Source organism: Shimia aestuarii (assembly GCF_022814865.1).
GTDB lineage: Bacteria > Pseudomonadota > Alphaproteobacteria > Rhodobacterales > Rhodobacteraceae > Shimia > Shimia aestuarii_A.
The window spans coordinates 56,644-113,415 of sequence record NZ_JAKVRD010000006.1; the positions used below are offsets into that span (position 1 = coordinate 56,644).

The 56,772-nt window shown below is 59.2% G+C and carries 55 protein-coding genes and 1 tRNA gene (2 of these 56 cut by a window edge); 28 read left to right on the forward strand and 28 right to left on the reverse strand.

The features are described from left to right. On the reverse strand, window positions 1-62 hold the 5' end (the start) of the coding sequence (locus MK745_RS07900) for a glycosyltransferase family 2 protein (protein WP_243612745.1). It extends 913 nt beyond the left edge of the window; 62 of the gene's 975 nt are visible here — the first part of the coding sequence; the start codon lies at window positions 60-62; its stop codon lies off the left edge, out of view. 199 nt (window positions 63-261) lie between these two features. Here MK745_RS07900 and MK745_RS07905 point away from each other — a divergent pair, with 199 nt between their 5' ends. From MK745_RS07905 to MK745_RS07920, 4 genes are read left to right on the forward strand one after another with little or no spacing between them, the layout of a single operon-like run. After that, window positions 262-1,695 (forward strand): lipopolysaccharide biosynthesis protein, encoded by a 1,434-nt coding sequence (locus MK745_RS07905; RefSeq protein WP_243612746.1) that lies wholly within the window; start codon window positions 262-264, stop codon window positions 1,693-1,695. Between the two features lies 1 nt (window position 1,696). Further along, the gene (locus tag MK745_RS07910) at window positions 1,697-3,271 is read left to right on the forward strand and encodes a GMC oxidoreductase (protein ID WP_243612747.1); all 1,575 of its coding nucleotides are present in this window, start codon (window positions 1,697-1,699) and stop codon (window positions 3,269-3,271) included. Between the two features lie 9 nt (window positions 3,272-3,280). Further along, a complete protein-coding gene (locus MK745_RS07915) occupies window positions 3,281-4,354 on the forward strand; it encodes a glycosyltransferase (RefSeq protein ID WP_243612748.1) in 1,074 nt (357 codons plus the stop codon). Window positions 4,355-4,361: 7 nt separating this feature from the next. After that, entirely contained in the window at window positions 4,362-5,213 is an 852-nt protein-coding gene (locus tag MK745_RS07920; RefSeq protein ID WP_243612749.1) for a glycosyltransferase family 2 protein, read from the forward strand. Here MK745_RS07920 and MK745_RS07925 read toward each other — a convergent pair. Together MK745_RS07925 and MK745_RS07930 are read right to left on the reverse strand one after the other, a co-directional pair. Then, entirely contained in the window at window positions 5,176-6,183 is a 1,008-nt protein-coding gene (locus MK745_RS07925) for a glycosyltransferase family 2 protein (protein WP_243612750.1), read from the reverse strand. The two genes, MK745_RS07920 and MK745_RS07925, sit on opposite strands and share 38 nt — an antisense overlap. Before the next feature lie 21 nt (window positions 6,184-6,204). Further along, on the reverse strand, window positions 6,205-7,689 hold the full coding sequence (locus MK745_RS07930) for an NAD(P)/FAD-dependent oxidoreductase (RefSeq protein ID WP_243612751.1): 1,485 nt from the start codon (window positions 7,687-7,689) through the stop codon (window positions 6,205-6,207). Between the two features lie 187 nt (window positions 7,690-7,876). On the opposite strand from MK745_RS07930, the gene MK745_RS07935 reads away from it, so the two are divergent. After that, a complete protein-coding gene (locus MK745_RS07935) occupies window positions 7,877-8,848 on the forward strand; it encodes a UDP-glucuronic acid decarboxylase family protein (protein WP_243612752.1) in 972 nt (323 codons plus the stop codon). 41 nt (window positions 8,849-8,889) lie between these two features. Here MK745_RS07935 and MK745_RS07940 read toward each other — a convergent pair whose 3' ends face one another. Next, window positions 8,890-9,981, reverse strand: coding sequence for a hypothetical protein (locus MK745_RS07940; protein ID WP_243612753.1), 1,092 nt, complete (start codon window positions 9,979-9,981; stop codon window positions 8,890-8,892). Between the two features lie 323 nt (window positions 9,982-10,304). Between MK745_RS07940 and nusG the strand changes: the two genes are divergently transcribed. From nusG to MK745_RS07965, 5 genes are all read left to right on the forward strand, one after another. After that, window positions 10,305-10,817: a transcription termination/antitermination protein NusG gene (nusG, locus tag MK745_RS07945; protein WP_243612754.1), complete on the forward strand. Its 513-nt coding sequence runs from the start codon at window positions 10,305-10,307 to the stop codon at window positions 10,815-10,817. An 88-nt stretch (window positions 10,818-10,905) separates the two neighbouring features. Continuing rightward, window positions 10,906-12,336, forward strand: coding sequence for a hypothetical protein (locus MK745_RS07950; RefSeq protein ID WP_243612755.1), 1,431 nt, complete (start codon window positions 10,906-10,908; stop codon window positions 12,334-12,336). Continuing rightward, window positions 12,329-14,725, forward strand: a complete 2,397-nt coding sequence (locus MK745_RS07955) for an acylphosphatase (protein WP_243612756.1) — start codon at window positions 12,329-12,331, stop codon at window positions 14,723-14,725. The genes MK745_RS07950 and MK745_RS07955 overlap by 8 nt, the downstream gene beginning before the upstream one ends. A 405-nt stretch (window positions 14,726-15,130) precedes the next feature. Beyond that, on the forward strand, window positions 15,131-17,095 hold the full coding sequence (locus MK745_RS07960) for a polysaccharide biosynthesis protein (RefSeq protein WP_243612757.1): 1,965 nt from the start codon (window positions 15,131-15,133) through the stop codon (window positions 17,093-17,095). Further along, complete coding sequence (locus tag MK745_RS07965; protein WP_279391764.1) at window positions 17,092-17,580, forward strand: NUDIX domain-containing protein; 489 nt, start codon at window positions 17,092-17,094, stop codon at window positions 17,578-17,580. The genes MK745_RS07960 and MK745_RS07965 overlap by 4 nt, the downstream gene beginning before the upstream one ends. Before the next feature lie 10 nt (window positions 17,581-17,590). On the opposite strand, the gene MK745_RS07970 is transcribed toward MK745_RS07965, so the two are convergent. The 16 genes from MK745_RS07970 to MK745_RS08045 all read right to left on the reverse strand — a co-directional run bounded on the left by MK745_RS07970 (window position 17,591) and on the right by MK745_RS08045 (window position 31,351). Continuing rightward, on the reverse strand, window positions 17,591-18,412 hold the full coding sequence (locus MK745_RS07970; protein ID WP_243612759.1) for a cell envelope integrity protein TolA: 822 nt from the start codon (window positions 18,410-18,412) through the stop codon (window positions 17,591-17,593). A 2-nt stretch (window positions 18,413-18,414) separates the two neighbouring features. Beyond that, entirely contained in the window at window positions 18,415-18,795 is a 381-nt protein-coding gene (locus MK745_RS07975; RefSeq protein WP_243612760.1) for an ExbD/TolR family protein, read from the reverse strand. Window positions 18,796-18,801: 6 nt separating this feature from the next. After that, a complete protein-coding gene (locus tag MK745_RS07980) occupies window positions 18,802-19,179 on the reverse strand; it encodes an ExbD/TolR family protein (RefSeq protein ID WP_243612761.1) in 378 nt (125 codons plus the stop codon). Window positions 19,180-19,184: 5 nt separating this feature from the next. Next, complete coding sequence (locus tag MK745_RS07985) at window positions 19,185-19,856, reverse strand: MotA/TolQ/ExbB proton channel family protein (protein ID WP_243612762.1); 672 nt, start codon at window positions 19,854-19,856, stop codon at window positions 19,185-19,187. A gap of 162 nt (window positions 19,857-20,018) precedes the next feature. Then, window positions 20,019-20,804 (reverse strand): heme ABC transporter ATP-binding protein, encoded by a 786-nt coding sequence (locus MK745_RS07990; RefSeq protein WP_243612763.1) that lies wholly within the window; start codon window positions 20,802-20,804, stop codon window positions 20,019-20,021. 4 nt (window positions 20,805-20,808) lie between these two features. Then, window positions 20,809-21,864: a FecCD family ABC transporter permease gene (locus MK745_RS07995; protein ID WP_243612894.1), complete on the reverse strand. Its 1,056-nt coding sequence runs from the start codon at window positions 21,862-21,864 to the stop codon at window positions 20,809-20,811. Between the two features lie 24 nt (window positions 21,865-21,888). Continuing rightward, a complete protein-coding gene (locus MK745_RS08000; RefSeq protein WP_243612764.1) occupies window positions 21,889-22,758 on the reverse strand; it encodes a heme/hemin ABC transporter substrate-binding protein in 870 nt (289 codons plus the stop codon). Then, window positions 22,755-23,807 (reverse strand): hemin-degrading factor, encoded by a 1,053-nt coding sequence (locus MK745_RS08005; RefSeq protein WP_243612765.1) that lies wholly within the window; start codon window positions 23,805-23,807, stop codon window positions 22,755-22,757. The genes MK745_RS08000 and MK745_RS08005 overlap by 4 nt, the downstream gene beginning before the upstream one ends. A gap of 224 nt (window positions 23,808-24,031) precedes the next feature. Then, window positions 24,032-25,582 (reverse strand): acyl-CoA dehydrogenase family protein, encoded by a 1,551-nt coding sequence (locus MK745_RS08010; protein WP_243612766.1) that lies wholly within the window; start codon window positions 25,580-25,582, stop codon window positions 24,032-24,034. A 3-nt stretch (window positions 25,583-25,585) separates the two neighbouring features. Further along, window positions 25,586-26,050: a DUF3237 domain-containing protein gene (locus tag MK745_RS08015; RefSeq protein ID WP_243612767.1), complete on the reverse strand. Its 465-nt coding sequence runs from the start codon at window positions 26,048-26,050 to the stop codon at window positions 25,586-25,588. After that, a complete protein-coding gene (locus tag MK745_RS08020) occupies window positions 26,050-26,922 on the reverse strand; it encodes an amidohydrolase family protein (RefSeq protein WP_243612768.1) in 873 nt (290 codons plus the stop codon). The genes MK745_RS08015 and MK745_RS08020 overlap by 1 nt, the downstream gene beginning before the upstream one ends. A 15-nt stretch (window positions 26,923-26,937) precedes the next feature. After that, the gene (locus MK745_RS08025; RefSeq protein WP_243612769.1) at window positions 26,938-28,755 is read right to left on the reverse strand and encodes a feruloyl-CoA synthase; all 1,818 of its coding nucleotides are present in this window, start codon (window positions 28,753-28,755) and stop codon (window positions 26,938-26,940) included. Between the two features lie 3 nt (window positions 28,756-28,758). After that, entirely contained in the window at window positions 28,759-29,241 is a 483-nt protein-coding gene (locus tag MK745_RS08030; protein ID WP_243612770.1) for a MarR family winged helix-turn-helix transcriptional regulator, read from the reverse strand. 4 nt (window positions 29,242-29,245) lie between these two features. Then, window positions 29,246-30,013 carry a crotonase/enoyl-CoA hydratase family protein gene (locus tag MK745_RS08035; RefSeq protein ID WP_243612771.1) on the reverse strand — a complete coding sequence of 256 codons (768 nt, stop codon included), beginning with the start codon at window positions 30,011-30,013 and terminating at the stop codon, window positions 29,246-29,248. Window positions 30,014-30,024: 11 nt separating this feature from the next. Next, window positions 30,025-30,789 carry an SDR family NAD(P)-dependent oxidoreductase gene (locus MK745_RS08040; protein WP_243612895.1) on the reverse strand — a complete coding sequence of 255 codons (765 nt, stop codon included), beginning with the start codon at window positions 30,787-30,789 and terminating at the stop codon, window positions 30,025-30,027. A 145-nt stretch (window positions 30,790-30,934) separates the two neighbouring features. Then, window positions 30,935-31,351 carry a MarR family winged helix-turn-helix transcriptional regulator gene (locus MK745_RS08045; RefSeq protein WP_347813646.1) on the reverse strand — a complete coding sequence of 139 codons (417 nt, stop codon included), beginning with the start codon at window positions 31,349-31,351 and terminating at the stop codon, window positions 30,935-30,937. Between the two features lie 163 nt (window positions 31,352-31,514). Between MK745_RS08045 and MK745_RS08050 the strand changes: the two genes are divergently transcribed. After that, a complete protein-coding gene (locus MK745_RS08050; RefSeq protein ID WP_243612773.1) occupies window positions 31,515-33,428 on the forward strand; it encodes an FAD-binding monooxygenase in 1,914 nt (637 codons plus the stop codon). Between the two features lie 36 nt (window positions 33,429-33,464). Here the strand turns inward: MK745_RS08050 and MK745_RS08055 are convergent, their stop codons facing one another. Next, window positions 33,465-35,129, reverse strand: a complete 1,665-nt coding sequence (locus MK745_RS08055; protein WP_243612774.1) for a sulfatase-like hydrolase/transferase — start codon at window positions 35,127-35,129, stop codon at window positions 33,465-33,467. Window positions 35,130-35,304: 175 nt separating this feature from the next. On the opposite strand from MK745_RS08055, the gene MK745_RS08060 reads away from it, so the two are divergent. From MK745_RS08060 to MK745_RS08070, 3 genes are read left to right on the forward strand one after another with little or no spacing between them, the layout of a single operon-like run. Continuing rightward, on the forward strand, window positions 35,305-36,489 hold the full coding sequence (locus tag MK745_RS08060) for a M24 family metallopeptidase (protein ID WP_243612775.1): 1,185 nt from the start codon (window positions 35,305-35,307) through the stop codon (window positions 36,487-36,489). A gap of 40 nt (window positions 36,490-36,529) precedes the next feature. After that, window positions 36,530-37,708, forward strand: coding sequence for an acetylornithine deacetylase (argE, locus tag MK745_RS08065; RefSeq protein ID WP_243612776.1), 1,179 nt, complete (start codon window positions 36,530-36,532; stop codon window positions 37,706-37,708). Window positions 37,709-37,725: 17 nt separating this feature from the next. Continuing rightward, a complete protein-coding gene (locus MK745_RS08070) occupies window positions 37,726-38,586 on the forward strand; it encodes a YihY/virulence factor BrkB family protein (protein WP_243612777.1) in 861 nt (286 codons plus the stop codon). On the opposite strand, the gene cls is transcribed toward MK745_RS08070, so the two are convergent. Continuing rightward, window positions 38,581-39,984 carry a cardiolipin synthase gene (gene cls / locus MK745_RS08075; protein WP_243612778.1) on the reverse strand — a complete coding sequence of 468 codons (1,404 nt, stop codon included), beginning with the start codon at window positions 39,982-39,984 and terminating at the stop codon, window positions 38,581-38,583. The genes MK745_RS08070 and cls overlap by 6 nt on opposite strands. Before the next feature lie 157 nt (window positions 39,985-40,141). Here cls and MK745_RS08080 point away from each other — a divergent pair, with 157 nt between their 5' ends. Continuing rightward, window positions 40,142-41,737: an AMP-binding protein gene (locus MK745_RS08080; RefSeq protein WP_243612779.1), complete on the forward strand. Its 1,596-nt coding sequence runs from the start codon at window positions 40,142-40,144 to the stop codon at window positions 41,735-41,737. A 193-nt stretch (window positions 41,738-41,930) separates the two neighbouring features. On the opposite strand, the gene MK745_RS08085 is transcribed toward MK745_RS08080, so the two are convergent. Genes MK745_RS08085 through MK745_RS08095 form a run of 3 tightly spaced genes read right to left on the reverse strand, consistent with a single transcriptional unit; the run spans window position 41,931 to window position 44,273 of the window. Next, window positions 41,931-43,013 carry a methyltetrahydrofolate cobalamin methyltransferase gene (locus MK745_RS08085; RefSeq protein WP_243612780.1) on the reverse strand — a complete coding sequence of 361 codons (1,083 nt, stop codon included), beginning with the start codon at window positions 43,011-43,013 and terminating at the stop codon, window positions 41,931-41,933. A gap of 10 nt (window positions 43,014-43,023) precedes the next feature. Then, entirely contained in the window at window positions 43,024-43,950 is a 927-nt protein-coding gene (locus MK745_RS08090) for a methylenetetrahydrofolate reductase (RefSeq protein WP_243612896.1), read from the reverse strand. A 26-nt stretch (window positions 43,951-43,976) separates the two neighbouring features. Further along, a complete protein-coding gene (locus tag MK745_RS08095; RefSeq protein WP_243612781.1) occupies window positions 43,977-44,273 on the reverse strand; it encodes a virulence factor in 297 nt (98 codons plus the stop codon). Window positions 44,274-44,506: 233 nt separating this feature from the next. Between MK745_RS08095 and MK745_RS08100 the strand changes: the two genes are divergently transcribed. Both MK745_RS08100 and MK745_RS08105 read left to right on the forward strand, forming a co-directional pair. Continuing rightward, complete coding sequence (locus MK745_RS08100) at window positions 44,507-45,619, forward strand: Ppx/GppA phosphatase family protein (protein ID WP_243612782.1); 1,113 nt, start codon at window positions 44,507-44,509, stop codon at window positions 45,617-45,619. A 78-nt stretch (window positions 45,620-45,697) separates the two neighbouring features. After that, window positions 45,698-46,414, forward strand: coding sequence for an RlmE family RNA methyltransferase (locus tag MK745_RS08105; RefSeq protein ID WP_243612783.1), 717 nt, complete (start codon window positions 45,698-45,700; stop codon window positions 46,412-46,414). On the opposite strand, the gene MK745_RS08110 is transcribed toward MK745_RS08105, so the two are convergent. Then, a complete protein-coding gene (locus MK745_RS08110; protein ID WP_243612784.1) occupies window positions 46,411-46,611 on the reverse strand; it encodes a hypothetical protein in 201 nt (66 codons plus the stop codon). The two genes, MK745_RS08105 and MK745_RS08110, sit on opposite strands and share 4 nt — an antisense overlap. Window positions 46,612-46,859: 248 nt before the next feature. Between MK745_RS08110 and MK745_RS08115 the strand changes: the two genes are divergently transcribed. From MK745_RS08115 to MK745_RS08130, 4 genes are read left to right on the forward strand one after another with little or no spacing between them, the layout of a single operon-like run. Continuing rightward, entirely contained in the window at window positions 46,860-47,726 is an 867-nt protein-coding gene (locus MK745_RS08115) for an FAD binding domain-containing protein (protein ID WP_243612785.1), read from the forward strand. Beyond that, window positions 47,723-48,202, forward strand: a complete 480-nt coding sequence (locus MK745_RS08120; RefSeq protein ID WP_243612786.1) for a (2Fe-2S)-binding protein — start codon at window positions 47,723-47,725, stop codon at window positions 48,200-48,202. Before MK745_RS08115 ends, MK745_RS08120 begins: the two co-directional genes overlap by 4 nt. Beyond that, the gene (locus MK745_RS08125; RefSeq protein WP_243612787.1) at window positions 48,202-50,436 is read left to right on the forward strand and encodes a xanthine dehydrogenase family protein molybdopterin-binding subunit; all 2,235 of its coding nucleotides are present in this window, start codon (window positions 48,202-48,204) and stop codon (window positions 50,434-50,436) included. The genes MK745_RS08120 and MK745_RS08125 overlap by 1 nt, the downstream gene beginning before the upstream one ends. 5 nt (window positions 50,437-50,441) lie before the next feature. Further along, window positions 50,442-50,687, forward strand: coding sequence for a MoaD/ThiS family protein (locus tag MK745_RS08130; RefSeq protein WP_243612788.1), 246 nt, complete (start codon window positions 50,442-50,444; stop codon window positions 50,685-50,687). Between the two features lie 57 nt (window positions 50,688-50,744). On the opposite strand, the gene MK745_RS08135 is transcribed toward MK745_RS08130, so the two are convergent. Further along, a tRNA-Ser gene (locus tag MK745_RS08135) sits at window positions 50,745-50,834 on the reverse strand. 121 nt (window positions 50,835-50,955) lie between these two features. On the opposite strand from MK745_RS08135, the gene MK745_RS08140 reads away from it, so the two are divergent. Next, complete coding sequence (locus MK745_RS08140; RefSeq protein WP_243612789.1) at window positions 50,956-51,801, forward strand: DUF2059 domain-containing protein; 846 nt, start codon at window positions 50,956-50,958, stop codon at window positions 51,799-51,801. 2 nt (window positions 51,802-51,803) lie between these two features. Here the strand turns inward: MK745_RS08140 and MK745_RS08145 are convergent, their stop codons facing one another. Beyond that, window positions 51,804-52,175, reverse strand: a complete 372-nt coding sequence (locus MK745_RS08145) for a GFA family protein (RefSeq protein WP_243612790.1) — start codon at window positions 52,173-52,175, stop codon at window positions 51,804-51,806. Window positions 52,176-52,451: 276 nt separating this feature from the next. Between MK745_RS08145 and MK745_RS08150 the strand changes: the two genes are divergently transcribed. From MK745_RS08150 to proB, 6 genes are all read left to right on the forward strand, one after another. Then, on the forward strand, window positions 52,452-53,087 hold the full coding sequence (locus MK745_RS08150) for a 50S ribosomal protein L21 (protein WP_243612791.1): 636 nt from the start codon (window positions 52,452-52,454) through the stop codon (window positions 53,085-53,087). Window positions 53,088-53,112: 25 nt separating this feature from the next. Then, on the forward strand, window positions 53,113-53,382 hold the full coding sequence (gene rpmA / locus MK745_RS08155; RefSeq protein ID WP_243612792.1) for a 50S ribosomal protein L27: 270 nt from the start codon (window positions 53,113-53,115) through the stop codon (window positions 53,380-53,382). 83 nt (window positions 53,383-53,465) lie between these two features. Beyond that, on the forward strand, window positions 53,466-54,059 hold the full coding sequence (locus tag MK745_RS08160; protein WP_243612793.1) for a LysE family translocator: 594 nt from the start codon (window positions 53,466-53,468) through the stop codon (window positions 54,057-54,059). Between the two features lie 13 nt (window positions 54,060-54,072). Beyond that, window positions 54,073-54,612, forward strand: coding sequence for a GNAT family N-acetyltransferase (locus tag MK745_RS08165; RefSeq protein WP_243612794.1), 540 nt, complete (start codon window positions 54,073-54,075; stop codon window positions 54,610-54,612). Window positions 54,613-54,691: 79 nt separating this feature from the next. Continuing rightward, on the forward strand, window positions 54,692-55,738 hold the full coding sequence (gene obgE / locus MK745_RS08170) for a GTPase ObgE (protein WP_243612795.1): 1,047 nt from the start codon (window positions 54,692-54,694) through the stop codon (window positions 55,736-55,738). Beyond that, a protein-coding gene (proB, locus tag MK745_RS08175) for a glutamate 5-kinase (protein WP_243612796.1) crosses the window boundary here: on the forward strand, window positions 55,726-56,772 show its 5' portion. Its footprint extends 60 nt past the window's final position; only the first 1,047 of its 1,107 coding nucleotides appear in the window; the start codon lies at window positions 55,726-55,728; the stop codon falls past the right edge of the window. Before obgE ends, proB begins: the two co-directional genes overlap by 13 nt.

Consider the following 56,772-nt stretch of genomic DNA (forward strand, 5'->3'; position numbering starts at 1 on the left):
AGCGCTTCGGGGCCATCTCCTGTTACACAGATCACACTCGCGGTGATGGGGGTGTCGGGCATGCGCGTTCCCTTTTCTTACCTGTTGAACGCAATCCGAGCGAACGCGGATCGCGATTTGCGACCGAGGGTAAACCCAACCTATGCCAGACGCGACCCCTGAACGCACAAAGGTTCGTCACGCAGCGCATGGACCAGAGAGCGGGGAAAGGTTAACACCGAAGGGGGGCACCGCAGGTGACCTCGTAACGAGTCGGAAAGCATGTCGGTTCTGAAAACCTATAGACCGGGGGCGCTAAGCGCTTTGTTCTCGCAAGGGGCAAGCGCATTGGGCGGGTTTCTCGCTTTTCTATTTCTGGCGAACATGCTCAGCAAAGACGATTTCGGCGCTTACTCCTTCGCCTTTAACGTTATGATTTTGTTCTCGATTCTGGCAACACTCGGGTTTGATCGCACGCTTCTCTTGCACCTTTCACGCAATGGCGATCCGCGCCAGCCGATGCGTGGCTCGGGCCTATTGCTCAGAACGCTTGGCGGATCAGCCTTGGCGTCTGTGGGTTTCATGGCCTTGATATGGGGCGTTTCCACCCCACTCGCACAAGCGATGCAGTCCGAGGTGGTGCAATGGTGGCTCGCGGCGCTCGCGCCGGTGGTCCTTCCGATGGCGGCTTTGCTTCTTCTCAGGGCGTGGTTTCAGGCCAACCACCGGTTCGCGATTGCGGCGGCGATGCCGGGAGTGGCAGACTTCCTTCGCGCCATGCTCATCGGCGTGGCTTTTGTGGCCGCAACCGGGAAGATCGGCGTAGCTCTGGCTGTCTTCGCAGCATTCACATTTCCCATGGTCGCGCTCATGTTGGGGGCGCGCAATGCGCAACGCAGCAGCGGCTACCGGCTTACGCGGGAAGACTTGTCGCGCGGAATTATTTATGCATTTCAACGGATTACCGAGGCCGGCCAGAACCTCTTTGATGTCATTATCATTGGTCTGGTGGCGAGCGATGCGACAACAGCGGAATTCGCATTGGCGGCCCGGTTGGCGGTTTTGACTGATATCGGGCGGCAAGCGGTGCATCCGACCTTCCTGCCACGTGCCCGGCTTCATCTTACCACAGGCGATCAGACCAAGATCCGCAGCGAGTATGATTGGGTGCGTTTCCTGTCTCTCTTGGGGGCATTGGCCGTAGCAGTGTTCATGCTCATGTTCGGCCCGATGATCCTCATGCTGTTCGGCGGCTATGATGCAGCCTTTGGCCCGCTTGTCCTCATGGTTGGCGGATATGTTGTCACGGCGGCTGGTGGGCCGCATCTTGGTTATCTCACGATGACCGGGGAAGTCCGTCTTCCCGCCCTGATCCGGGTCGGCGGGGTCGTCCTTACAGCAATTGGTATCGTGATCGCTGTGCCTCAAATTGGGGCGCTCGGGGCTGGGTTCGCCATTCTTTTGGCCTTGATTGCCGTCAACATCGCCGCGCTTGCCGCGCTTTGGTGGATGACTGGATTCAACGGTGTATCTCTGCGCGTGCTGGGCTTCGCGCTCGTCGCGGTTTTGACGCTGTGTGCTGTGGCGTTGGATTGGATGGCACCGATCTTTGGCGGTATGGTGGTTGTTGTTGTGGGGCTTTGCCTTGCGGAGAGTGAGTTAGCCGGTCTGCGAATGGCGCTTCGACGTCTTCGCAGCAGGCGCGGGGGAGTGTAGAGTGTTTCGCGACGCAAGTAGTGTCGAACCGGGCGCGGTACTGGACGCTCAGGTGGCGATTGTCGGAGCCGGCCCGGCGGGGATTGCGCTTAGTCTTGCGCTCGCGAAATCAGGTGTGTCGGTTCTTCTTGTCGAGAGTGGCGGGGAGCGTCCGACAGAAGAGAGCGACCTCCTGAACCAAGGCACATCGACGGTCGCGGGATATCCGTTTATCGCCTCTCGGGCGCGGGCCCTCGGAGGGTCTACGACGCGTTGGTATGGGGCGTGTGTTGAACTCGATCCGACGGACTTCCAAGCCCGTGATTGGGTGCCATTCAGTGGCTGGCCCATCTCAATCGAACATCTTAATGGCTACATGGCAGAGGCGCGTCGGTTCTTCGGCCTATCAGACACCACGCCAGATCACTTACAATTTGAAACAGAGGCGCAGTTTGGACCCGATCTTCAGGTCCGGGCCGTCTGTCATAGCGATCCTCTCGACATTGGGAAAGCCTATCAATCGGCCTTGCAAGGTTCCAAGAACATCCTTTGCCTAATGCAAGCGACTGTCTGCAAGATCTTACAGAATGAGGCGGGGCAGGTGGATCACCTCGACGTGCGCAGGCCCGATGGGGAGCGCTTTCAAGTGCGCGCCACACGCTTTGTCCTTGCAACCGGGGGGCTCGAGATCCCACGGCTGCTTCTTGCGTCGCGTGATCGCGATGAAAGAGGGGTCGGCAATGAACATGATGTGGTGGGCCGCTACCATATGGAACACCCGATCCGTTCGGTCGGTGTTCTGCCAATCAAGAAGCAATCGGCGGCAGCACGGTTCCTGTCAGACCGCCATCACGTCCACGACAGGGCGGTCGAGATTAAGCTTGGCCTCTCAGCGGCAAAGCGAGAGCGCCTGAAACTTCTTGACCTCCACGCACGGTTCTACCGCCTGCATCCCCTTGAAACCGATCCCGCCGTTGCGGCGGCCAAGAGAGTGCTTCCTGCCCTGCGCGGCAAAGAGAGCGTAGGAGAGTTGCGCCGTTATATGAAGACGCATGGCTTTGGCTCGGCCGCAAAACTTATGCGCTATGGGCTTTGGCATTTCGACAACAAGGTGCGCGCAGGGGCCGCGTTTGATCATTTGCGCCTTTTGGCATTTCTCGAGCAAGAGCCGGACCCGGAAAACAGGATTGTCCTATCGACCCGAAAAGATCGCTTTGGCACGCCTTTGCCGCATCTTGTCTACCGTGAGAGCGCCCATTTTTGCGACAGTGTGGAACGCTCTCTTGAGGCGATAGCGCAATTGCTCGAGGAGGCCGGGTTCGGGCGGCTCCGGACCGATCGAACCACGTTGGACGCGCTGCGCCACTATGAGAGCTACGGATTTCACCCAATGGGTGCGACGCGGATGTCAGAGACCCCTAATATGGGCGTGACAGACGCCAACTTGCGCATTCATGGAGTGCCCAATCTTTTTGCGGTTGGGAGCTCTGTTTTTCCAACGGGTGGCGCGGCGAATCCGACGCTGACCGTGGTGCTATTGGCGTTGCGTTTGGCAGACCACTTAACTAGGCTCATTGAAGCGAGATCCGTTCGATAGCAGCAGGCGATGGGACGGTTCGTTTGGCTATTGCGCGTTGGGAGTAAGATGTCGTCTCACCCGGACATTTCGATCTTCATGATCACCGACGACAGCTATGCGAAATGCGCGCGCACGATCTCTTACCTGAAGCAACAGACCATTGTGGACCGGATTGAAATGGTCATTGTGGGGCCGTCTCTTGAGGAGATGCAGCCGGACTTTGACGACCTCCAGGACTTCCACAGCTACAAGATCGTTGAGATGGGAGAGTTTCCTTGGGTCGGCGTGGCTGCGGCGCGAGGCTTCAAGGAGGCCTCGGCAGAGTACGTGATCTACGCCGAAGAGCACGATTTTCCACCCGACGACTGGGCAGAGGTCGTGCTCAAGGCATTCGAGAGCGGGGGATATGACGCTGTCGGCTGGGGGATGCTTCCGGCCAATCCCGGGCTTGTCGCCTGGGCCCATATCTATGGCCAGTTTGGTGATGCGGTTGCGCCGCTCGAGTCAGGGCCTGCAGAGCGGCTTGGGCCACATCACGGTGCGTACCGGCGCGAGACCCTATTGGAATATGGCGAGGATTTGCCTTATGCGTTCGGCAATGAGGGGGTTCTTTATCCGGATCTCATCCGGCGGGGAAAGACGCTTTACCTGACCGGTGAGACGGTGACGGAGCACACGCAGATTTCCAACTTCTCTGACTATGCGCGCCTCGAGTTTATTGGCATGCGCATTTATGCCGCATCACGAATGCGCGTAGAGAAATGGCCGATTTGGAAGCGGGCACTCTATATCGCGGGCAGCCCCCTAATCCCTTTCCTGCGCCTATGGCGCAGCTTGGGCCATATTCGACGCACCAAACGCAGCAGGGAGCTTCTGCCGCAGGCCGCATTCGTCATCCTTGCCGTGAACGTCGCTGGCGCACTCGGAGAAGCGATCGGCTATGCGATTGGCGCAGATGATCAAGGACGGGCAGAACGCATGCAGATCGAGCTTGATCGCTATTCCTTCGTGAATGAGCAGGATCGGGCCGGGCGAGCGCGCTTTGCCAGCGGCAAGACCGTACAAGAGACTGACGCAACACCCCCTCAACAAGGCAGCTAAGACACCTATGTCTGTTTCAATCATTATCCCGAGTTTCAATCGTCCCGATCGCTTGAGAGGGTGTCTCGAAGCGTTATCGCGTCTCGATGGCGGGCCATATGAAACCATCGTGGTTGATGATGGCAGCCCAGAGCCGCTGGCCCCGATCTGTGCGGAGTTTGGAGATACCGTACAGTGTCTTCGACAGGAAAACGCAGGTCCGGCAAAGGCGCGCAATGCCGGAGCCGCGGCGGCGACAGGGGATTTCCTCGTCTTTACAGACGATGATTGCCGCCCAGAGCCGGGCTGGGTCACGGCGTTGCTTGCGGCGCAAGGTGGCGCGGAGGATGCGCTTATCGGGGGATATGTGGTCAATCTTCTTGAGGACAACATCTATGCGACAGCGAGCCAGACGCTCTGTGATTTCCTCTATGATTACTTCGAGGCGAGCGAAGGGAATACGCCCTTCTTCACCTCAAACAACATCGGCTGCGCGCGGAGCGGATTTCTCAAACTGGGCGGGTTTGACGAGACTTTTCCGCTTGCCGCGGCTGAAGATCGGGATTTCGGCATGCGCTGGCGCGAAGAAGGCGGGCGTCTGGTTTATGCCCCGGATGCAGTTGTCGGCCACGCACATGAATTGAGCTTTCGCCGCTTCATGCGTCAGCATTCCAACTATGGAAAGGGTGCGCGACATTTGCATAAAGTTCTCGACTCGCGCGAAGCCGAAGCGGTCAAATTCGAAGGGCTTAAATTCTATGTGAGGCTGCTCAGCTACCCTTGGACCGGAGACAGGCAGATGCGGTTGCAGCAGACCTTTCTCATGTTCCTGTCACAGGTGGCTATGGTCGGGGGCTACATGAGGTCTCGGCTCGGCTAGCGTGTCGGCGCCGCCGCTTTGAAAGGCGCACTTCTGCCACCCCGAGAAGTGCGGCGATATAGTGGACCGCATGAAACCCGATAGAGGCCAACGCGAGTGCCGGGCCGCCCTTGGACCACAGCAGGCGAAAGAACCGCTGGTTGATCGCGACGAATGCGATGAGCAGGGCTGCGAAAAGCAAGGGCGCTGCGCTCACGAAGGCCGACATCACCAAGCTTACCAACATTAGAAGCACCAGAAGCGCGTTGACCCGGTTCTTCAATGAGGTGTTGAGCCGCCCCATGCCGATACGTCCGTCTGCGAGGAGGCGCGCCCATGGCACGGCGCGGCCTTTCCAATCGGTCATAAACATGGAGAGGAGTGTCCACCCCTTGAGATGTGTGCCTTGAATTTCGGGGGCAAGGTCAATGCGCCCCCCTGCAGCGCCGATCCTCAGACCGAATTCCACGTCTTCCAGATAGCGTAACTTGGGGTCAAACCCGCCCAACTTGGTGAACATGGACCGAGTGACAGCTCCAAGGCCGGTCCAGAAAGTCTCGGCATTGCCTGCACTGATCTGGTGGGTGTGATGGTGTAGGAGATTACGGTAGCGGCTTACAAGGTGTGGGCCGGACGGCGCGTCATCATAGGAGCCAAACAGCGCATCTGGCGCGGCCTCTTGCGCGAACGCAGCAAGGATTTTCGCGCGCGTTCCCCGGCAGACCGCCACATCAGAATCCACGAAGAGGATGATCTCGGATTGCGTCGCTGCGGCCCCAGTGTTGCGGGCCACGCCGGGACCGCCTTGGCGCTCTCTACGGATCACGGCGACACCGCGTTCCTTGGCCAATGCACCAGTTTGGTCAGTGGATGCATCATCGACGACGGTGATGCTTTCCGGGGCAAATCCATCCGCGAGAAGGGCATCAATGCAGCGGCCAAGATGATTGGCTGCATCATAAGCAGGAATAATGACGCAGAGATCTCTCACGAAGGCGCTCCGTACATACAACTATTCGGCAGCGATATCGCGCTGCGCGTCCTTCTCAACTTCGAAATCCTCGTGGTAGGAGCGCTCTGTATTGACCTCCCAGACATCATGCCTTGCCCCCATGATATTGCGCGCGGCATACATCGCAGAAAGCATAGAATGGTCTTGGTTGTTGTAGCGATGCAGGCCTGCGCGCCCCACAGTCTGAAAGTTCTCGAGCGTCTTCAGCCATGCAGAAATGATCTCAAGCGCCTCGCGGTAATCGCTATCATACACGGGATAGGCCTTCAGCTGACGCACGATGGCGAAGTCGGTCACGGTCTCGGCTTTGGCCAGTCCGAGCTCCTCGAGCTCTTTCGCCGCAAGATCGCGCAGAGCGGTCTCGTCCATTTCCCAAAGTGCGTCGCCTTGGTTGCAGAAATACTCCATGCCAATCGAAGATGTGTTCGGGTCTGCGAGCATATCAGGAGACCATGCCCGGAAATTCTGAATGCGTGCGACATTCACGTCAGGGCTATGGATGTAAATCCAGTTGTCCGGAAAAGGATCCGGATGATCGAGACAAAGCGTTACGATGAGGAAGTCTCGATAGCGCAGCTTCTCGGCCGCGGCGACCACGTCAGGAGGCGGGGGCGGATCGAAAGCAAAGATCAAGTCCCGGAGCGGCATGCTGTTGATGAAATCATCGCCTTCAATCGCTGAGGTTTCAACGGCCTTGCCGTCCTCGCTCCACGTTCGGGTCTCGACAGATGTCACGCGGGTGTCAGACCGCTTGATGCGGGTGACTTCTCGGCGCATCTGCACTTCGCCGCCAGCCGCGCGCACGCGATCTCGCACAAATTCCCACATCATACCGGGGCCGAGGCGGGGATACTGGAAGCGCTCGATCAAGGTCTTGGTGTCGTTCGCCCCGGAAATCGCATTCCAGACAGCCTTGGGCAAGGAGAGATTCTGAATGCGTTGTGCGGCCCAATCCGAGCGGATTTCGCTCGGGTCGACACCCCAAACCTTGCGCGTGTAGCTTTGGAAGAAATGCATATAGAGGCGTCGACCGAAGCGGTTCGTCACCCATTGTTCGAACGTGTCTTCCTGCTTGGAGGGGCGCACTCTCCAGCGGATGTAGGACAAGAGGATGCGCACCGCCTCGACAAGACCGATATTCCGCAAGGCATTGAAGAGTTTCAGGGGATAAGAAAAGAACTTGTCCCGGTAAAAAATCCGGCTCAGGCGATCGACCTCGATAAAATCGTCCTGCATCACCTCGTGCCACATCGCCTCGACCTCTGGCACCTTGGTGAAGAAGCGATGGCCACCGATATCAAAGCGATTGCCGTTTTTTTGCTCGGTGCGGGAAATACCGCCAACCATATCGGAAGCTTCCAGGACGACCGGGATCGTCGGAGCGCCGATTTTCTGCAACTCATAGGCAGCAGTTAGCCCGGCAGGACCTGCGCCGATGATGATCGTACGCGACGCCGGCCTGTCTCCGGTGAACGGCTCATTCATAAGGTTTCGATCCCCTTCATTGCTCGAACACTAATCGCAGCATCCGGGCCTTGTCCACAGCCAAGGACCGCAGATTTTTCGAATGTGTGACAGGAGGTTGAAGCAGGGCTGTATCCCCTGCATAGTCCTGAGAAGAAACACCAATCGGGATGGGCAATCCCGATTTGACGGGATGGGGTGGGGGCGCATGGCAAGACTTTACGACAGCCGAAAAAGGGTAATGGTCACTGGTGGAGCGGGCTTTATCGGTTCGCACTTGATCGACCGGTTGATCCAGGAAGGGCATGAAGTCCTGTGTGTCGATAACCTCTTTACCGGAACCAAGCGCAATATCGACCATTTGCATGGCAATCCGCGCTTCGAATTCCTACGCCACGACGTGACATTCCCGCTCTATGTCGAGGTGGATGAGATCTATAACCTCGCGTGCCCGGCGTCACCGATCCACTATCAATATGATCCGGTTCAAACGACCAAGACCTCTGTGCATGGGGCAATCAACATGCTTGGTCTCGCGAAACGGCTGAGCTGTCCGATCTTTCAAGCCTCGACTTCGGAGGTCTACGGCGACCCACATCAGCACCCGCAAACCGAAAGCTATTGGGGCAACGTGAATCCGATCGGGCCGCGATCCTGCTATGATGAGGGCAAGCGTTGTGCCGAGACCTTGTTCTTTGACTACCAGCGCCAGCATGGTCTCGAGATCCGAGTGGCGCGTATTTTCAACACTTACGGGCCCAGGATGCATCACGCTGATGGGCGCGTCGTGTCGAATTTCATTGTTCAGGCGTTGCGGGGCGAGCCGATTACACTCTATGGCGATGGCAGCCAGACGCGCGCTTTCTGCTATGTGGACGACCTCGTTGAAGGCATGATCGCAATGATGCAGGCGGGACAAGAGGCGAGCGGACCAATCAACCTTGGCAATCCGGTGGAGTTCAGTATTGCGGAGCTTGCCGAACAGGTGGTTGCCCTTGTGGGGTCTCGGTCGGAGATCGTCTACAAGCCCTTGCCACAGGACGATCCAACCCAACGCTGTCCCGATATCTCACGGGCGCAATCGCTCCTAAACTGGCAACCGGTCACCACGTTGGAGACCGGCCTTCACAGTACGGTCGGGTATTTTCAAACATTGCTTCAAGAACTTGAAAGCGCCTAGCGAGGCAGCATCGCAATACCCCAAAGGCATTCGATGCGCAGCTAAAACAGGTCCGCGATCAGTTCGATCGGCATGCCCCAGTCCAGCCCAAAGACATGTTTAGGCGCCCAAACTATGCCGAGCACGAGGAGCAGGAGCGACGATGCCGTAGGGATGGTCTTCGTCTGTCGGATGCGTCCACGCAGAAGCATTAGGGCAAACAATAGTAAGATCGGGGTCACGTGCATGACCGTTTGCCGGCCCCAATCGAGACCGACGGAGTAGAGCGGCAGGATCGGGAGGACCGATAGGATGATCGGCCAGAGCATTGTGCGTGTGCCGTTTGTACGGCCAAGTAGGTAGAGCAGCGGCAATAGAAGGCCGGGGTAGATGATGAGGTGCCACGCGCCATAGCCTCTGCCGTAGGCGCGTTCTGCGACATAGTCGACGGCTGATCCGGCATTGTCCGCTGTGACTCGGATCGCATCTTTGCAGAAGCTTTCGTTCAGACCACGGTCCAGCAATGGCTGACACACGTCCATCGCAGAAGCGATCCCAGAGAACCGAATGGGATACCATGTGTGGAAGGCGGCCCACGGTAGAAGGAGCGCAGCCGTGACGATCCATTGCGGGTTGGCGCGGCCCAAGACGATCCACGCCATGAATAAGAACATCGGCGTCATCATCGCATTCGCGATATGGCCGCTCACACCGAAGGCAAAGAGCAGGCTTGCAAAAGCGACAACCCAACGGTCCCGGCTTGGGGTGCCGGTCGAGAACAGCAACAGCGCCATCGCGGCGTAGGTGATCATCTCTTTGCGCGCTGTACCATGGGGATCGGCGGCCCAGAACAGGAGACAGAACCCGGGAGAAAGCAACAGAAGTGCTGTGAGGCCGGGGAATGGCGATGCCCAAAGGGCACGCAGAACACCGAGTGTAATTGCGGTCGCAAGACTACACTGTAGGAGAATTGCGACGCTTAGCGGTGAGACATGCAGCGTATCAGAGATGCGCAGTAGTGCCGAACCAAACAGGCCGCGTCGCACATGCACATTTTCGGCGTTGATCAGCCAATCCGCCGTATTCCAAGAATGTCCACCCATCAGGTAGTGCCCCCGAAAAATCATCAGGATTGTCACAAGGGAAACGATCATGACGAACGCCACGAAAGCGCGGATGTAGCGCTCCGAGCGATCAGGCCCATACCAAGTTTGCGTTGATTCGAAGGGATTTCTCATTGTGTCAGTAAGGCTTGAACCGACGGAGGAGACAAGGCTTGAGCCGCTGGCGAGGCGCGCTTTGGATTTCGGTGGCTTCACCGTGGTGTCATTCGTTAGGTGTTAAGTTCAGCGCAAGCATCTCGCGCAGGCTTGGTCGCCTTGTTCATGGAACCTTCATACGCCTTCCGGGAGAGTTCGCTTGCAATCGTTCGTCTTTGAGCGATATGTCTGCGCCTAGGTTGTTGTAGGGTTTTAGTATGAAAGTTCGCGAGTGTGGCAAGAGTTGGTTTCTGGCGCAGATCAAGCCGAACTGCGCAAGAGTAGCCGAGAAGAACCTCGCACAGCAGGGGTTTGCAACGTTTCTTCCGATGCAGGAACAGACCCGCCAGACCGCGAGTAGGTTCATAACCACCCTGCGACCACTGTTCCCGGGCTATATCTTTGTGCGTTTCGATGCTGCGAAGGGCCTGTGGCGTAAGGTGAATTCGACCTATGGGATTACACGGCTGGTCAGCCTTCGCGGAACGCCGACTGCGGTGCCTGATGAAGTGGTTTCGGAACTCATGGAGCGGTGCGACGATCAGGGAAAGCTCGTCCCGATCGCGGATTTCGCGCCAGGTGACCGCGTTTCCGTCAACAAGGGGCCTTTTGCCGATTTTGTCGCAGAGGTCGAGACTGTTTGCCCGGATCAACGCGTCTGGCTGTTGATGGAGATCATGGGCGGACAGACGCGCGTTGCCGTCGATGCAAATCAGCTTCGAGCTGGCTGAGAAAAACAGCGCAGTATTCAGATTTCGCTTGGAAATTTCGCTGAAATGTCTTTGCATTGCGAGACATGAGAGAGACTGAATTTGCATAATGGTAAATACGCTCAACGCTTTGACGCATTGCGCCTCGAACGGGCTTGATTTCGGGCGCATTTTTCGCAGCCAGTTCGTTCTTTCCGAGCGCAACGATATTGAAATTCCCGAATGGCAGACAAAACAGATCGGCGCGTGGCGTTTTCAGCATTGTCCTGATCTCCCAGTCAGCGAGCTTTGCGCGGCAGATGGCACAAATGTCGGCTATGTCGCTGGTATTGCGGTTGATCCGCAAGGGCAGGTGGTTGATCGCCCGCAGATCCTCCAGAGCAGTCCCGATGATGTGGCTTTCTGGGACGATGTGGAACGATATGTGATTGGCCTTGCGGGGCGCTATGTGGTTCTCGCACTGCATGGCCCGACACCGCGACTATTCACCGATCCCGTTGCGGACTATGGCGTTGTCTATGATCCGGAGAGCCGTCTTATCGCGTCTTCTCTGACGCTGGCGCTGCAACGACCGATACATCCTAATCCGATCTTTCCATGGGCCGAGATCAGGGAAGCCAAGAAGCAGTATTCCCTTGGCCATACGCGCGATTTCTATGTGAAGCGTCTTCTTGGAAATCACTATCTCGGACTACATGATTTTCGCGCGCGTCGCTTCTGGCCACGTGAAGATAGCGATCTCGAAACCCGCCCTATGGAGCAGACAGACGCGATTGTAGACGCAATTCATGCCCGACTCTCCCAGAACATCCGTGCGCTGCTTACGATCGGGAATTGCATTTTGCCGCTCTCGGGCGGCCGGGACTCTCGCTGTCTTCTAGGGGCGGCGATGGAAGATATCCACAAAGCGCAGTTCATTTTTTCATGGCGATTTCACAAACAATCCGGGCTTGATACGGAAACCGCGGCAAGGATTTGTGCGCGGCTAGGTCTTGAACATAGGGAGTTCAAATTCCAGAAGGCGAGTTTTGAAGATCGACAGCGGTTCTTTCTCGCCAATGGCTATGCGACGTTTGGGCCCGAAGTTAAGACGCTGGCGATCCATGAGCAAATACCGGAGAACCTCACCATTCTGCGCGGGAATATCATGGGGATCTTGCGGGCGACCAACTGGGCGCGACAGCGTGAAGGGGAGCTTAACATTGACCATGGCGTCAAGCGGCTTCGCATCTACGGGGCCGGCGTGACCGATCGCCCGTTCCAGCTCTGGCATCATGCCTTCTTGGAATGGCACGAGACCCTTCCGCCACAAGGCAAGAACAAGGTGCATGACCTTGCATGGCTCGACATCACACTGCCGCATACGCAAGGGGCGCGTTGGCATGGGTTTCCACAGCATTTCTATATGAACCCATTCTGCGATCGGCAGTTGTTGGCGCTTTCTATGCAGCTTCCGCTCGAATTGCGTCGCAATGATGAAGCCTACAAGGCCTTGCTGGATCGTACCATTCCAGACCTGAAGGATATTCCCTTTGTCTGACCGACCCACTGAGGCAGGGCAGGAGACCCATCATTTCCTCGTCTATGGCAGGGTGCAAAAGGTCGGATATCGCAATTGGGCCATGAGCCGGGCTCAGGAAATCGGGCTTACGGGGTGGGTGCGCAACCGGCCCGATGGGCGGGTCGAGATCATGGCCAGCGGCACGGCACGGCAATGCACCACGTTCGGGACCTTGCTCGCCAGGGGGCCAAAACACGCAGACGTGCGCCGCGTTGATGCCCGCCGCGCCAAGCCGAAAATTTTTCAGGCGTTCAGCCGAAAGGCAACCGGACCAAAGACATCTGAAGAGATCAGCGATATCATATCGACACTCGATCCAGAATATCTCGCAGCGTGCCAGAAGGCCTATGATGGCTTGCCTCCGGACAGCCGGCGCATGAACCGGTTTCCAAAGAAGCAAGGAAACTGGCGATTTGGTCAGATCGACAAGGCCGCGGAAACATGCGGTTTGAATTTGGTGCACTTGGGCCCCAATGCGCCGCCAAGCCTACTATGTCGTGCGGGAGACCGGTCCTTTGGATTGGATGTCACGCGGCCGTCTTGGGTGTTGCCGCTGACCGAAGAACTAAGCAATAACAAGTTCTTGACCAAGGTTCTTCTCGACGGCCTTAACGTCCCGGTTCCCACCGGAGAGATTTGCCGCACCAAAGAAGAGGCCCTTGCCGCCTTTGAGCGGATAGACGGCGCGGCTGTTGTCAAACCAGTCTTCGGAACAGAGGCAAAAGGCGTCACGCTTAACATCAATAGCGAACAAGCTTGTGAGCGCGCGTTTGCCCACGCACAAGCGGAGGGGACGAAGGATCTCGTGCTGGTCGAGGACTATGTGCGCGGGGTTGATCTACGGCTCTTGTTGCTCGGGACCACGCTCATCGCGGCATATCTGCGCCTGCCTGCGCATGTGGTGGGCGACGGGACACAAAGCATTTCCGAGCTGGTGGACGAGAAGAACGCCGCGCGCCAATCCTTGCCGTCGACACAGGAGAGCCAACTCCTCAAGCTTGGTCTTCGGCAGCGGCGTCTCTTGTCTCTACAAGGCTGCGCGCCAGAGGATCGCCCCGCGCCGGATCAGATCGTGCTTCTTGGTGTCTCTCCGAATTACATTGAGGGGGCGGACCTGCTTCCGATTACGGATCAAATTCATCCGGACGTGGTCGCGCTTGCACGGCGCGCCGCGGAAGCAATTGATCCGAAGGGGTTCTGGGGTGTGGATATCCTCACCGAAGACTTCACAAAGCCACAGCATGAGGCGAAATCCGTACTATGCGAGGTCAATAGCCGTCCTGTCGGGGGCGTGTTCCGTTACGCCACGCATGGGACGCATGTGCATTTCTTCGAAGAGGCATTCAAGACTGTCATGGCCACGCCAAATGTCTTTCTCCCCGGTGAGGCCAAGCCGCCACTCGAGGTTCGCAGGGCACCCAAACCAAACATCGAGGACCGGTTTGAGCAGCAGGTGGCAAACGTCGTCACCAAGATGCGCCCTGATGTTTTTCCGCTGACCCGGGATATCCTTGTTGAGCGCGAAGAAAAGGCCACATCGTTCTACCTCTTGAATCCGAACTCGAGCTTTGCGCGTGGTGCGCTTGCACCTTGGCGTTGGTTGGCGCTGCGCGAAGAGCTTGCTCGAGAAGGCGTTCCTGTGGCCCGAATTCTGGATGCGCAGGACGCTAAACCTTTGGCGAGGAACACCGAGACACCTCTTGGGCGCGCATTCCTGACAATGGCACGCAGCAAGATGCGCACTCACTGGGTTGAGGATGCGGAACGTCTTGCAAGTCTTGAACGGGACAATCCGGGCTGGCAGATCAGTTTGGAGACCTTTGAAACACCAAGCAGTCTTGAGGTCGCGATATTGGGTGGGCAGGCGTCCGCAGCAGTTAGGATCGACCACGAGCCGCACTATGCGACCGGAAAAGACTCAACCGAAGACCTCCTAGCGCAAGCCATCCTACAGAAACGCGGAGACATCCCGCTCAAACCACGAGAGTTTCGCCGACAGTTGCGAGATGGCCAAACCATCGCGCCAAAGGATACCCCGCTTGTCCAGCCACAGGCGATTGCGCGGATGGCTGGCACAATTCAGGTCCATGAAGTGATCCCCAGCGATTTGCGCGGGATTTGCGAGAAACTAATGAAGCACTTGCCGGGTTTCGCAATTGGGACGGCGGTCTTCCGACTTGGTCGCGACGCCCAATGGGCGCTCTCTGAGCTGCGCGCCGGCATTGATACGAGGCCGTTCCTCCGGCCAGACAGCGGCGGCGCCTTGGATCTTGCGCGATTGCAGGCGGGATATGCATTGGCCAACCCTGTACGCTACGATGTGGCCTTGTCTCTCGATCTCCTGCAACAAGCGTCCGGATCGGCCTAGTTCTTGTGAAATCCGCGTCGAAACTGCGTCAAATCTGCGCCACGCCTAGACCGTTTCAAGGGCTGCTTCATTTCTGTGCATTCCATGAAAGCAAAATGGCTATGCGCATTTGTAACGTGCGGTTAACCAGGCGCTGGATAGATTCCTTGGTAGAGCGAAGGCCACTAAGTCTCGGCCATGCCTCATGATATTGGACGACCTTTGCTGGCGGGCCTTTGATCTTCTGACTCCGTTCGCGAGAGCCGAGAAAGCAACCTGCACCGAAACGACGCAGCAGAAGTTGGCCGATGACCGCAGAGATATTTGAGCAGCGTGGAAGTTTTATTGTTCCTGTCACACCAATACTGTAGGTTGTATGCGCAACAATTGCTTGGCGGCCCTTTCAACGAGTGAGGTTTTTTAACCATGTCGGACGTCACCAGTTTTCTCGCAGGCTTGAGCCGCAGAAGTAAGATCAAGCTGCAACTCATATCTGACGCAATGTTGGTCATAGTGTCGTTCTTCGGGGCAATGGCGCTCCGCCTTGAAAGTTTTCATTTCCTTTTTGACATCGGCATTCTTGGAACGGCCTTCCTGACGGCGCTGTTGACGCTCGCCGTTTTCAAGGCCTGCGGCCTATATCGGGCGCTTGTGCGCTACGTGACCGGCAAAGTGCTTGTGACGGTTGGGAAGGGTGCGTTGATTTCCGCGGTCCTCCTATATGTATCGAGCCTCATTCTTGACGCGGGCATTCCGCGCTCTGTGCCCTTCATGCACGCGGTGCTGGTTTTCCTGACGGTAGGCGGACTGCGCTTTTTTGCGCGGCAGTTCTTCAGGAACCCCGAGCAAGTCGGCAAACGCCCTGTGATCATCTATGGCGCGGGTGAAGCAGGGCTGCAGCTTTTGAATTCGCTGTTTCACGGGCGCGACTATCAACCTGTCGCGCTTGTCGATGACAATGAGCATCTGCAGAATCTCACAATCGGAGGTTTGCATGTCTATGCACCCTCCGATATCGAACGCCTCGCGAAGAGTCGCGGGGCGAAGGTCATCCTTCTGGCGATTCCCAGCATGAGCCGCCAGCGTCGGCGCGAAGTAGTCGAATCCCTTGAAGACCTGCATCTCGAGATCAAGACGATCCCGGGCATTTCCGAGATTATCAGCGGCAAGGCCAAGATCTCTGAACTTCGCACCGTCACCGCAGAAGACCTTCTTGGCCGCGATCCCGTGGCCCCGGATCCGGAATTGTTGAGCCACACGATCGACGGCAAGATTGTCATGGTTTCGGGGGCAGGTGGCTCGATTGGCGGAGAGCTTTGTCGACAGATCCTGACCCAGAACCCACACACGCTCGTTCTCTATGAGATGTCCGAATTCGCGCTTTATGCGATTGAATCCGAATTGACCGAGGCGGCGAAACGTATGGGGTATCAAACGCGCATCGTGCCGATTCTTGGATCTGTGCAGCATGCCCGCCGTCTTGATATGGCGATCAAGACCTTCGGTGTGCAAACGATCTATCACGCAGCTGCCTACAAGCACGTGCCGCTCGTCGAAGAAAACGTCATCGAAGGTGTTCGGAACAACATATTTGGCACGCTCGAGATCACACGCGCGGCGCGCAAACATGGGGTCGAGAATTTCATCCTCATCTCAACCGACAAAGCGGTGCGTCCAACAAATATCATGGGATCGACAAAACGCGTCGCGGAACTGATTTGCCAAGCGCAGGCGCGGGAGACGAGCACCACCGTCTTTTCCATGGTCCGTTTCGGCAACGTGTTGGGCTCTTCAGGGTCTGTGATTCCGCGTTTCAGTGCGCAGATCGAGGCCGGAGGCCCGGTTACGCTTACACACCTAGATATCACCCGGTATTTCATGACCATTCCCGAGGCATCTCAGCTTGTCATTCAGGCTGGCGCCATGGCGAAGGGCGGCGATGTGTTCGTTCTCGACATGGGCGAACCGGTCAAAATCCTCGACCTAGCCATGAGCATGGTGAAGCTACATGGCCTCACGCCTTATCTCGTAGAAGACGTCGCACAGATCGCACCGGAGAATGGCGATATACCGATCTGTGTGACAGGGCTTCGCAAGGGCGAAAAGCTCTATGAAGAACTGCTGATCGGAAACAATCCGTCTCCGACGAGGCACCCTCGGATCATGACGGCTTCAGAGGTCTCGCTTCCGATGAAAGACTTGGCCGCCGTACTTGATCGTCTCTTGGCGGCGTGCACGAACTTTGATCTTCCTGAGATCATTGCAATCTTCCATGAACTGCCGGTGGACTATCGCCCTTCCCATGATGATATCTCTGATCTAATTTGGTCCGAGGGTATCTCGGTGCCCGCACAGACACATCTAAAGATCGTAGAAGCCGCCAATTCATGACCTCACTCACTCAATCGCGTCGCGGGCTTGGAGGTCGGCTCGCGGGCCGATTGCTGCACTGGTTCTTTCTCACAAAGCGTGGACTGACTATTGGGGTCCGTGCGGTTGTGCGTTGTCGGGATGGAAAATTCCTCTTATTGCGCCACACATATCTGCCGGGCTGGCACTTTCCGGGAGGTGGGGTCGAGCGGGGAGAGACCGCCGAAACGGCGCTTGGCAACGAGCTTTTTCAAGAAACCGGCCTACGACTTGCGCAGAAACCAGTGTTGCACGGTGTGTTCTTCAACAAGGGTGTGAGCAAGCGGGATCATGTCCTGGTGTACCTCTGCGAAGTGCAGGGAGAGGCGCCGACGAAGGCTTCGAGCATCGAAATCGCTGAATACGGTTTCTTCGCAGCGGACGAACTTCCGCAAGATATTGATCCGGGCACTGCGCGACGCATCCGTGAGATCGCAGAAGGGGCAGAGCGCCACGAAGCTTGGTAAGCGACGAAGTCTAGCGTGATTTGATGGGCAGTCGGAAAGACTGGGTCGTGAGGTTCAGCCCGGCAGGCGCTGCGGGAAACCGGCCCGCTTTGCGGACAGCGGCCAAGGCGATCTTGTCGAGGCGCGCATTGCCAGAGCTTTTCGCAAGCGACACATCGCGGAGCGTTCCGTTGCTCGCCACTGTAATGGTCACGATCGCTGTTCCGCGACCTGCGCCGCGCGGTGTGCTGCGGGCGATCTTGGCCCTGATCTGACCGCCCCAGCGCGACAAGAGAGACGACCTTTGCGCCTTGCTAAGAGTGGCAGTGTTGGATTTCTGACTATTGCCCCGCGCCGCGCCATCGCCGCTGCCTTCGGCGCGTTTCGCATTGACCTGCGCCGCTTCCTTGGAGGCCTGTTGTTTCGGTTTGGGCTTTGGCTTTGGGGCCTCTGCTTTCTTCGGTTTGGGAGTCGGCTTGGGCTCGGGTTTCTTTGGCGGCGCCGGATTGGCAATCGGCACAGGCGGCGCGTCTGGGCGTTGCGGCATATCTGGCAACTCGAGCAAAGGCGTGGCCTTAGGGGGCGCCTCCTGAAGCGGTTGCGGCGAGATGGGGGCGCTCTGCGGCGCATCCGGCATCTGCATCGCGGTCTCAACAACGTCATCCGTTTCTGGCGGACGATCCCATGTCTCGACCATTCTCTGAATACTGGCGGATGACGGATTGATGGTCAGAAGGGACTCGCCGCCTGCTCCGGCACTCGACTCACCCGTTTCGGCCTCTGGCGCCCAGATCGCCAGATGCGCGACGGTTGCAATCGCGAGGAAAGCGGAAGCTTCGGCAATCACACGCATAGCTACCTCGACGAGGAAATGAGTTTAACGTTGCGCACACCTGCAGCGGCCAGACGCGGCAAGAGAGAGGCAATGCGGCTTGCATCAACGGCTTTGTCAGCACGGATCAAGAGCGGTTCATTCTCGCCAAGCCTCGCAAATCCAGCAAAGACATCGTCATCCTTCAAATCGCCATATACGAGGTTGCCGTCGGCAGAGATATAGAGAATGTGTTGACCCTCTGCCGGGGTTTCAGCCGTGGACTCCGGGGGGGTGATATCGAACGGATCAGGCGGGGTAATCTGTGCCGTCATCAGAAAGAAGATCAACAGCAGAAAGACGACATTGATCATCGGCACGATACTTTCGCGCATGGGGCGTTTGGCTGGCCTATCCAAGATCATCAGCGTTTACTCCACCAGAACCAGCGTCTCATAACCCGCCTCAGCAAGGCTTTCCATGACACTCACGACACGCTGCAAATCGGCTTTGTCTTTGGCGCGCAGGATGATTGCGTCATCATGCGACAGCATCAAGGCACCAAGTTCAGGAAGGAGCGTTGCCAGCTCCATCTCCACCCCGTTGAGACGCACCGCATCAGGAAGGATGTCGATCAAACGCGGCGGACCTTCATACGGGGTTTCCGAAGACGCGCTCAGGGGCAGGTTGATCTCAACATCATGCCCAAAACGCGACGCCAGCATAAAGAAGACCAGCAGCAGAAAGACCACGTCAATCATCGGGGTCAGGCTGGGCTTGCGTCGCCGACGTGGAGGGCCGAGATGCATCGTCCTTACTCCGCCGCAGCCGAGTGGTTTTGCGCGTTGCGTTTGGGACGGCGGGTCAGAACACGGGTGATTGCGTCCTCCATATCCCCCTGAGCACGGTCTGCAACGCTTTCAAACCATGTCAGCGCGACACCCGCCGGGATCGCAACGGCCATACCTGCCGCGGTTGTCAGCAGTGCCTCCCATATACCGCCTGCCAATGCAGCGGGATCAGCGCGAGACCCCGCTTCTTGTAGGGTCTGGAAGGCCGTTATCATCCCCATTACGGTCCCGAGAAGACCAAGAAGGGGTGCCGTTGTCGCGATCAGCTCCAGAGCGCGCAACCCGGTGCGCGCCTCGGTCAGCTTGTTCCGAGCGACACGTTGGATTTCTTCGCGCGCTTCGGCATCGTTGAAACGGTCATCGAGCTCGGTTTCGATTGCGGCGCGCGCGACCACGGCGCGCAAGGATTGGCGATTGCCCAAGATCGCTCGTGCCGTGGCGACATCGCCATTTTCCCACGACTGCACCGCCGCCTCGGTATGGCGTCCGGCCCATGCGCCCAGCAACATCAGGCGCCAGATCTTCCACAGGATCAGAGCCAAGGTTAGAACGGACAGCGCCGCGATGGCCCAGATTGCTGGTCCACCCTTGATGAGAAACTCCTGAACATTCGTCCAGCTCGCTATCAGGTCCATAAGGATCCCTCCGAAATCTGGCCCTCATCGGACCGGTCTTGGCACGCACCCAATCGGTTCGGCGTACGGGTTCATACATGTTCCGGCGCCATATGAGGCATTGGCCTCTGCTCACGCAAGTCCGCGATTGGGACAGGAGACAGCTAACCGGAGTTTAATAGGTCATTCCGCCGCCATCTTTGCCGCATGAGGCAATATGAAGGTGCCTTGCGACGGCGCCGAATTGACCCGGACGTCACAATGATATGCACGGCTCAGGAGGGCGTTGTTAAAGACCTCCTCTGGGGCGCCCTGTTGCAAGATACGCCCTTCGCTGACAAGCGCCACGCTATCGGCAAACATCGCAGTGAGGTTGAGATCATGCATGACAGTGACGACACCACCACCCGCAGCGGCATAGTCATGCGCGATCTGCATGACCTGAAGCTGGTGACCGATATCAAGGGCCGATACGGGTTCATCAAGGAAAAGCCAGCGGGGTTCGCCGTCTTCGACCGGCGACCAGACCTGGGCGAGGACACGGGCGAGTTGCACTCGCTGTTGCTCGCCACCAGAAAGCTCTTGGTAGAAACGCCCCTCAAAGCCTGAAAGGTCGACTCGGGCGAGCGCGCGGTGAATCAGATCGGTGTTGCCGGCGGAAACCCCTCGGCTCAGGCCAAGTCTCACGACCTCGATCACAGTGAAGGGGAAGGCGAGGGGGGTGGCTTGGGGCAATACACCGCGCATCGCGGCAAGCTCCCAGGGTTTCAGGCGCGCGATGTTCTCGTTGTTGAGCCGGACCTCCCCCGCGTAGTCCGTCTCACCCGTCAGCGCACGCATTAGAGTCGTTTTGCCCGATCCGTTTGGCCCAACAATCGCTGTCACTGCGCCGGGCGCGGCATGGAAATCAATCCCGTGCAGGATCCTATGCGGTTCGTAGCAGACCGAAATATCCGTAGCGTCTAGCATAGCGTTACATATCCAACAGGCCGCGCTGACGCAGCAGAATCCAGAGGAAGAAGGGCCCACCCAGGGTCGCTGTCACGATCCCGATAGGAAGTTCAGCAGGCGCGATGATAACTCGGCTGATCACGTCCGCGATGAGAAGAAGTGCCGCACCAAGAAGCGCGGAGTTCACCAGAAGATAGCGATGATCCGGCCCGACCATCAGACGAAGCAGATGCGGCACGACGATGCCGATAAAACCGATGCCACCCGCAACCGCAACGGCGGCCCCAACCGCACCGGCAACCATCAAGATCGCGGTGTTTTTTAAACGCTGAACCGAAATTCCGATATGGGATGCAGCCGCTTCTCCTAGGGCGAGCGCATTGAGGCCGCGCGCAAGGAAAGGCACAATCGCAAGGGCAAGAAGGATCAACGGTGCAGCCGCGATGACCTTAGTCCATGTTGCGCCAGCCAATGATCCCATGCCCCAGAAGGTCAGTGTCCGAAGTTGTGCATCGTCCGCGATATAGACAAGGACACCCTGCAGCGCCCCGGCAAGCGCTCCTAGTGCGATCCCGGCAAGCAGCATGGTTGCGACAGAGGTGCGGCCCCGACGGGTCGACACCTTATAAAGAAGGATCGTGCTCAGCCAACCGCCAACGAACGCGGCGACAGAGACTAGGTAGTAGCCGAACATCGCGGCAACCGTTGCCGGGAGAAGTCCTCCGAGCACGATTGCGACAATCGCACCGAGACCGGCACCTGCGCTCACACCGACAAGGCCCGGATCGGCAAGCGGATTGCGGAACAAACCCTGCATTACCGCGCCCGACACCGCAAGCGCAGCCCCGACGAGCATGCCCATCACGGTGCGAGGCAGGCGGATATCCAGAAGTACGATACGATCCCGCGCAGAAAGCGCCTCGCCATTGGCGAGCCCAATCAATGCGTCCCAGAGCGAGGTGCCCGATGCGCCAATCGCAAGGCTAAGCAGTGCGGCGGCAAACAGGATGAACACTAGCGCAAAGGAAAGCGCACGGGCCTTTTGGCTCCGGTCGCCGGCGAGTGCGGGATCCGGCATGACATGTGTCAGAAAGGTCAAGGATCAGCTTCCGGCTTGGTTCAGGGCGGTTGCGAGGCTTGTCACGGCTTCTGCTGTTCGAACGGAGAAACCGAGCATCATCATCCCATCGAGGCGCACCACGGCATTGTTCTGTCCCGCAGGGGTTGCCGCGAGGGCCGGGTTGGAGAATATCTGTTCATTGGTGATCCCCATTGGACCAGACCGTTCCATCAAGAGGATGACATCGGCATTGCTTGCCAGAATGGCTTCTTCAGTGATCGGCTTGTATCCTTCAAAGCCGCTCGCTGCGTTGACTGCCCCGGCGAGTTCAATGATGCCTTGCGCAGAGGAGTTCTGTCCGGCTGCCATAACACGCCCATTGGCCAGTGACAGAATAAAGAGGACGCGTTTTTCTTCGAGGCCTGCTGTCGCCGCTTTGGCTTTGGCGAGATCGTTGCTCACCTTTTCAGAAAGCGCGGCGCCTTTCTCCGGCACGCCAAGCGCCTCGGAAACGGCAGTGATCTTGGCAACCACAGCATCGCCGGTAAAGCCTTCGGGGATTTCGACAACAGGAATGGCCGCTTCTTGCAGGATATCCATCGCTTCCGGCGGGCCGGCCCCCTCGAGGCTAATGATCAGATCGGGATCGACGGAAAGAATGCCCTCGGGCGAGAGGCGACGAATATATCCGATATCAGGAAGTTCCCGCGCGGCTTCCGGGTGGTTCGATGTCGTATCGCGCGCCACGAGGCGGTCTTCTTCGCCGAGCGCAAAGACGATCTCTGTGATCGCGCCACCCACCGCGACGATGCGGTTCGGCTCTTCCTCGGCCTGCGCAGAAACCGCGAGGGCGGCTGCGAAAATGCCCCCGATCGGAGCACGGAAGCTTCTCAAGATCTGAAAAAATGTCATGCCGGGACATCCTCTTTAAGGGTTTCCAACTCGGCAATCATGTCATTCCATCGGCCAGCGCCTTCATCGTCCCGCAGCACACCGAAGAACTGAGCGATAAGACCTCCTTCAGCGTCAAACGCCTCCACAGAGATCGCGTCCCCCGCCCGCGTGGCCTTGGTAACAGCGTAAATCTCGGCGATGTGATCTTTGCGCAGATGCATATCGAAACCGGGATCAAGCACATTGATCCAAGGCCCCATATCGACGATGCGGTGCACCGGTCCGGTATGAATTTCGATACACCCCATGTTTCCGACGAAGACCATGATCGAGATCTCGCGCTCGGCCGCGCGATGAAGAAGCGTTTCAACGGCGTCGTTGCCGAGCCGGCGTGCATAGGGTTCTCCCGCGACGCGGTAGGCCCCAAGCCGGTTCATCTTGATGCGACGGGTCATCATGAGGAATTGATGCGTGTCGGTGATCTTGTCCCATTCGCTGCGCAGGCGGTCAGCCTGATCTGGGGTGCCCTTGGCGCCTTCGGTCGGCTTGCGGGGGGAGACGGTCAGAGTGTCGGACTGGTCCTCGATCTTTAGCTCTTCGACCACGGGCGCCCAGGCGTCCGCGTTCGAGCCTTCGCGCAAGAAAACCTTGTGAACCGCATCACCCGCCGCGTCGAAGACCTGAATCGTGCGGCGCATTCCGCGGTCGGTTTCCTGTTCGATGGCAAATCCATGGACCCAGTGTTTCGGGAACATGCGCAGGTCGATATCTTCATTGACGACAAGCGCGGCATGTTCACCAGGGCGAAACCCATCGTACACACCGACTTTCTCGATCACACAGCTTTCGTTGCGCGTCAAAGCCATGACCTCGCCGAAGCGATTGAGCGCGGGCATGATGCGGTCCATATCTGCGGTGATTCTCGTCACAGTGTCGCCCACGTGCGCGGCGACGAGCTGCGCCTCGGAAATTCCGAGTTTGTCGGCGAGATCGCGGTCGCGCATCTTTGGGTTCTCGGCGCGAGCGGCCTTGATTTCTGTTGCAGTCCTGACGTTTGCCTCTTCCAAGGGGCTCTCCTTCGCGCATTGTTTTGGAATGTGCATCTGGCTAGCGCCCACGGGGACACGATCGCTGGATCAGCAGGCGCAGCTATGGCGCCGAATTTCGACAAAAATAGTCGGCTTTATTTTGGAGTGCAAGAGGCCGTCTCACCAAACCCGACCCGAGGGTCGCATTTCGTGCGGGAACGCCTTCGTCCTATGCAACATCCTTGGTTTCTTGGCGCGCGCCGTTAGAGACGACCTGCCATGAATGCTGAAACTCGTGAAATCCGAGAAGGGTCAAGGTGCTGAGCAGCAGCCCCCTCGATTCTCGCCCAAAGGCAAGAAAGCAAGGCGTCAATCGTCACCAGCATAAAGGCATGCGCGCCCGCTGAAGGATCCGCTTGGTCGCAAGTCTCTTGTCGCGCTGTGCGCCATTTTTCGAGCCACGACGACACGGCGCCTGAGCCGGATGTTTCTGCTTCTTGACTAAGGAAAGTGTCAAAGGCATCCGCGGGCGCGCCCTGGGCAAGCCGTGTCGCGAGCATTCGGGCATGTATTCCATTCGCGCCCTCGTAGATCGCTGTAATCCGGACGTCGCGATAGGTCTGTTCGACCCGGTATTCGCGCAGATAGCCGTAGCCACCGAGGATCTGAATTCCCAGATCAGCGGCTTTCATACCCGCTTCGGTGCAATAGACCTTGGCCACCGGTGTCAGGAACTCTACGAGGTCGGGGTTGTCGCCCGCCTCCATGGTGACACAGGCCAGATGCGCCATGGCGCGCGCGCCGAGGGCAAGGCTATCGATCTCGTCCAGCATCCGACGGACGTCTGCGTGCTGATCAAGTGTCACAGGCGCACCATCCGCTCCACGTCCCTGCACACGATCCGCGGCATATGCGCTCGCGATGTCATGCGCGCGTGCGGCGTGAGCGACACCTTGCAGGGCCACATCCGCGCGCGCATGGTTCATCATCGTGAACATCGCCATAAGGCCTTGCCCTTCGGCACCGATAATTTCGGCCTCTGCGCCGTCAAAGGCGAGTTGGCAGGTTGGTGATGCGTGCAGGCCCATCTTCTCTTCGATGCGCGTCACGGAAACAGTATTGCGGGTGCCATCGCGGCGTTCAGACGGGCAGAGGAAGAGAGACAAGCCCTTGACACCATTGTCGGATGTACGGGCGAGGACGAGGTGCAGAATATGCTCGCTCATGTCCTGATCGCCTCCGGAGATAAAGATCTTCTCTCCGGTGATGGCCCAGCCATTCTCTGTTTCTTCCGCGCGGCAGCGCACACGGGCGAGATCCGATCCGGCCCCTGGTTCGGTCAGGCACATGGTCGCCAAGGTAGCACCCGATGCAAGGGGCGGGATATGGCGGCTCTTCTGGTTTTCGGTGCCAAACCGCAGAAGCGTGCGCACCGCGCCAGGCACGAGGCCCGTTACCATCTGCAGGCTATGATTGGCCCCAGAAAAAATCTCTGAGGTGACAGCGAGCATCAGCGCACCAAGACCCTGACCGCCATAGGCCTCTGGCACGGTCAGGCTCGGCCAACCCTGTTCGGCATAGGCCTTATAGACCGCGCCAAATCCATCCGGCATGCGGACGCGGCCATTTTCAAGCGCGCAACCTTGCAGATCACCCGGCTCATCCAAAGGCGCTATCTCGCCTTCGGCGAAGGCAGCAAAATGGCCGCCAATCTCGGCAGTGAACTCCGCGTCGAACTCTGGAAGGGCAGGGGCGCCGGCCACATGGATCAACGAGAACAGGATATCATCAAGCGGGGCCTGAAACGGTTTCATGGTTTACAGAACCTTGTAGTAAGCGATTTCAACAGCTGAGGCGCGCCGAATTCCGGCACATACGAAAAGCGTATGGTTGACCCAACCATAGCGCGCATCGCCGGTCTCAAGGCGGGCCGCGGTGCGCATGTAGTAGGTCGAGGGATCGACGCCTTCTCCAGCGGCGAGCCGGGCGAGAACGTCTGGGGGCCCGTGGCGCGTGCCAACATTCACGATCTCGATCAGTGCGCCATCCCCGGTCTCGACCGCATAGCGCGTATCGAGATGGGCCGCGCCATCCTCGAAGATTGTCTGCCAATCGGCGCCAAGGTTGAGGATCTTGCCGGTCAATTCTGGGCCAAGCGCCTCGCCGCCGATGATCGGAATGATCCGACGCATCCCCGCACGTCCCCGGCCCATCTCCAACGGGGCCGCAAGGTCGACGCGCAGTGTAAAGCTATGGGCGAGCGAGGGGACGGGGATCTGCATCATTCAAATCCAAGAAGACGCGCAGCGTTGCCCTTGATGATATCCGGGCGCAACTCGTCCTTGATGTTGATCTGCTCAAAATCCGAGAGCCAACGTTCCGGCGTGATCATCGGCCAGTCCGACCCGAAGAGTACCTTCTTGCGGAGAATCGAATTGCAGTATTTCACAAGGATCTCCGGGAAATACTTCGGCGACCAGCCGGAGAGGTCGATATAGACATTCGGCTTGTGCTGGGCGACCGAGAGCGCCTCTTCCTGCCATGGGAAAGACGGATGGGCGAGGATGATCTTGAGGTCGGGGAAATCGACGGCCACGTCATCCATATACATCGGGTTCGAGTATTTGAGGCGCATGCCGTTGCCGCCGGGCATGCCCGATCCGACCCCAGTCTGCCCGGTATGGAAAAGTGCAATGCCGCCTTCTTCCTCGATCGCCTCGTAGAGCGCATACGCCATGCGGTCATTGGGATAGAAGCCCTGCATGGTCGGGTGAAACTTGAACCCCTTGATGCCGAAATCGCGGATCAGGCGCTTGGCTTCGCGCACACCCATCTTGCCTTTCCAGGGGTCGATGGAGGCAAAGGGGATGAGCACATCGTCATTCTCGGCCGCGAGCTCAGCCACTTCCTCGTTCTTGTAGCGGCGATAGCCAGTTTCGCGTTCGGAATCGACCGGGAAGATCACCGCGGCAATGTTCTGTTCGCGGTAGTGGGCGGCGGTTTCCGGGATGGTCGGCGGGTGCGACCAGGGCGCGCGGAAATACTTGGCCATCGTGGATTGCAGATCGTCATACCCATCATCCGCATGGCAACCGCAGGGTTCTTCAGCGTGCGTATGAATGTCGATCGCGCGGACCTTGGAGATATCTACCATTTGTCCAACTCCTTGTTATATCGTGATGATCGCCGGATCGGCGTCGTCATAGAGCCGCTCAAGAAGGTCTTTGCGGCGCGTGAGGATTTTTCGGAAGTTCAGGTTGCCCTTGGCGGTCATCTCGCCCTCGGGCATCGAGGCCGGTTCGCTGAGCACAATCGCGCGAGAGATCTTGGTCGAACTTCCCGAGATTTCGCGAGCGCGCTCGGCAAGACGGCGATGTATCTCACCCTGCAAGAGCGTGCACCGATACGCACCGTTGTCATCCGTGAGATCGAAGCCTTCGCGCTTGAGTTCGGCCACGTCAGGGAACACCATGACACCGATCTGGTTTCGGTCGGCTCCGGTGATGACAAGGTCCGTCGCAAGCGGTGCGAGACAGGCCAGCATGTCGATCCGAAGCTGTGCCGCGCGCACCCATGTGCCGGTCAGGAGCTTGAAGTCTTCCGAGATACGCCCGTCAAACTTCATGCCGCGATCAATATCGTCCGGATCGACGAAGACCATAGCATCGCCGGTGACAAAGAACCCTTCCTCGTCAAACGCCTCTGCGGTCTTATCGGGGTTCTGGAAATAGCCGGGCATGACATTCGGGCCTTTCACGCGCATCTCGCATCGCATGTCCGCGTCGGGAATCAATTTAAGCGTCACACCTGTCATCGGAACACCGACGACGCCGGAGCGGTCTGTAGGTTCTTGCTGCATCATGGTGGCGGGCGCGGTTTCGGTCAGGCCCCAGGACGACGTCATAAGAGGCACTTCACCTTTCACCTCCATCGCCATCGCTTCGAACCCTTCCCAGACATCCTGTGGCAGAGAAGCGCCTGCATAGAAGATCAGGTCGAGATCGGCGAAGAAACGTTGCCGGAGCGCCGTATCCTCGCGCAAGGCAGCAAGCAGCATGCCAAAGCCCACAGGCACGTTGAAGACAAGAGAACCAGTGACCATCGAAAGGTTCTCCAGCGTGCGCTCGAACAGGCCTTTGACGGGTTTGCCGTCATCGACATAGTAGCTGCCGCCGTTGGACAACATCATGTTGAAGTTATGCGAGCCGCCAAAGACGTGGTTCCATGGTAGCCAATCGACAACACGCGGCGGACGTTCCCGCAAGAAGGGCAGGGAGTCTGCAAGCTGCGTCTGGTTCACGCACATCATGCGCTGTGTCGTCATCACACCCTTGGGTGCCGAGGTCGAGCCGCTTGTCATCAGGATCTTGGCCACGGTGTCGGGCGTGACCTTGGCATGGGCCGCGGCGAGATCGACGCCCGCATCGCCTTTTAGCAGATCTGCGAACGGCGTGACTTTGCCATTCTGACCCGGTCTGCTCGCGACCACCTCAATCCCGTTCAAGGCATCGAGCGCCAAGGCTTCGTCGTATTGGTCAGCATCCACGACATAGGCCATTTTCGGACCGACAAGTTCGATCGCGTGTTGCAGACGGCCATGCGCGCCATGGATGAGTGAGTATTGTTCGGCGACCGGAGCTGTGGGGACGCCAACATATTGCGCCGCCAAAGAAAGAAGCCCGTGATCGACGCCGTTGCCAGACATGATCAAGATCGGAGTATCCGGCCCCATACCGCGCGCAAGAAGCGAAGCCGCAATCGCCTGCACCTTTTCGAGGGTGGCACTGTAGCTTTCTTCGCGCCAGCCAGCGCCGCTTCGCTCGGCAATAAAGACCCGGTCAGGTGCTTCATTGGCCCAGTGGTGCAGCCAGTCAGCGGTTTTCTCGGCAACGGGGCCGAGTTCATAGTTCGAGCGCAACAGGATCGTCCCATCGGGGCGATTTTCGCGCGCTACGGAATGCTTGAGAAATTGCGAGGTGCGTTTCACGTCCTATCCCCTCCCTTGGCGTTTCTCGATGTGTTTCATCGCCGCGATCATTGACTTGATCGCGTCCTCCTCCAGCCCCTCCAGAAGCTGATCTTCATGCGCCGTCACAGCCGCAACGGCCTTGTCACAAAGCTGACGCCCCGCGAGGGTCACATGCAGCGCATAGGCCCGTCTGTCTGTCGGGACGCGGTCGCGTGTGATCAACTCACGCCGCTCCAATTCGTCGATAATGACAACAAGGTTCGGGCGCTCGATATCCATTGCATCGGCAAGCTGCGACTGACGCAGGCCTGGATTGTCGGCGATCAGGACCAGCGCCGTATAGGTCAACATGCGCAACTCAAAGGGTTTGAGCGTCTCAGCGAGATCCGCTTGGATCACGTTGAAGGCGCGCTTCATGTGATACCCGATGAAACGCCGCAGTGTCGCATCGCTGACCTTGGTCAGTTCTGGGGCGACCGTGTCTTTTGAAACAGGTTTCGCCATGGTCTTAACGGAATTTCGGCGCACGTTTTTCAAGGAAAGCCCGCAGGCCTTCCTCTGCATCCGGCGTCGTTTGCGATAGGGCGGCGGCGAGGGATTCCGTAAACAGCCCATCAGCCTGAGACATGTCATTGATCCGCGCAATCGACTGGATCATCAGGTAGTTTGACAGGGGCGCGTTGCGCGCGATCTTACCCGCCAACGACTGGGCCACTGCCATCGCCTCTCCATCACCGACCGAGTAATGCGCAAGGCCAAGCGCGAGGCCTTCATCGGCGCTATATTTGCGCCCAGTAAGCATCATCTCGGTCATGCGATCCGCTCCGAGCAGGCGCCCGACCCGCGCTGTCGCGCCACCGCCCACAAAGATCCCACGCCGCCCTTCCGGCAGTTGGAAGATCGTCGAAGCTTCGGCAATACGCACATGGGTCGACGCGGCAAGTTCAAGCCCGCCACCGATCACCGCACCGAACATGGCCGAGACCACGGCAAGGCCGCCGAATTGGATCTTGTCCATCACGGTATGCCAATGGCGCGAATGATAGAGGTTCTCCTCGGCGGAGCGATGCACGTGCTCGGAAAGGTCAAGGCCCGAACAGTAATGCCCCTCAATCCCAGTCAGAATGACGACGCGCACATCTTTGGGCGGCGCGGAAAAGAAGCCATCCAACGCCACGAGAAGCTCTTCGCACATGGCGTTGCGCTTGCCCGGACGGTTCATGGTCAACGTGGCGATCGGACCGTCGATGTCGATCTTGAGGATATCAGTGGCCATCGTGGCTCTCCTTATCGCGGCGGCAGGCGCACGGCGCCGTCCAGACGGATGGTGGTTCCATTGAGGAACGTGTTGGTGATGATCTGCTCCGCCAGGAGCGCGTATTCATGCGGCGTGCCAAGGCGCGGCGGGAAGGGGATGTTCGCGGTAATCTTCTGGGCAATCTCTTCGGGGAGCCCCTCCATCATCGGGGTATGAAAGAGCCCCGGCGCGATCGCCATGACACGGATACCCGATTGCGCGAACTCACGCGCGGCGGGAAGACACATGGAGGCGATGGCCCCCTTGGACGCTGCATAGGCCGCCTGCCCAAGCTGACCATCCTCAAAGGCGACAGAGGCAGTATTGATGATGACCCCGCGCTCCTGCGTGTCGAGTGCGTCCAGCTCGGCCATGCGGCGCGCACCGTGACTCATGACGTTATAAGTTCCGAAAAGATTGACCTTGAGCGTCCTCTCAAAGACATCGAATGAGAGCTTTCCCTCACGACCGACGATCCTGGCAGCCATACCAATCCCGGCGCAGTTGATGACGATCCGAGGAGCACTTCCGAATCTCTTTGCCGCAGCATCAAACGCGGCGCTCACCGCCGCCTCGTCGCTCACATCGGTCTTCACGGCCAGCGCGCCGATCTCGGACGCGACTTCCTCCGCGCGCTCGATGTTGAAGTCGACAATTACCACCTTCGCACCTTGCGCTGCGAGATGGCGTGCCGTGGCTTCGCCGAGTCCGCTTCCACCGCCGGTGACCAATGCAACCTGATCCTTGATATGCATCTGCATTTCCTCCTCTTCGCACACGTTTTCTCAAACAAGAGTAAGAACGGCGCCAAATGCTGATTTTCCATAATGATTATACTTCATAACTAAATTGTCGAGAGAAATGATTTCAGAGATATCAATATCTTAGTGAAATACCACGTCAGTCTTCGCGATGGGCATTCGTGGCTTTCGTTGCAAGAGACAGGAAGGTCTCACGCTCTTCATCGCTTAGCCCGCGCAAAATATCGGTTTGCATTTCGCGCACGATCGGAAAGACGTCATCCACCATTTTTCGCCCCTCCGTGGACAGGAAAACTTCCCTCGCGCGGCGATCTCTTTGGCTCACCTTGCGCACAACCAGCCCCTTTTTTTCGAGCCGATCAATGACCCCTCCAATCGTCGCGCGATCATAGGCAATAAGCGCAGCGATACGGGCCTGATCGACGCCAGGATTTGCACCGATCGCGTCCATTGCAGCGAACTGAACGGGCGTCAGATCATGGCCGGCACGCTGCGCATGGGCCGAAAAAACATGGGTCGCGATTTGGTGCAGCCGCCGAATCAAATGGCCGGGCATCGTCTGAATTTCCATGAGAAACCTTTAGCATTTTTTCAAATCCTCGCGCAATTACAGTGTGTTGCTGACAGTAGTGTGCACACTCATTAATTTGTTGACCAATATTTGTAAGTATAGTTATTATTTTTGCCAAGGCAGTCGCCAAACAGATCGGAGGACCCTCATGCAATACCATTTGAACGGCTTCACACCCGGCCATCCGGACGTATCACCCGCAGCTTCGACCGCTGCACGTCATCGAGGCGCCAATGGTCTGCCGGAAAAAGTCGACGTTTTGATTGCCGGGTGCGGACCGGCAGGCCTTTGCCTTGCGGCGCAGCTTTCCCAATTCCCAGACATCTCGACCATGATCGTCGAACCGAAGCAGGGCCGTATGGAAAAGGGGCAGGCCGACGGGATCAACGTTCGGTCGATGGAGATGTTTCAGGCCTTTGGGTTCGCTGACGCGGTGAAACGCGAATCCTATTGGGTCAATGAGACGACCTTCTGGGCGCCAAACCCTAGTGCCCCTGGAGAAATCAAACGCGTAGGACGCGTTCAGGACGTCGAGGACGGGATTTCGGAAATGCCCCATGTCCTCATCAACCAGGCGAGGGTGCATGATTTCTACCTCGACATCATGTCGAATTCCGCCTCGCGTCTCGAGCCCGACTATGGGTTGAAAGTTCTTGACCTCACTGTGGATGCAGAGGCGGAAGACTACCCCGTAACCGTTACGCTTGAGCGCACCGATCCAGAGCGCGCCGGTCAGACCGAGACCGTGCGCGCCAACTATGTTGTCGGTTGCGATGGCGCCCGCAGCAATGTGCGCAAATCCATCGGCGGTGCATTGCACGGCGACGCCGCGCATCAGGCGTGGGGGGTAATGGATGTGCTTGCCGTCACGGATTTCCCGGATTTCCGTATGAAGGCGATCATTCAGTCGCAAGGCGAAGGAAGTATCCTCGTCTTGCCACGAGAGGGGGGCTATCTCGTGCGGCTCTATGTCGAACTCGACAAACTGCACGAGAATGAGCGCGTCTCTGAGCGCGGACTTGGCATTGACGACATCATCGCGAAAGCCAAACGCATTCTTCAGCCGCACGCATTCGACGTGAAAGATGTGGTTTGGTGGTCGATCTATGAAATCGGCCACCGTCTCACCGACAAATTCGACGACGTGCCGGCCGAAGACGTTGCAACACGCGCGCCGCGTGTCTTTACCGCCGGGGATGCCTGTCACACCCATAGCCCGAAAGCCGGGCAGGGGATGAATGTCTCGATGGGAGATACGTTCAATCTAGGCTGGAAACTGATCTCTGTCCTGACAGGCCGGGCTGCGCCGGACCTCCTTCATTCCTATTCCCGCGAGCGTCAGGCCGCGGCGCAGGGGCTGATCGACTTTGATCACCAATGGTCCCGCGTCGTCGGTGCGCGCCCGGACGAGGCGGACAGCGACATGCCCCTAGTGCAGAAGAAATTCATTGAAGGTGGTCACTTCACCGCCGGCCTTACTGTAAACTATGAGCAATCCGCCCTCATTGGCGGCAAGGAATGGCAGGGGCTGGCATCGGGGTTCGAGATCGGGATGCGGTTTCATTCTGCGCCAGTTATCCGCCTTGCCGACGCAAAGCCGATGCAGCTTGGCCATGCGGTGACGTTTGGGCGTCGTTGGTACGTGTTCGCGTTCGCCGGAGAGGACGACCATGGACAGGAAGACGCCCCTGTCTCGAAGCTTTGTAGCTTCCTCGAGACGAGCCCAGATTCTCCGATTTCCCGTATCCGCAAATCAGGCGAAGATATCGACGCGATGATCGACGTGCGCGCCGTGTTCCAACAAGGCTTCCGCGACTTGGATCACACCAAGATGCCCTCGCTCTTGCGACCGATGAAAGGCCGCTTTGGCCTCGTGGATTATGAGAAAGTGTTCTGCTCCGACCTCAAGAGCGGCGAGGATATCTTTGACCTGCGCAATATTGATCGCGCCAAGGGCTGCATGGTTGTCGTGCGTCCGGATCAACATGTGGCGCATATCCTACCGCTCGAGGCATATCAGGATCTGGCCGCGTTCTTCGAGGGAATTTTTCTCCCGAAGTAACCACTTCGCGCTCTGACGTTGGGAAGGTGCGCTGCGTCAGGAGCGCGCCTTCATATTAGGTGCCTTGCGACCGCGATATTTCACCGTGAGATCAAGCGGCACGTCATTTTCGTCATAGACGCCAATGATAACGCCGCGCCCGCCGGATTTCCTGCGCATCTCCAAGAGTTGTTCTTCGCTACGGGTCGTGCGCTGTGATTGGCGACGGGTCCAGGCGAAGAGTTTGTCATACATTTCGGCGATGACCTCCGCGTGAGGGTCACTGTCACCTAGGTCGTAGAATTCCTCCGGATCGGCCTCGAGGTCGAAGAGCATCGGGCGATAGCCGCCTTCAAAGTGGATGAGTTTCCAGCGTTCGGTCGCGACCATGAACATCACCGCATCACGCACCGGGATGTCGTTCTTATCGGCCACAGGCGACGCGGAATAGTCATACTCGCAGATCACGTAGTCCCTCTGTGTATCTGCCGTTTCGCCGCGCACGATCGGCAATAGGCTTTCACCCTCGAGGATATGCAAGGCAGGGGCACCACCCGCGACCTCAACGAAAGTCGGAGCGAGGTCTATGCTCTCGACGAGCGCATTGCAGACCGCTCCACGCGTTGCATCGGCCTCGGGTGAGGGATCGTAGATGATGAGCGGCACCTTGATCGCTGCGTCTTGGAAGAAGGTCTTTTCGCCCATCCAGTGATCACCCAGAAAATCGCCGTGATCGGAGGTCAGGACAATCATTGTGTCGTCCATGCGCCCGGTGTCTTCCATCCAAGCAAAGAGACGTCCCATTTGGTCATCTGCCTGTTTGATAAGGCCCATATAGGCGGGGATCACCGCGTCGCGCACGTCCTGGCGGGAAAACGCCTCGCCAACCTTGGTTTCCATAAAGGCCTTGAAGATCGGGTGCGGGTTCTCCCGTTCACGCTCGGACCGGCTCACTGGAGGGACATGCTCTGGCCCATACATCGAGGCATAGGGTTCAGGCACGATATAGGGCCAATGTGGCTTGATATAGGAAAGGTGACAGCACCACGGACCGTCATGGCCGTCCATAAACTCCATGCCGCGCCCAGTCAGGTAAGGTGTCTCGCTATCAGGTTCTGCGATATTGGCGGCCTCAGCGCTATTCTTCAGGAACCAGCCCGAAAGCACGTTGCCATCCTCGTCAAGGCCGGAATTCGCGAAGTCATGCCAAGGGTTGTCGCTCTCATAGCCTTTTCCACGAAGCCATTCATTGTAGGATTTGGCACCGTCAGGATCATAAAACCCCTCCGGTCCCTCCGGAAGCATGCCGTCATCCCGCTCAAACACGTCAAAACCGCATTCGGCAACCCGCGCACCAATAAGGGAATCCGGCTCGAGCCCGAGACGCGCCATGCCCTCTGCATCGGCGCGCATGTGGGTTTTACCAACCAGGTAGCACTCCATACCCACCTTGCGCAGGTGATCGCCCATCGTCATCTCGCCAACTTTGAGCGGGATGCCGTTCCAACTTGCCCCATGAGAATGCACGTAGCGCCCGGTATATGTGCTCATCCGGGAGGAGCCACAAATCGGCGACTGGATATAGGCGCGGTCAAAACGAACGCCCATGGACGCCAACCTGTCGATATGCGGGGTTTCAAGATGCGCATGTTTATAGCAACTTAGATAGTCCCAACGCAGTTGATCGAACATGATGAAAAGAATGTTCTTCGGCGCAGACACGGTCTTTTAACTCCCCATTTTTTCGGGAACAGTAGCCCGGAAAATGGGCCAACGGAAATGGCTGGGCCGCGATTCTTTTTTGACGTTTTCCCGACGGCGCATGTCGGGAATGAACGCGCAGGATTCGGTTTCCCGCTTCAGTTTGCCCGGATACACCAAAATGGGAGACAGGATCATGCCGGCAGGTAAGGCCCCTTTTTCGCTTGCTGAATATGACCGCCGTTTGGCAAAGACGCGCGCCGCCATGGCCAAGGCCGGGCTCGATGCCATCTTTGTCACCGACCCCTCGAACCAAGCCTGGTTGACGGGTTATGACGGTTGGTCCTTCTACGTCCATCAAGGCGTGATCGTCCCAATGGAGGGCGAGCCCGTCTGGTGGGGGCGCTACATGGATGCGATGGGCGGTCTGCGGACCTGCTGGATGGCCGAAGAGAATATCGTTGGCTATGCGGACAACTATGTACAATCGACCATACGCCACCCGATGCAAGATCTTGCCGGTCACCTCAAGCGCCTCGGCCTTGAGACAGCACGGATCGGTGTCGAGATGGAGAACTACTATTACTCTGCGAAGGCTCATGCGGTCCTGACCGAAGAGCTGCCCAGTGCGACGCTTATAGACGCCACGGCGCTTGTGAACTGGCAGCGGCTCGTGAAATCCGAAGAAGAGATCGGCTTTATCCGCAAGGCGGCACGGATCACGGAGAAGGTCATCCATACCGCAATCGAGCGGGCAGAACCGGGTTTGCGCAAGAACGAACTGGTCGCCGACATCTATCACGCGGGGATCGTCGGCGTGGACGACGACTGGGGCGATTACCCGGCCATTGTTCCACTGACGCCCTCGGGGCTTGATGCGACGGCGGCGCACCTGACCTGGAATGGTGATGCCATGCGCGCTGGTGAAGCGACCTTCTTTGAACTTTCGGGCTGCTATCGCCGCTACCACGCACCGCTTTGCCGGACGATCTATCTTGGCACGCCGCCACAGGATATGCTGGATGCCGAAAAGGCCCAGCTTGAGGGGATTGCCGCAGGCCTCGAGGCCGCGCGCGCAGGCAATAGAACCTCGGATGTCGCAAATGCCTTCCTTGCAGTGCTTGAAAAACACGGCATCAAGCGCGAAGGTCGTATGGGGTATCCGATCGGGCTGAGCTATCCGCCGGACTGGGGCGAGCGCACCGCGTCGATCCGCACCGAGGATGAAACCATTCTCGAACCGGGCATGACCTTCCATTTCATGCCGGCGCTCTGGATGGAGAGCTGGGGTCTGGAGACCACCGAGACCATCTTGATTACCGAAGACGGCCCCGCCGAGACGCTTTGCGATGTGGACCGCAAGCTGTTCGTGAAAAACTAAGAGGCGCTCCGCCAAGGCGTGGTGCTCCGGGAATGCACATATGACGATAATGACCGTGTCCAAGACGTTGCTTGAAGAGGCCAAGGCGCTTCTGGGTGAACTGATCGCCTTCGAAACCGTATCGAGCGCGAGCAATCTCGACATGATCGCCCATCTCGCGCGGCACCTGCAAGAAAGCGGTGCCGACGTCGAGATCCTGCATGACGAGACCGGCACCAAGGCCAATCTCTTTGCCACAATCGGACCGCGCAAGGACGGCGGAATTGTCTTGTCTGGGCATTCCGACGTCGTCCCGGTTCTGGATCAGGACTGGACCAGCGATCCGTTCCGCATGGAAGAGCGCGACGGCAAGCTCTATGGCCGTGGCACCTGCGACATGAAGGGATTCATTGCAGCGGCTGTTGCGATGGCGCCTTTCTACGCGGCACTGAACCCAACGCGCCCGATCCATTTCGCCTTTACCTATGACGAGGAAGTCGGCTGTTTCGGGGGGCAGGCGCTTGCCAATAGCCTCAAGGAGCTTGGACTTAAACCTGCGGTGGCGATTGTGGGAGAACCGACCTCGATGCGGATCATCGAGGGGCACAAGGGCTGTTACGAATACACCACCCGTTTTACCGGCCTCGAAGGCCACGGCAGCGGACCGGAACGTGGTGTCAACGCGGTCGAATACGCCGTGCGCTATGTCTCCAAGCTCTTGGAACTTAAATCAGAACTTCAGGCTCGCGCGCCCAAGGAAAGCCGCTTTGATCCGCCTTGGACAACGATCAACACCGGCTCTTTGGTCGGCGGCGTGGCCCATAATGTGATCCCCGGAAAGGCCCAGATCGAATGGGAGATGCGCCCGGTGCAGCGTTCGGACGCGGATCATGTCAAATCCGTCCTGGCGGCCTTTTGCGATGAAGAACTCCTGCCGCAGATGCGCGCCGTCTGCCCGGACGCAGGTATCGAAACCGAGATCATCGGAGAGGTCGATGGGCTTGAACCGGTCGATCAGAACGAGGCGCGCGATATCGTCATGGAGCTTACTGGTGCCAATGGGGCCGATCTCGTGCCGTTCGGTACCGAAGCAGGTATCTTCCAAGGCCTCGGCATGAATGTTGTCGTCTGCGGTCCTGGCTCGATCGAACAGGCGCACAAGCCTGATGAGTTCCTTGAGGTTGAGCAACTCTCGCAATGCCTCGCGATGTTGGGTAGGCTCTCGCATAAACTGGTCTGACCCAAGAGGCAGCAGATATGCAGATCTTCGCAACGGCGCTCTGGGATGCGCTTAACCGGTTCCTCAACAAGGGTGGCACGGTGCGGGCGAGTCATGTCGCGCTCTCGATGATGCTTGCGATCTTTCCCTTTTGCCTCCTGGCCTTATCGCTTGCCGGCGTCGTGAGCCGGATCGGCCTGACCGGGTCCGAGACCGAGCTGGGCGATATCCTCAACCTCGTGTTCGGGTCGTGGCCTGACACGATTGCCGACCCCATCGAAGGAGAGGTGCGCGCGGTGATGGAGACCAGCGATGGATCAATCATCACGCTTGGTGCCTTGCTGACCATTCTTTTTGCCTCGAACGGGTTCGATGCGATCCGCATCGCTGTCAGCGAGGCTTATCATGACCGGGATCCGCGCCCCCTCTGGAAGCGCCGACTTATCGCCGCCGGGTTCGCAGTCGGCGGGGCATTGTTGGTAACAGTCTCGGGGCTTTTTGGTGTGGTGATCCCGGTCTATGTGCGACTTGTCTCGGAGTACGCGCCGATCCTGCATCTTGATATCGTGACCCATGAAACGGTCGTATTTTGGCTCACGAGTTTCGTACTTCTGGCCGGTCTCGTGGCGATCCACAAATGGCTGCCGGGCGTCAAACGTCCTTTGAAAGCGATTTTGCCGGGGGTCATCCTCACGGTGGTTCTCTGGGTCATCATCGCCTATGGCTTCGATTTCTACGTGCGCAATTTTCCAACTTATTCCGTAACTTACGCAGGGCTCGCCGGGGTCATTGCGGCTCTGGTCTTCATGTACCTTATGTCCGCGGTGCTTGTCCTCGGAGCGGAATACAACGCGCGCCTTGGCGAGATTGCACAAGCCCGCAGGCGCCAAAGCTCATAAGAGCGGCGAGAACAGCCGCGCCACCGGGGCAAGGAGGCGAATCCAAAGCGGCTGAGCCGAAAGGGGCTTGGTCAGGGGCGTGCTCTTTTCGAAGTCAGCCTTGAGCATCTCCGCCACGGCGCTGGCCGCTTCCCTATCAAAGATCAGGGCAGTGGCTTCGAAGTTCAATCGGCAGGACCGGCTGTCGAGGTTGATTGTCCCAACCGACGCCATCTGGTCGTCCACCACCATAGATTTCTGATGCATAAACCCGGTGTCATAGAGATAAATCCCCACACCAGCCTCGCGCATCTCGTCAAAGCAAGCGTATCCGGCAAGGAAGGTGGCCCAGTGATCGGCCCGCGCGGGCACCAAAATCCGCACATCAACGCCTCGCATGGCCGCGACCTTGAGAGCCGACATCACATCACCCTCGGGGACGAAGTAAGGGGACGCTATCCAAAGGCGCACCTGTGCCATCTGCGCGGCCGTACAGAAGTAGAGCGTCCCGGTTTCAAACTCATCGGCAGGGCCGCTGGCAAGGAGGAGGGCGTCCTTGTCGGCAGCGGCGGTTCCCGCCTCCCAGTTCAGGTATTCGAACAGGCTTTCATCCGTAGCCCAAATCCAATCCTCGCAGTAGACCAGTTGAAGCTGCGACACGACTGGCCCATGAAGCACGCAGGCGGTATCGCGCCATGGTCCCATCGCCCCGTGGCCAAGGTATTCGTCTCCGACGTTGAGACCGCCGATAAAACCCTGTTTTCCATCAACAATCACGCATTTTCGATGATTGCGAAAATTGATCTGGCGGCGGTTGCTCGGCCCGCGCAGGGCGTTGCTATCGAGGATGCGGATACCGGCCTTGGTTAGTCGCTTGAGATAGGCGCGTGTGAGGCGTGAAGAGCCAATCGCATCATAAAGCACATAGACACGCACCCCACGTGTGGCGGCTTGGTGCAGACGCTCTGCAAGCGCGGCGCCGATCTCATCATCGCGCAAGATATAGAACTGCAGAAGGATATATTCATCTGCGGCGTCTATCATGTTGAAAATACGCGCAAATGTCTCTTCCCCATCAATCAGGAGCTCAAAGTCGTTCCCCGACAAGACCCGCGAAGCTGCGAGCCGCTCAAAGGCGGGAAATGGCGCGGGGTTTCCTTTCGGCGGAAAAAGCTGGCGGGCCTGTTCTATCCCGTCGAGCACACGCTGCGAGGCACGGCGGGCCACGACATAGCCAAGATGTTTACGATGGCCGAGAAAGAGGTAGCTGATCACCGCGAGGTAGGGCGCGGCAAGAAGGAAGACGACCCAAGCCACGGCCCCTTGTGGGGTTCGGGCGCTGCGCATGGCACGCATAGCAAAGATCACCGCGACGATCTCGAGGAGGATCAGGGCAAAGAGAGAGAGACTTGCCGTCAAAGGGGGCTCCCGGGCGATGGTTCTCTCAAAGCCTAGCCCCATCCCGACGCGGTTGCAAAGGCGGGGCGACGCAACGGCGAATGCGGCAGAGATTGCGCGCGCAAGAGAAGGCGCTATGCTCCCCTCCGAGGAGATTAGAAGAGGGAGGGAGGCTTTCATGCAGAGCAGCATCGGGGCGTTTTTCAAAGAAAAATCAGAGCATTACCGGAAGAACGAGTTTCTTGCCGTGCCTGCAGATGCAGGCCGCGCCTATCACCCTGACGGCTATGCGATCAGCTATGAAGAGGCCGGCCAGCTTGTCCAGCGCTGGCAAGACAGGCTACAGCGCGCTGGCTACGGCTTTGGCGACCGGGTCGCGGTTCTTCTTGGCAATCGGCCCGAGATGATGCTCTTGAAGCTTGCTCTCAACGGTTTGGGGATGAGCTGGGTGCCTGTAAACCCGGACTATCGGCCAAACGAGGTGGCGTACCTTCTTGATGACAGCCGGGCTTCGCTCGCCATTGCCGCGCCGGAACTTGCCGCTCTGATGCGCGACGGGATCGCGGAGGCGGCGCGCGACGTGGCGATGGTGGAGATGTCCGAAGATCTGCCGGACCTGCCGCAAGGGACGGGCGGCGCCGAAGGCGTCATCGATGGGAGCACAGAGGCGAGTCTGATCTACACCTCTGGCACGACCGGACGGCCCAAGGGCTGTATCCTGAGCCATGCATACGAGCTCGACATGGGGCGATGGTATGCGACGCGCGGCGGGTTGATCGACTTTCGAGATGGTCAGGATCGCATCTACAACCCACTTCCACTTTTCCATGTAAATGCCGGAATTATAACGTTTTATTGTGCAATCGACAAAGGCAACTGCCAGATTATCCCAGAGAGGTTTCGGGCCAATTCCTGGTGGCGCGAGCTTTCGGAAACCGGGGCGACCGTGGTGCATTACCTCGGCATCGTGATCCCGGCCTTGATGAACCTCCCCGAGAGCCCGTGGGACCACACCCACAAGGTGCGTTTTGCCGTGGGGGCCGGTGTTGAACCGACGTTGCATCGACCCTTTGAAGAACGGTTTGGGTTCCCCTTGATCGAGGTCTGGGGCATGACCGAGATGTGCCGCATCCTTGGCGACAACCACGAACCCCGCCAGATCGACACCCGCGCCATGGGGCGACCGTCTCCGGGCCTCGAGGTACGCGTGGTCGATCAGGACGACAATGAGGTACCCCGAGGCACTCCCGGCGAGATGACCCTGCGCTATAGCGCCGAAGAGCCACGGCGCGGATTCTTCTCGGGCTATCTCAACCTGCCGGAGGCAACGGAAGAGGCGTGGAAGGGCGGTTGGTTTCATACAGGCGACACGGTCGTGATGGATGAGAGCGGGATGGTGTTTTTTGTGGATCGCAAGAAAAACATCATACGGCGCAGTGGTGAAAACATTGCTGCGGCCGAGATCGAAGCCTGTTTGCAGGAGCATCCCAAGGTCGAAAGGGTGGCCGTTTTGGCGGTCGAGGACGCGATGCGGGACGAAGAGGTCATGGCCTGCGTAACCGTCACGGGCACCACAGACGCGGCGATGGCGGACGATCTTTTTGCGTGGTGTTTCAAGCGGTTGGCCTATTACAAGGCGCCCGGCTGGATTCGGTTTGTGGACGAGATTCCAGTCACTGGAACCCAGAAAATCCAGAAACACGCGATGTTTTCCGAAGGGCAAGACCCGACCGAGGGGGCACATGATTTCCGCCCTCGCAAGAAGCGGGGTTAACGGCGAATCGGACCCTGAAACGGGGGGCGGTATCACGTCGGTATTTTGTCGGTATTGCGTCGGTGGAGGGTGCGGATTGTTCCGGGTAACCGAACGTGCGGTGGTTAATTTTCTGAGAAACAAAAAGAAGAGGGCAAGCGGTCATGCGACCAGCTTGCCCCCCTGTGATGCTTAGCAGTACGTGAACGCCGGATCAGGCGCGGCGACGGCGGCCCCCGGTGCGCCCACCACGGCCACGGCCTTCCTGGCCGGGTTTGGCGGGCTGCTTGTTGAAGGAGATCCAAGCCGCGCCACCATCGTCGTTGTTGGTCAGCAGGTTGGCGGCGCGGATGGCCTCCATTTCCTTGCCGGCGCGCGCCTTGGTCGAACCCATACCGAACATCTGCACGAAGGCTTCGTCGTCCATATCCTCGGGCAGGATGATGCCTGCGGCCTGAACCTCAGCCTTCTTCTCGGCAATCTTGGTGGCGTTGATCGGGAGCGCGACCGGGTTCATGATCGCCGAGGTCATGCCAGTGGCCATGGCCATCGGCAGGAAGGCGTTGTTGACGCCGTGACGGTTCGGCAGACCGAAGGAGATGTTCGACGCGCCACAGGTTGTGTTTACACCAAGCTCGTTCCGGAGGCGGCGGTTCAGTTCAAAGACCTGAAGGCCAGCGGTGGCCATGGCGCCGATCGGCATGACGAGCGGGTCGACCACGATGTCATGCGCGGGGATGCCGAAATCGGCGGCGCGCTCGACAATCTTCTTGGCGACGGCGAAGCGGACCTCGGGATCTTCGGAGATGCCGGTGTCGTCGTTGGAGATCGCCACGACCGGGACGTTGTATTTCTTGACCAGCGGAAGAACCACTTCGAGACGCTCTTCCTCGCCGGTGACGGAGTTGAGGAGGGGGCGGCCTTCGGCGGCTTCGAGACCGGCCTCGAGCGCGCCGGGCACCGAGGAGTCGATGCAGAGCGGGCAGTCGGTCACGGCCTGCACGCGGGTCACGAGCTCGCGCATCAGGTCGGGTTCGACGAAGTTGTTGTCGGCATAGCGCGGGTCTTCGGCCATCTTGTTGGAAAAGACAGCGCCCGAGTTGATGTCGAGCACGGTGGCCCCAGCGGCCACCTGTGCCAGAGCATCAGCTTCGACGCGGGAGAAATCTCCACGCTCAAGCTCTTCGTTGAGGATCTTGCGACCCGTGGGGTTGATGCGTTCGCCGATAACGGTGAACGGCTGGTCAAACCCCATGATCGTGGTTTTCGACTTCGATTCGATGATTGTACGGGTCATTGGTCGTCCTTCAGGAAGCGTTTGCGGGCGTGGTCGAAGAGCCGCCGTTCTCGATGGCCCAGGTGGCGTTGGTCTTGATACCGCCAAGCGGGAAGAAGTGCACCTTCTCGATGTTGAAATCCGGGTTCGCGGCTTTGTGGGCGGCAAGCTCGGCAATCACGTCGGTCGGCTCGTAGGGCAGGAGCAGCTTGGAGACATCCATGGCGCGCTTCTGAAGCACCTTGAGCGAGGGGCCGACGCCACAGGCGATGGCAAATTTGATCAGGGTCTGCAGCTTGGCCGGACCGGCGATGCCGATATGGATCGGCAGGTCGATACCCGCGTCCTTGAGGCTGTCGGCCCATGCGATGATCGGCTTGGCGTCAAACGCGAACTGGGTCGCGAGCGCCATCTTGGCATCGGTGGTTTCCGAGAATTTCTGTTTCCAGCGCAGGGCATCCATGACGTTGGCCATGCTGCCGTCGGGATCGATGTCCTTGTTGCCTTCCGGGTGCCCGGCGACGTGCAGGTTGGTGAATCCCGCCTTGTCGAAGGCGCCGGTCTCGAGGAGCTGCATGGAGCTATCGAACGCGCCGTGGGGCGTGTCGACGCCACCGGCAAGCAGGAGCGCCTGTTTCACGCCAGCTTCGCCCTGATACATGGCGATCCAGTTCTCGAGCGTCGCCTTGTCCTTGATGATGCGCGCCGGGAAGTGCGGCATCACCGGATAGCCTTCGTCGGCGAGACGCTTGGCGGTGGCGACCATTTCCTCGATGGGCGTGCCTTCGATATGGGCGATGTAGACGCGCGTGCCTTCGGGCAGCAGGTCGCGGAAGTTTTCAACCTTGGCGGCCGTGCGCGGCATGACCTCGATCGAATAGCCTTCGAGGAAGGCAACGACGTCGGCAGAGGCGCCGATGGGGCCTTCGGTCTTTTTTCTGAAATTCAGCAGTGCCATCATGGCCTCCCAGAGTGATGCGCGGGTCATGCCCAGCCTTCGTTGTCGATCAGCGCCTTGAGGCGGTCCTGATCAAATTCCGTATCGAGACGGGCCGCTTCGGCCTCGGCCACGTCAGCCGCCTCGCCCTCCACCGGGTAGGGATCTGCCTTGCGCCATTCAGCCAGGTAAGCGTCGGCATCCTTGGCGCCGATCTTCATGGCCGCACGGTCAATCGCCTGTTCGAAACGCTCGGGGAGCTGTTTCTTGGCGCCACGACGCCCTTTGCCCACAATCACTTGGGCCGGGATATCGCGCCAGTAGACGACAGTCACATCAGGCATGGTTTGATTCCTTCCGGTTAACGCATTCTTCCTAGGACAGCGCGCCCGACGGACAGTGCACGTTTTCGACAGAACACTCGTCAAGTGCGACGCGCACGCTTGTAACGGAGCCAAGACAGAGAGGCACACGCATATTCTTCATGTTCATGATGAGGGGAAGCTGCGGTGTTGCTATTGCGCGGGCGCCGGGGAGTGACTAGGTTTGAGGTAACTCGAAATGGAGGGCGTGACTGATGGCGCCCAAGCGTCCCAAAGGTGCGGGCGCATTCCCGAAACCGGTTGAGAGCCCCGCGCCGAAACCGCCCGATCCCAGCGAACTTTATGCCGCGCTGGATCTGGGCACCAATAGTTGCCGCATGTTGATTGCCCAGCCAAAGGGCAATCAATTCCATGTGGTCGACAGTTTTTCGAAATCCGTGCAACTCGGGGCAGGCCTCGAGAGCACCGGGCGTCTTTCGCGCGGCTCGATGCGGCGCACGGTGCAGGCGCTTCGGATTTGTCAGCAGAAACTCAAGCGTCACAAGGTCAAGCGGATGCGGCTTGTCGCGACAGAGGCCTGTCGGCGGGCGAAGAACGGGCGCGATTTCATGCGTCAGGTGACTCGCGAGACGGGGCTGCGGCTCGACATTATCAAGCCCGAAGAAGAAGCGCGCCTCGCTGTGATTTCCTGCGCGCCGCTGGTCAGCATGAAGACCGAACAGCTATTGGTGGTGGATATCGGGGGCGGCTCGACGGAATTGGTCTGGATTGACCTCAAGGCGGTGCCGCCGCGCGAGCGCCCGAACGCGATCATGCGGCTGCATGCGGGGTTCCATGATCTTGGCAGCCCGTTCCCGGCGGCCAAGGTGGTGGATTGGATATCGGTGCCGTTGGGCGTTGCGACGCTTCGGGATCAGTTTCAGGACGTGGAAGACGATTCCGCGCGGTTTGCGCTGATGAGTTGGTTCTTTGAAGAAAACCTTGCCGAGTTCGCCCCCTATAAGGAAATGCCGCCGAGCGAAGGGTTTCAGATCATTGGCACCAGCGGCACGGTCACCACGGTCGCGGCCTCGCATCTTGGGTTGCGCCGCTATGACCGCACCAAGGTCGACGGGCTTCGGATGACGACGGAACAGATCGACAAGGTGATCCGCAGTTATCTTGACCTTGGGCCGCAGGGGCGGCGGCAGGATCCGCGGATCGGCCAGGATCGCCAGGCGCTCATCATGTCGGGCGCAGCGATTTTGCAGACTTTGATGCGGTGCTGGCCGACGGACCGGCTTTCGGTGGCGGACCGGGGGCTGCGCGAGGGGCTTCTTTATGCACAGATGAGCGCCGATGGCGTGCTTGAGGGCACGCCCTATTGACGGGGGCGCCAAGTCTTCTAGAAGACTTGGCCCGGGCAGGATTTTCCAGAAAATCCTGAGACGCGAGAGGATAAGACCATGGCGAAGACACCGAGCGGCAAGAACACATCGGGGCGCGGACAGCGCGACCTGACCGTGAAGGTCAAGACGGCGCGGGGGCGCAAACTCTCTTCGACGCGGTGGTTGCAGCGTCAACTCAACGATCCTTATGTGAAACGCGCGCAGGCCGAGGGCTATCGCGGGCGCGCGGCGTTCAAGATCATGGAGCTGGACGACAAGTATCGCTTCCTCGTGCCCGGTGCGCGGGTCGTGGATCTTGGCTGTGCGCCCGGAGGTTGGTGTCAGGTCGCGGTGAAGCGGGTCAATGCGCTGGCCGAGAAGCCGGGCAAGCGGGTAGGCACGATCCTCGGCGTCGATCTTCAGGAGGTGGAGCCGATCGCTGGCTGTGAAATCCATCAGCTCGATTTCATGGAAGATGACGCGGATATTCAGGTCAAGGAGTGGCTTGGCGGCAAGGCGGATGTGGTCATGTCGGACATGGCGGCGGCCTCATCGGGCCATAAGCAGACCGACCACTTGCGGATCATGGCGCTTTGCGAGGCGGCGGCCTATTTCGCCTTTGACGTGCTCGACGAGGGCGGCACCTTTGTGGCCAAGGTTCTGGCCGGGGGGGCAGAGGGCGAGTTGCAGAAACTGCTCAAGCAGAAATTTACCAAGGTCGCCAATATGAAGCCACCTTCGAGCCGCTCGGATTCTTCGGAGAAATTCGTCGTCGCTACCGGGTTCCGGGGCTAGCCCGCACGGCGCAATGACTGACTGGCGAGATCGCGAAACGCCGTGAGCTTGGCCGTGGTGAGCGGCGTGTCTTCTTCCGGTGCAAGGCGCGGGGGGCAGGCCTCATGCGCTTGTTCATCCTGACGAATCAATTCGAACAGACGCGCGTGGCGTGGAGGTTGGGCAGGTACAAACCTGTCCCGCATGACATGTTGCATGGGCAGCGATCCCGAAATGGCAATTGACGCGAGCAGACGCGATAGGCCGTAAAGATCGGTTAAGAGCAGGGCAAAAAGGGCTCTGAAATGTGCCTTTTTCAAGGAAACTGCGGTGATGCCCGCCAGCGTCCGGCAAGGAATTGCCCAAAATGTCGCATTCGCACTCGGCAAGGCGGATATGGCGCGTTACACTTTTGCCAGAGCGTGCCCCGACGGGTGTGAACGGGGCGCCATCACAAGGAGTTTCCATGCGCTATCACAAGCCCGCGTCTTTCGCGCAAGCCATTGATATCGCCAGCACATCCGAAGGGATCACACGGTTCCTCGCCGGTGGCACGGATGTGTTGGTACAACTGAGAGCAGACATTGTCTCGCCGGATGATCTTATCGACATCAAGCATATTTCCGGGGTCCGCGAGATCACCAAACGCGCCGATGGCGGCTATGATATTGGCATTGCCGTGAGTGGCGCGGAAATGAGCGAAGACGACGTGCTCATGGCCGATTGGCCGGGGCTCGTCGAGGCCATGGACCTGATCGGCTCGACTCAGGTGCAGGGGCGCGCGACGCTTGTCGGCAATCTTTGCAATGCCTCACCGGCGGCGGATTCCGTGCCTGCGATGATCGCCGCGGGGGTGACGCTCACCGTCGAGGGACCGACCGGCGCACGCGAGGTTGCGGTCGAGGATATCCCGACCGGACCGGGCAAGACAGCGCTCGAAAAGGGCGAAATGATCACCAAGGTGCATGTCCCGGCGCGCGGCGAGAACGCGGGCGATGCCTATCTGCGGTTCATCCCGCGCACCGAGATGGATATTGCGGTTGTGGGCTGTGGTGTGAACCTGCGCCTCGAGGGCGACACGATCACCGAGGCACGCGTCGCGCTTGGTGCCGTGGCCCCGGTAGCGGCACTGGTGCCGGAGGCGGCCAAGGCGCTCATCGGAACGACGCTTGACGAGGCCGCACTTGCTGCACTGGCCAAGGCGGCGCAGGAGGCCTGCAACCCGATTGACGACAAACGCGGCACGATTGCCTTCCGCACGGACGTGGCCGGTGTGTTGGCGCAGCGCGCGGCAAAGATCGCCTATGCGCGGGCGAAAGGAGAGACGAAATGAGCTTGGTTCATGTGACCACGAAAGTGAACGGCGACGAGGCGGAATTCCTGTGCGAACCGCGAGAGACACTTCTTGACGTGCTGCGCGACCGGCTTGGTCTCACGGGATCGAAAGAAGGCTGTGGCACCGGCGATTGCGGGGCGTGCAGCGTTACAATCGACGGGCGGCTTGTGAGCTCGTGTCTTGTTCTTGGCGTCGAGGCCGAGGGCAAGGAGATCGCGACCATCGAGGGCATGGCACAGGGCGAGGCCCTGCACCCGCTTCAGCGCAAGTTCATCGAACATGCGGCGCTACAATGCGGGTTCTGCACGCCGGGCATCCTTGTCGCGGCAAAATCGCTTCTCGAAAAAGACCCGGACCCGAGCGAGGAGGACATCCGCTATTGGCTGGCGGGGAACCTCTGCCGCTGCACGGGGTATGACAAGATCGTGCGCGCCGTACAGGACGCGGCGAAAGAAATGCGGGAGGGCGTGTGATGGCCTTTGATCAGGAAAAAGACCAGTTCCGCGTGCTTGGCACGCGACCAGACCGCCCGGATGGGCTCGACAAGGTGACGGGCAAGGCGCGCTATGGCGCGGATATGTCGGCCTCGGGAATGCTGCATGGCGCTATCGTGCGCAGCCCGCATGCGCATGCGCGCATCGTCAAGATCGACGCCAGCAAAGCGCTGGCCATGAAGGGGGTGAAGGCCGTGGTGACGCGGGCCGATTTCCCGGATGGGCAGAAAGGCGAAGACTGGAACATCATGGAAAACTGCATGGCGGGCGAACGGGCGCTCTATGACGGGCACGCGGTCGCAGCCGTTGCGGCGACGACGCCGTGGCTTGCCCGCGATGCGGCCAAGGCGGTCGAGGTCGAATATGAGATTCTGCCGCATGTGACGGATGTCGATAAGGCCATGCAAGACGGCGCGCCGGTGATCCGCGAGGGCGCGGCGAACTATTCGGTGCCAGAGGGCATGCATCCGAATGTCGTCCGCTTCATCGAATTCGGCCATGGCGATGTGGAGAAGGGCTTTGAAGAGGCCGATGTCGTCATGGAGAACTCCTATACGACCGAGGCGACGCACCAGGGGTATATCGAGCCGCATGCCTGTCTTGCACAGATGGGCAGCGACGGGCGCGGCGAACTTTGGTGCTGCACCCAAGGGCATTGGTTCGTGCGGCGCATGTCGGCGGCCTGCCTTGGGATCGAGGTCAGCAAGCTGCGGGTGACGCCTTCGGAGATCGGCGGCGGCTTTGGCGGCAAGACGACGGTGTTCATCGACCCGGTGGCGCTCGCGCTCAGCCGCAAGGCGGATCGGCCGGTGAAGATCGTGATGAGCCGCGAAGAGGTTCTGCGCGCGACAGGCCCGACAGCGGCGGCAAGCATGGACGTCAAGATCGGCATGACCAAGGACGGCAAGATGACCGCCGGCAAGGCCGTGTTCCGTATGACGGGTGGCGCCTTTCCGATGGCGCCGGTGGATTCGGCGCTGGCCTGTGCCTTTGCCTGCTATGACCTCGAGAACGTCCAGCACGAGGGCTATGACGTGATGTCGAACCGCCCGAAACAGGCGGCGTATCGCGCGCCGGGTTCGCCCATGGCGGCGTTCGCGGTTGAGAGTCTTGTCGACGAGATGTGCCGCGAGCTGAAGCTTGATCCGCTTGAGGTCCGGCTCAAGAACGCGGCCAAAGAAGGGACGAAATCGAGCGCGGGGCCGACCTATCCGCGGATCGGTCTTGTCGAGACGCTCGAGGCGGCCAAGGCGCATCCGCATTTCACGGCGCCACTCGGACCTAATCAAGGGCGTGGGATTGCCTCTGGGTATTGGATGAACTGGGGCGGAGAAACCTCTGTTTCCCTTGCGCTTTCCGAAGATGGCACCGTGACGGTTTCGGTCGGCACGCCAGATATCGGCGGCTCGCGCGCTTCCGTCGCGATGATGGCGGCCGAGGCGCTTGGCGTCGAATATGAAGACGTGCGCGTCAACGTGGTCGAGACGGGTGCGCTTGGCGTCAACGAGCCGACACATGGCAGCCGTGCGACCTTTGCCACCGGGCTTGCCACGATCGAGGCCGCGACGCAGGCAAAGAAAACGCTCTGTGAACGCGCGGCGGCGAAATGGGGCATCGATGCCGAGGCGGTGATCTGGGAAGATGGCTGTGCCAAGCCCTCGGGGCCGAACGCAGGCGAGTTCCCACCGCTCAGCATTGGCGAGATTTGCGCCAAGATGGGCCGCACAGGCGGGCCGATCTCGGGCCACTTTGAAGCCACGCCGATGGGCTTTGGCGGCAGTTTCGGCACCCATATCGTCGATGTCGAGGTGGACCCCGAGACCGGGCACACAAGCGTCGTGCGCTACACGGTGGTACAGGATGCCGGGAAAGCGATTCACCCGTCCTATGTCGAGGGCCAGTTCCAAGGTGGCGCGGCGCAGGGCATCGGCTGGGCGCTGAACGAGGAGTATATCTATGGCGAGGATGGGCGGCTTCAGAACCCGATCTTCCTTGATTACCGCGTTCCCGTAGCCTCGGACCTGCCGATGATCGATACGGTGATTGTCGAAGTGCCGAACCCCGGCCATCCCTATGGTGTGCGCGGCGTCGGGGAGACAGGGATCACGCCACCGCTTCCGGCGATTGCCAACGCGGTCGCGGATGCAACGGGTCAGCGGCTTCGCGGCTTGCCGGTTTCGCCTCCAAAAATCCTCGCGGCGATAAAGGGTTAGAAACCATGGTTGATGTGACACTCTGGTCCAGCATGCGGCGTTTTGCCGACGGGCAAGAGACCGTCAGCGTCGCCGGAAACACGGTTGGCGAGGTTCTGCAGAACCTCGTCACCAGCTATCCGGGCCTTGAGCCGGTGATCGAAGACGGCGCGTCGCTTGCCGTGAATGGCGAGTATGCGGGCGACAGCCTCCAGATGGAAATCAAAGAGGGCGACGAAGTCTTTCTGCTTCAGCGGGTCAGGGGCGGATAAAAAGCCATAACCGACCGCTCTTATGCAGTCGTTTTCTTGAACCATGTCAGGAAGTTATGGCGGAGAGACAGGGATTCGAACCCTGGGTCCCCGTGAAGGGACAACGGTTTTCGAGACCGCCCCGTTCGACCACTCCGGCACCTCTCCGCGGGGGTCTGTGGAGGCGTCGTTTAATGATCTTTCGCAGGGGGTGCAAGGGGGGTTTTGACATTGTTTGAGAATTCCTGTGCGATAGGCTCATACAAGCTCTGAACGGAGGGTAAGACACATGATGCTACGGGTTTTCCTTGGACGCCTATTGTCGCTTGGGGTCGTGAGTTGTTTCACCCTTGCGATCATGGTCTTGCCGGCGCGTGCCGCGGACCGGGCCAATATTGAAGCGTTTCTCACAACGACGGGCTTTGATGTGGCAATCGAGTCCATCGCGCTCTCGGCGGAAAGCGCGCCAGAGATGCTTGGCCTCGATGCGAGCGATTTCGGCATTGAATGGAAACGCGTCTCGGAAGAGGTCTTTGACCCGGCGATGATGCGGGAGCGGGCGATGGATATCCTTGAGGAAACGCTTGAGGATGATCTGCTCGACCACGTGGCGGCCTTTTATGCGAGCCCGCTTGGCGCGGAGCTTGTCGCGGCGGAGAACGATTCGCATATGGCAGACGAGGACCACAAGCGCGAAGCAGGCAAGGCGCTGGTTGCGGAGATGGTGGTCGACGGGGCGGGGCGGATCGACCTGCTTGAACGCATGAACCATGCCATTGACCCCAATGACGTTGGCCCGCGGGCCGCGCAGGAAATCCAAATCCGGTTCTTGCTCGCCGCGTCCTATGCCGGGGTGATCGAGCTTCGGATGGACGAAGCCGGATTGCGCGCGGCCTTAAAGGAAAGCGAAGGCGCGTTGCGGCGCGACATGGCGGCCTCGGCCCTTGTCAGCGCGGCATATACCTATCGCGCGTTCTCGGATGAGGACATCCGGACCTATGCCGAGGCGCTTGAAGACCCGCGTATGCAGACGGTCTATGAGCTCATGAATGCGGTGCATTACGACATTATGATCAACCGGTTTGAAGCACTGGCCGGGCGCATGGGCGATCTGAGTCCGGGCGAAGAGCTCTGACCCTAGCCGCGATTGCGTCGGAACCGGTCGGTCACGGGGAAGGGCGGTAGCCAAGTCTCGCGCCGCTCGGTCCATGTTTCATAGTCAGGCAAGAAACGATCGGGTTCATCAAGCGCGCCGAGATGGATTTCGACCTCATCGCCCGTCCGGGCAAAGACAGATGAGCCACAGTGCGGACAAAATGCGCGGCCCTCATAGGCGCGCGTCTCACCGGTGATCGTCACTGCGCGCGCGGGAAAGATCGCGGCAGCGTAGAATAGGGCGCCATGATGTTTGCGACAGTCGAGACAATGGCAGATTCCGGTACGATCCGGCGCACCATGGGCGACAAAGCGTACCTTGCCACAGAGACATCCGCCTTCGACCTGTTCCATCGGCTTTTCCTTCGACTTCTCTCATGGGGCAGTCTATAGAGACGGGCGCGTTTTACCATCCATCGTCCCGGCTGCGGAAAGCGGTAAGTTATCCCTTGACAGTCGGGCCGATGCACAGGATAAGCGCGCAATCCGGCGTAAGGACCTCCTTGCGCCGTGTTTTGTTGAAACTACGTCCGGGCCAGATTGCCCACAAGGACGCGCGGTTCGAGGCGGCAACAGCCACAAACACCCGGATGGGGGCCACAGAACGCGGCAAACGCAAAGGAATAGGGCATGTTCGCAGTCCTCAAGACCGGCGGCAAGCAGTACAAGGTACAGGCAGGCGATATCCTGCGTGTCGAAAAACTGGCTGCAGACGCTGGCGAAAAAATCCAATTCAACGACATCCTGATGCTCGGCGGTGACAAGACCGTTGTGGGCGCGCCGCTTGTTGATGGCGCCGCTGTTCAGGCTGACGTGATCGACCAGATCAAAGGCGAGAAGGTCATCAAATTCGTCAAGCGCCGTCGTAAGCACTCGTCGAAGCGCACCGTGGGTCACCGTCAGAAACTGACCCTCGTGAAGATCACCGAGATCCTCGCATCGGGTGCCGACAAGTCCGGCGTCAAAGCCGCTGTGGGCGCTGGTTCGGTTGCGGGCGTGGCTGTTGCCGCTGCTGCTCCGAAGAAAGCCGCTAAGAAGCCCGCTGCCAAGAAGGCAGAGGCTCCGGCCGGCGCGGACGACCTCAAGAAGCTCTCGGGTGTTGGCCCGGCACTTGAGAAGAAATTGCTCGAAGCAGGCGTGACCTCCTTCGCGCAGATCGCGGCCTGGACCGACGCGGATGTTGCCGAGTTCGACGAAAAACTGTCGTTCAAAGGCCGCATCGAGCGCGAAGGCTGGGTTGAACAGGCCAAAGAACTGGCCAAATAAGCCGTAGAAACAGGAGACAAGCGATATGGCACATAAAAAAGCTGGCGGTAGCTCCCGTAACGGACGCGACTCTGCGGGTCGTCGCCTCGGCGTCAAGAAATACGGTGGCGAAGTCGTCATCCCTGGCAACATCATCATGCGTCAGCGCGGCACCAAGTGCTGGCCGGGCGAAGGTGTTGGCATGGGTAAAGACCACACCATCTTTGCGACCGTCGAAGGCAACGTGAAGTTCCACAAAGGCCTCAAGGGCCGCACCTTTATTTCGGTTCTCCCGGTGGCGGAGGCCGCTGAGTAAGCCGACCTTAAAGGCCATGTGACATTTAGGGGATCGGCGTCAAAGCCGGTCCCTTTTTTCATTTTGAGCAGGAGCCACGTGATATGACAGTGGCTGTCGTGACATTCACCGCATTTGCCGCGAGCCAGATCGCGACGCCGGGGCCGGCCAATATGGCCCTGATGGCGACGGGCGCGCGCTATGGGTTTGCCGCAGCCTTGCCGTTTGTCGCCGGGGTGGCGCTTGGCAAGCAGCTCATCATCTGGCCGATCGGGTTCGGGTTGATGTCGCTTGCGCAGTCAGTGCCGATCCTGTTCGAGGCGCTGAAATGGATTTCGGCGGCGTATATCTGTTGGCTCGCATGGCGGGTCGCGCATCTGCGGCTCGCGCCGGATGGGGCACAGGTGGGTGACGCACCGGGGTTTCGCGCCGGGCTGATCGTGCATCCCTTGAACCCCAAGGCCTGGGCGATGATCGTCACGGGGTTTGCCAATTTCGTGACCCCCGGCACGCCGGTCTTGCAGGCAACGGCCACCATCGCCATCTGTCTTCTGGCCTGCCAGATGGTGTTTCACCCGATCTGGACCTTTGCCGGGGACCGGATTGCGCGCCTCGTCGCAGGGCGTCCGGCAGAAAAGTACCTTATGAGAACACTGGCTGCGTTGACCGTGGCCTCGGTTCTTTATGTGTTGTTTTGAGGAGGGCACACATATGAAACACGATACGATCGTGACCCAACCCGTGATCGAAACCGACCGGTTCGCACTGCGCCCGGTCCGGCGATCTGATGAAGGGTTGATCGCGCTTTATGCAGGGGACGAGGAGGTCGCCCGCAACACATCGTCGATCCCGCACCCGCTTCCGCCGGGCAGCGTCGAGGCGTTTATTCAACGCGCCCAGTCTGAGGACCGGATCGAGGACGTCTGGGTCATGGATGGCAGCGCCGCGAATGGCGCCGAAGTCATGGGCGTGATTTCTCTCAAGCGCGTGGACACCGGCAAAGCCGAGATCGGCTACTGGGTCGCGTCGGCGTTCTGGAACACAGGTTTGGCCTCGGAGGCGGTTGCGGCGCTTATCAAGGCGAACCCGCTTGAGCTTGATACCATCTATGCCACGGTGTTTCAGGACAACCCGGCCTCGGCCCGTGTCCTGACCAATACCGGGTTTCAATACTTGGGCGACGCGGAAACGTTCTCGATCGCGCGGGATGCGACCGTCCCGACATGGACGTATAGTCTGAAACTGGATTGAGGCAGGCCTCGCTTGACGTTATCAGGCGAGGCAGACCTTCTCACATAAAGCGGCCCACATGGGCCAAAGGACCAAAACGATGAAATTCCTCGACCTCGCCAAGGTATATATCCGCTCCGGTAGCGGCGGGTCGGGATGTATCTCGTTCCGGCGTGAGAAATATATCGAGTATGGCGGCCCCGATGGCGGCGATGGCGGGCACGGCGGCAACGTCTGGGCCGAGGCAGTCGAGGGGCTGAATACGCTGATCGATTTCCGGTATCAGCAGCATTTCTTTGCCGAGAATGGCCGCCCCGGTATGGGCGCGCAGCGCACGGGCAAGACGGGCGAGGATATCGTCCTGCGCGTGCCGGTCGGCACCGAAATCCTTGATGAGGATCAGGAGACGCTTCTTGCCGACCTGACCGAGGTCGGGCAGCGGGTTCTCCTTGCCAAGGGTGGCAATGGCGGTTTTGGCAACCTGCACTTCAAGACCTCGACCAACCAGGCGCCACGCCGGGCCAATCCGGGGCTTGCAGGCGTGGAGCGCACCATCTGGCTGCGCCTGAAGCTTATTGCGGATGTGGGGCTTCTCGGGCTTCCTAACGCGGGCAAGTCGACCTTCCTTGCCGCGACGTCGAACGCGCGGCCCAAGATCGCGGATTATCCCTTTACCACGCTGCACCCGAACCTTGGGGTTGTCGGTGTCGACAACGTGGAGTTCGTGGTCGCCGACATTCCCGGCCTGATCGAGGGCGCGAGCGAGGGGCGGGGGCTTGGCGATCTGTTCCTTGGCCACGTCGAACGCTGCGCGGTGTTGTTGCATCTCGTAGACGGCACGAGCGGCACCCCGATCGAGGATTACCAGACCATCATTCAGGAAATCGAAGCCTATGGCGGCTTCCTTGCCGAAAAACCGCGGGTCACAGTTCTGAACAAGATCGACACGCTCGACGAGGAAGAACGCGAATTCATCAAGGAAGAGCTTGAGGCGGTCACGGATGGCCCCGTCATGCTCATGTCGGGCGTGAGCCGCGAAGGCACAACCGAAGTGCTGCGCGCGCTTCGGGCTCAGATCGACGCGGACCGGTTGCGGCAAAAGAAGGACGCCGCTGGCGAGGAGGAGGACGCGCCTTGGCAACCCTGAGCGGTGCGAAACGCGTTGTTATCAAGATCGGCTCGGCGCTTCTCGTCGATGCCACATCCGGGGATTTGCGCCGCGATTGGCTCTTGGGGTTGGCTGAGGATGTGGCTTGGCTCAAAGGGCGAGGCACAGATGTTGTCCTCGTCTCGTCCGGCTCTATCGCGCTTGGGCGCGCCGCGCTTGGCCTGCCGCGCACGGAACTGACACTCGAGCAATCGCAGGCGGCGGCGGCGGTCGGGCAGATCCGGCTTGCGCGGGCCTATGAAGAGGCGCTCGCGCCGCATGGGATCACCACCGGGCAAGTGCTTGTCACACTTGAGGATAGCGCCAACCGGCGCCGGTATCTCAACTCACGCGCCACGCTGGAACAGCTCTTGGGCCTTGGCGTCGTGCCGATCGTCAATGAGAATGACACGGTGGCGACGGATGAAATCCGCTATGGCGACAATGACCGTCTCGCGGCGCAGGTGGCGCTCACGACCGGGGCGGATGCGCTCGTTCTGTTGTCGGATGTGGACGGATTTTATTCGGACAACCCGATGGTCAACCCGGAGGCCAAGCGGTTCGACATCATCGAGGCGATCACGCCGGAGATCGAAGAGATGGCGGGCGAGGGCACCTCGGGCCTATCCAAGGGCGGCATGATCACCAAACTTTGGGCCGCGAAAACCGCGACGGCGGGGGGCTGTGCCATGGCGATCACGCTCGGCAGCGTGATGCGGCCGATCACGGCGCTGGAGGCGGGTGCGGCGGCCACGTGGTTTCGCGCGCAAGGCACGCCACAACTGGCCCGGAAACGTTGGATTTCCTCGATGAAACCGCAAGGCACGATCACCGTCGATGCGGGCGCGATCACGGCGCTTGGCTCGGGCAAGAGCCTTCTGGCCGCCGGGGTGCGCGCCGTCGAGGGCGACTTTGGGCGCGGTGATCCGGTGGCGATCCACGGGCCAGACGGGCACAAGCTTGGCCAGGGGCTCGCGGCCTATGCGGCGGGAGAAGCGGCGGCGATCAAGGGCTGTCACTCGTCACAGATCGAA

Excerpts from the sequence above, each read along its gene's own strand:
- MK745_RS08070 (WP_243612777.1), top strand. The coding sequence starts at position 37,726 with ATGCAGATCTTCGCAACGGCGCTCTGGGATGCGCTTAACCGGTTCCTC.
- MK745_RS08050 (WP_243612773.1), top strand. The coding sequence starts at position 31,515 with ATGCAATACCATTTGAACGGCTTCACACCCGGCCATCCGGACGTATCA.
- MK745_RS08060 (WP_243612775.1), top strand. The coding sequence starts at position 35,305 with ATGCCGGCAGGTAAGGCCCCTTTTTCGCTTGCTGAATATGACCGCCGT.
- MK745_RS07975 (WP_243612760.1), bottom strand. The coding sequence starts at position 18,795 with ATGATCTTGGATAGGCCAGCCAAACGCCCCATGCGCGAAAGTATCGTG.
- nusG (WP_243612754.1), top strand. The coding sequence starts at position 10,305 with ATGAAAGTTCGCGAGTGTGGCAAGAGTTGGTTTCTGGCGCAGATCAAG.
- MK745_RS08015 (WP_243612767.1), bottom strand. The coding sequence starts at position 26,050 with ATGCAGATCCCCGTCCCCTCGCTCGCCCATAGCTTTACACTGCGCGTC.
- MK745_RS07990 (WP_243612763.1), bottom strand. The coding sequence starts at position 20,804 with ATGCTAGACGCTACGGATATTTCGGTCTGCTACGAACCGCATAGGATC.
- MK745_RS08095 (WP_243612781.1), bottom strand. The coding sequence starts at position 44,273 with ATGCCTGATGTGACTGTCGTCTACTGGCGCGATATCCCGGCCCAAGTG.
- MK745_RS08035 (WP_243612771.1), bottom strand. The coding sequence starts at position 30,013 with ATGGCCACTGATATCCTCAAGATCGACATCGACGGTCCGATCGCCACG.
- MK745_RS07985 (WP_243612762.1), bottom strand. The coding sequence starts at position 19,856 with ATGGACCTGATAGCGAGCTGGACGAATGTTCAGGAGTTTCTCATCAAG.
- MK745_RS08020 (WP_243612768.1), bottom strand. The coding sequence starts at position 26,922 with ATGGTAGATATCTCCAAGGTCCGCGCGATCGACATTCATACGCACGCT.
- MK745_RS07905 (WP_243612746.1), top strand. The coding sequence starts at position 262 with ATGTCGGTTCTGAAAACCTATAGACCGGGGGCGCTAAGCGCTTTGTTC.
- MK745_RS07935 (WP_243612752.1), top strand. The coding sequence starts at position 7,877 with ATGGCAAGACTTTACGACAGCCGAAAAAGGGTAATGGTCACTGGTGGA.
- MK745_RS08105 (WP_243612783.1), top strand. The coding sequence starts at position 45,698 with ATGGCGAAGACACCGAGCGGCAAGAACACATCGGGGCGCGGACAGCGC.
- MK745_RS08145 (WP_243612790.1), bottom strand. The coding sequence starts at position 52,175 with ATGGAACAGGTCGAAGGCGGATGTCTCTGTGGCAAGGTACGCTTTGTC.
- MK745_RS08160 (WP_243612793.1), top strand. The coding sequence starts at position 53,466 with ATGACAGTGGCTGTCGTGACATTCACCGCATTTGCCGCGAGCCAGATC.
- obgE (WP_243612795.1), top strand. The coding sequence starts at position 54,692 with ATGAAATTCCTCGACCTCGCCAAGGTATATATCCGCTCCGGTAGCGGC.
- MK745_RS08125 (WP_243612787.1), top strand. The coding sequence starts at position 48,202 with ATGGCCTTTGATCAGGAAAAAGACCAGTTCCGCGTGCTTGGCACGCGA.
- rpmA (WP_243612792.1), top strand. The coding sequence starts at position 53,113 with ATGGCACATAAAAAAGCTGGCGGTAGCTCCCGTAACGGACGCGACTCT.
- MK745_RS08085 (WP_243612780.1), bottom strand. The coding sequence starts at position 43,013 with ATGACCCGTACAATCATCGAATCGAAGTCGAAAACCACGATCATGGGG.
- MK745_RS08150 (WP_243612791.1), top strand. The coding sequence starts at position 52,452 with ATGTTCGCAGTCCTCAAGACCGGCGGCAAGCAGTACAAGGTACAGGCA.
- MK745_RS07915 (WP_243612748.1), top strand. The coding sequence starts at position 3,281 with ATGGGACGGTTCGTTTGGCTATTGCGCGTTGGGAGTAAGATGTCGTCT.
- MK745_RS07995 (WP_243612894.1), bottom strand. The coding sequence starts at position 21,864 with ATGCCGGATCCCGCACTCGCCGGCGACCGGAGCCAAAAGGCCCGTGCG.
- MK745_RS08165 (WP_243612794.1), top strand. The coding sequence starts at position 54,073 with ATGAAACACGATACGATCGTGACCCAACCCGTGATCGAAACCGACCGG.
- MK745_RS08030 (WP_243612770.1), bottom strand. The coding sequence starts at position 29,241 with ATGGCGAAACCTGTTTCAAAAGACACGGTCGCCCCAGAACTGACCAAG.
- MK745_RS07930 (WP_243612751.1), bottom strand. The coding sequence starts at position 7,689 with ATGAATGAGCCGTTCACCGGAGACAGGCCGGCGTCGCGTACGATCATC.
- MK745_RS07980 (WP_243612761.1), bottom strand. The coding sequence starts at position 19,179 with ATGCATCTCGGCCCTCCACGTCGGCGACGCAAGCCCAGCCTGACCCCG.
- MK745_RS08130 (WP_243612788.1), top strand. The coding sequence starts at position 50,442 with ATGGTTGATGTGACACTCTGGTCCAGCATGCGGCGTTTTGCCGACGGG.
- MK745_RS07950 (WP_243612755.1), top strand. The coding sequence starts at position 10,906 with ATGGTAAATACGCTCAACGCTTTGACGCATTGCGCCTCGAACGGGCTT.
- MK745_RS08120 (WP_243612786.1), top strand. The coding sequence starts at position 47,723 with ATGAGCTTGGTTCATGTGACCACGAAAGTGAACGGCGACGAGGCGGAA.
- MK745_RS07940 (WP_243612753.1), bottom strand. The coding sequence starts at position 9,981 with ATGATCGTTTCCCTTGTGACAATCCTGATGATTTTTCGGGGGCACTAC.
- MK745_RS08000 (WP_243612764.1), bottom strand. The coding sequence starts at position 22,758 with ATGACATTTTTTCAGATCTTGAGAAGCTTCCGTGCTCCGATCGGGGGC.
- MK745_RS07960 (WP_243612757.1), top strand. The coding sequence starts at position 15,131 with ATGTCGGACGTCACCAGTTTTCTCGCAGGCTTGAGCCGCAGAAGTAAG.
- argE (WP_243612776.1), top strand. The coding sequence starts at position 36,530 with ATGACGATAATGACCGTGTCCAAGACGTTGCTTGAAGAGGCCAAGGCG.
- MK745_RS08140 (WP_243612789.1), top strand. The coding sequence starts at position 50,956 with ATGATGCTACGGGTTTTCCTTGGACGCCTATTGTCGCTTGGGGTCGTG.
- MK745_RS08045 (WP_347813646.1), bottom strand. The coding sequence starts at position 31,351 with ATGCCCGGCCATTTGATTCGGCGGCTGCACCAAATCGCGACCCATGTT.
- MK745_RS08010 (WP_243612766.1), bottom strand. The coding sequence starts at position 25,582 with ATGAAACCGTTTCAGGCCCCGCTTGATGATATCCTGTTCTCGTTGATC.
- MK745_RS08100 (WP_243612782.1), top strand. The coding sequence starts at position 44,507 with ATGGCGCCCAAGCGTCCCAAAGGTGCGGGCGCATTCCCGAAACCGGTT.
- MK745_RS08090 (WP_243612896.1), bottom strand. The coding sequence starts at position 43,950 with ATGGCACTGCTGAATTTCAGAAAAAAGACCGAAGGCCCCATCGGCGCC.
- MK745_RS07920 (WP_243612749.1), top strand. The coding sequence starts at position 4,362 with ATGTCTGTTTCAATCATTATCCCGAGTTTCAATCGTCCCGATCGCTTG.
- MK745_RS08080 (WP_243612779.1), top strand. The coding sequence starts at position 40,142 with ATGCAGAGCAGCATCGGGGCGTTTTTCAAAGAAAAATCAGAGCATTAC.
- MK745_RS07970 (WP_243612759.1), bottom strand. The coding sequence starts at position 18,412 with ATGCGTGTGATTGCCGAAGCTTCCGCTTTCCTCGCGATTGCAACCGTC.
- MK745_RS08110 (WP_243612784.1), bottom strand. The coding sequence starts at position 46,611 with ATGCAACATGTCATGCGGGACAGGTTTGTACCTGCCCAACCTCCACGC.
- MK745_RS08115 (WP_243612785.1), top strand. The coding sequence starts at position 46,860 with ATGCGCTATCACAAGCCCGCGTCTTTCGCGCAAGCCATTGATATCGCC.
- MK745_RS08040 (WP_243612895.1), bottom strand. The coding sequence starts at position 30,789 with ATGCATATCAAGGATCAGGTTGCATTGGTCACCGGCGGTGGAAGCGGA.
- MK745_RS07965 (WP_279391764.1), top strand. The coding sequence starts at position 17,092 with ATGACCTCACTCACTCAATCGCGTCGCGGGCTTGGAGGTCGGCTCGCG.